Here is a 55840-nt window from a genome sequence, read left to right on the forward strand (position 1 = left end):
AGCCTGTTGACCCGGCTCGGTGTCCACAGTCCCGAGGCTCGCGGCATGGCCCTGGGCATGACCGCCCATGCGGTCGGCACCGCGGTGGCGATGCAGGAAAGTGACGAATGTGGCGCCTTCGCGGCGCTGGCGATGAGTTTGATGGGCGTGGCCACGGCGGTATTCCTGCCGTTGGCGGTGTCGATGGTGGTGTAAGGAATATGTCTATGAGTCTGCCGCTTTTTCCGCTGAACACGGTGCTGTTTCCGGGTTGCATCCTCGACCTGCAGATTTTCGAGGCGCGTTACCTGGACATGATCGGTCGCTGCATGAAACAGGGCGGCGGCTTCGGCGTGGTGTGCATCCTTGAAGGGAGCGAAGTCGGTATCGCGCCGCAGGGCTTTGCCATGGTCGGTTGTGAAGCGCGCATCACCGATTTTCAGCAGCAGGACAACGGCCTGCTGGGGATACGGGTTGAGGGCGGGCGACGGTTCAACGTGTTGACCACCGAAGTCCAGCGCGACCAGCTGATCCTCGCCGAGGTCGAATGGCTGGAAGACGAGCCTGAGCAGCCGCTGCAGGACGAAGACGCCGATCTGGTGGCCTTGCTCAAGGCCCTGGCCGAACACCCGATGGTCGAAGCGCTGAACATGGGCACCGAGGCCACCGGACAACAGTCGCTGGCCAACCAGCTGGCTTACCTGTTGCCGTTTGCCGAAGTGGACAAGATCGACCTGCTGCAACTTGATGATCCGCAGCAACGGCTGGATGCGATTCAGGCGTTGCTGGATGAGTTGCAGGGGGAGTTGTTTGCCTGACCCTTTTGGCTAATACGCGTAACGCAACATCGTGTGCGGCAAATGCCTCAATACGAAAAATCCGAACAACGCCACCAGCGCAGGCAGCACCAGCCACCAGACTCTGGGCGGCATGGCGTTGAGCGAAGTCCGGCGCTGACACAGCCACAAACTCGCCGCACAAACACACGACGCCAGCATCGCGCCCGCCAGCACATCTGTCGGCCAGTGTGCACCGAGGTAAACGCGGGAGAGGGCGATCGCCAGCGCCGGCAAGCACGCCACCAGCAACCAGGTCAGGCGCATCCGTGGCGGTTGCCCGCGGCCGGCCAGGACGGCGAGGGTCAGGAACAGTGCAAACGCCCCGGATGCGTGGCCGCTGGGCATGCTGTAGCTGGTCAGCGGGTCGCTCAATACCTCCGGGCGCACGCGGCCGAAAAAGTGTTTGGTCAGGGTGTTGCCCAGCGCGGTGCAGAGCAGGGTGGTGGTGGCGAAGATCAGCTGGCGCCATTGCCGGGTAATCAGCAGCAGCACCACCAGCAAGGCGCTGAAAATCAGCATGTTGCGAAATTCGCCAATCAGGGTGAAGACCACGGCCACTTCATCGAGCGTCGGGCTGCGGTGCTCCTGCACCAGGGTCATGACCCCCTGATCGAGGGCGTCCAGGTGCGGATAACCGATAAACAGACCCGCCAGAATCAGCAGGCTCATGCCGGCAATGAACACCGTGGCCTTGCGATGGCGGCGCAGGCTGCTGGTTGCGCTCAGCCCGACCATGATTGCAATGCTGCCGGCCACGATGCCGGCCTCAAGCCAGAAGCCTTCGGGCAGCGGCAATCGAATCGCCGCGCCTGTGGCCCAGCCCGGTAGCAGGTATGCCACCGACCAGCCGGCGCCAGCCAGCAGGCTGACCGCGAAGAAGCGCGGGAAGGGCATGTCGAACATCCCGGCGACCATCGGCAGCATCGGGCGCAGGGGGCCGATGAAGCGTCCGACCAGCAGGCTGGCGATACCGTAGCGCTGGAAATACGCTTCTGCCCCGGCGATCCATTCCGGGTGATGACGCAAGCCCGGCAGGCGCCGGATGTTCTGATGGAAGTGTCGGCCGAGGAAATACGAAACCACGTCGCCGAGCACGCCGGCGAGAAAACCCAGGAGCAAGGTCTCACTCAATGACAGTGCGCCGCTGCCGGCCAGTACCGCAACGGCGAACAGCAATACGGTGCCAGGCACGATCAGGCCGGCAATCGCCAGGCATTCCACAAAGGCCACGATGAATACCGCTGCCGCCAGCCATTGCGGGTTGACCGTCAACCAGCCGGTCACGCTATCGAGCCATGGGCCCATAAAAACAACTCCATCGAATTCAAATGGCCCTTGGCGGGCGAATATCATCTTAAAACGCTACGTGTCCCCTGTAGGAGCGAGCTTGCTCGCGAAAGCGGTGGATCAGCCAGCGTTGATGTCGACTGACCCGGTGCATTCGCGAGCAAGCTCGCTCCTACAATGAATCATTCCAGTGTCAGGTCAGTATTAGATAATCGCGACCTTCGACCTGGCCCCGTCGCAGCGGGTTCCGCGTGCAATAGGCGGCATAGGCCGCGTCGACGAAGCGGTACATCAGATGCTCGTCGCGTCCATGGGGAATGCCCAGGCGGGTGGCCTGGATGATGTGGGCTGGGGTCTGTCCGACGTCCTCCACCAGTAAAATTTCATGATCGAAGCGCTTGGCGTCCCATACCGGCACCTTCAAGCCCAGCGACTTGCAGAGCAGTGTCTGCCCCGCGCAGAGCTTTTGCGAGGGGCGAGGGCGGCCTTGGGCGTCGGGGTTGTTCAACAACATCTGCGCAAGGCTCGCCGACCCGCTCAACTCGTCGACCCAGGGGTAGGCGGATTTGATCAGCACGGCATTGCCCGGCCCTTGGGCGCTGAAGTTGAGTGAATCGCCGCCGCGAGCGTAGTACATATAGATATGCCCGCCATCCAGAAACAAAGCCTTACGCTTTTCTGTGTAGCCGAGGGAGGCGTGGCTGCCTTTTTCTGCGCAGTAATAGGCTTCTGTCTCGATGATCCGCGCGCTGAGCCACTGATCGCCGACCCGATGGCGGATGACTTTTCCGAGTAGATCGCGGGCGAGAACTTGCGCGTCGCGGTCGAAAAACGCGTCCGGAAGGCCCTTGGGCAGGCCCTCGGCGGAGGCGCGAACAGTCAGGTTAGTCATGATGAACGGCGTTTATCAGGGCTAGTGAGTCGTGATGATAACAATTTGCAGCTTAATCCCGGCTGAACGTCGGCAAATTGCCCTCGATTTCGACCATCCGCCCGTCACCGCTGTTAGTCGGCGGACGCGACAGCTATAATCTGCCGCTTTACTCTTTACCAAGACCTTAGCAAAGACCACTCCAGACCATGACTGAGTCCGTTCTTGACTACATGACCCGCCTGGGTCGCGCTGCCCGCGAGGCTTCCCGCGTGATCGGCCGTGCCAGCACCGCGCAGAAAAACCGCGCGCTGCAGGCGGCTGCCAATGCGCTGGATGCAGCCCGCGGCGAATTGACCGCGGCCAATGAGCTGGACCTGGCGGCTGGTCGCGCCAATGGTCTGGAGCCGGCCCTGCTCGAGCGTCTGGCGCTGACCCCGGCGCGTATCGACGGCATGATCGTTGGCCTGCGCCAGGTCGCGGCGTTGCCCGACCCGGTCGGCGCGATCCGCGACATGAGCTATCGCCCGTCGGGTATCCAGGTGGGCAAGATGCGCGTCCCGCTTGGCGTGATCGGGATCATCTACGAGTCACGGCCGAATGTGACCATCGATGCGGCCAGCCTGTGCCTGAAGTCTGGCAACGCGACCATCCTGCGCGGCGGCTCCGAAGCCATTCATTCCAATCGTGCCATCGCCGCCTGCATCCAGCGCGGCCTGGCCGAGGCCGATCTGCCGGCCGCCGTGGTGCAAGTGGTGGAAACCACTGATCGCGCTGCCGTTGGTGCGCTGATCAGCATGCCTGAATACGTCGACGTCATTGTGCCCCGTGGTGGCCGTGGCCTGATCGAGCGCGTCAGTCGGGATGCCCGGGTGCCGGTGATCAAGCACCTGGACGGTATCTGCCACGTTTTCGTGAGCGAGCACGCCGACCTGGCGAAAGCCCAGCGCATCGCGTTCAACGCCAAGACTTACCGCTACGGCATCTGCGGGGCGATGGAGACGCTGCTGGTCGATCAAATCGTTGCCAAAGATTTCCTGCCGGCGATGGCGGCCCAGTTCCGCGAAAAAGGCGTCGAACTGCGCGGCTGCGAGCGTACCCGGGCAATCATCGATGCCGTGCCGGCCACGCAAGAGGACTGGAGCACCGAGTACCTGGCGCCCATCCTGTCGATCCGCGTGGTCGACGGGCTTGACCAGGCGATCGAGCACATCAACCATTTTGGCTCCCATCACACCGATTCGATTGTCAGCGAACATCAGGGCGACACCCGGCGTTTCGTGGCTGAAGTCGATTCTTCGTCGGTGATGATCAACACCCCGACCTGCTTCGCCGATGGCTTCGAATACGGATTGGGTGCCGAGATCGGCATTTCTACTGATAAGCTGCACGCCCGCGGCCCGGTCGGTCTCGAAGGTCTGACCTGCGAGAAGTACATCGTGGTCGGTGATGGCCAGTTGCGCGGACAGGAGCCGGTCTGACTTGGGCGACCTCGACCCGTCAGTCCCGGTCACCGCCAGCGCGCCTGCACCTCGACGCATCGGCGTACTGGGCGGGACCTTCGACCCGGTGCACATCGGCCATTTGCGGGGTGCGCTGGAAGTCGCCGAATCGCTGGCGCTCGATGAATTGCGCCTGACACCCAGTGCCAGGCCGCCCCATCGGGGTACGCCGCAGGTGTCGGCGAAAGACCGTCTGGCGATGGTCGAATGCGCGGTGGCCGGTGTGGCACCGTTGGTGGTGGACGACCGCGAATTGCAGCGGGACAAACCGTCCTACACCATTGATACCCTGGAGTTGATGCGTGCCGAAATGCCCGCCGAGACCCAGGTTTTTCTGCTTTTGGGCTGGGACGCATTTTGCGGCCTGCCCACTTGGCACCGCTGGGAAGAGTTGCTCCAGCATTGCCATATCCTGGTGTTGCAACGCCCGGATGCCGACAGCGAACCGCCGGATGCCTTGCGCAACCTGCTGGCAGCGCGCTCGGTGAGCGACCCGCTGGCCCTCAAGGGGCCGAGCGGACAGATTGCATTCGTCTGGCAGACACCGCTCGCGGTTTCCGCCACCCAGATCCGTCAACTGCTGGCCAGCGGTAAGTCGGTACGTTTCCTGGTGCCCGACGCGGTCCTGGCCTACATCGATGCGCACGGGCTTTACCGTGCGTCGAACTGAATAGGAGTGCTTCAAGGCACGTGGCAACAACGTGTACCGAAGCGCCCGAACATACGAGCAAAACGAGTTTTATATGACGAGCAACAACGAAAGCAAAGTTAAACGCAAAGGCACGTTCAAGAGCGCTCCGCTGCCTGAGAAGGTACTGGCTGCCGAACCGCCAAAAGGCGACGAGCTGGTCAAGATCGCCGTAGCCGCCCTGGAAGACGTCAAGGCCCAGGACGTGCTGGTGATCGATGTTCGCGACAAGCAGAGCATCACTGACTACATGATCATCGCCACTGGTACCTCCAACCGCCAGATCGGCGCGATGCTGGACAAGGTTCGCGAAGCCGTCAAAGCCCTGGGCATCAAGCCGCTGGGTGAAGAAGGCAAGGGCGACAGCGACTGGGTGCTGTTGGACATGGACGACGTGATCGTTCACATGATGACCTCCAATGCCCGCCAGTTCTACGACCTGGAGCGCCTGTGGAAAGGTGCCGAGCAGAGCCGTGCCGCTGATGGCAAACACCACAGCCCTGAAGTCGGTCATGAGCATTTCACCAAGCTCAACAAAGACCAGGAATAAGGAACGGCTGTGCGACTGCGACTGATCGCCGTCGGTTCCCGCATGCCCAAGTGGGTGGAAGAAGGCTGGCATGAATATGCCAAGCGTCTTCCGTCCGAATTGGCGCTGGAACTGGTGGAAATACCGCTCAATACCCGTGGCAAGAACGCCGACGTGGCGCGCTTCATCCGTCAGGAAGGCGAAGCCATGCTGGCCAAGGTCGGGCCAAACGAGCGCGTTGTCACCCTCGAAGTCCACGGCAAGCCCTGGAGCACCGAGCAGCTGGCGGTCGAGCTCGATCGCTGGCGGCTGGACTCGCGCACGGTCAACTTCATGGTTGGCGGCCCCGAAGGGCTGGCACCGGAAGTCTGCGCCCGTGCCGATCAGCGCTGGTCGCTATCACCGCTGACGTTGCCGCACCCGCTGGTGCGCATCCTCATCGGCGAGCAGCTGTATCGTGCCTGGACAGTGCTGTCCGGTCACCCTTACCACAAGTAGTTGCGCCCTCATGTCCCAACCGATCCGCATCAAGGACCACGAAAAAGACGCCCGTCTGGTGCGTGGCCGCGTCGTGTTCGGTGCCATTGCAGTGGTGCTGCTCATTGGGGTGCTGATCGCGCGCCTGTATTTCCTGCAGGTCATCCAGTACGAATACCACTCGACCCTGTCGGAAAACAACCGCGTCCATGTGCAGCCGATTCCGCCGACCCGCGGCTTGATTTTCGACCGCAACGGCGTGGTGATTGCCGACAACCGACCCAGCTTCAGCCTGAGCATGACCCGCGAGCGCTCTGGCGATTGGCAGCAAGTGCTCGATGTGATCGTCGAAGTGCTGGAGCTGACGCCCGAGGATCGGGTGATTTTCGAGAAGCGCATGCGCCAGGGGCGACGGCCGTTCGAGCCGGTGCCGATCCTGTTTGAACTGACCGAAGAGCAGATCGCCCGCATTGCCGTTAATCAATTCCGCCTGCCCGGGGTGGAAGTGGTCGCGCAACTGGTCCGTCACTATCCGCAGGGTGCGCACTTTGCCCACTCGGTGGGTTACATGGGGCGGATCAACGAGAAAGAGTTGAAGTCGCTCGATCCGGTCAATTACAGCGGCACCCATCACATCGGCAAAACCGGCATCGAACGTTTCTACGAGCCGGAACTGCACGGCCAGGTGGGTTACGAGGAAGTCGAGACCAACGCCCGCGGACGCGTATTGCGGGTGCTCAAGCGTACCGAACCGATTTCCGGCAAGGACATCGTCCTGAGCATGGATATCAAGTTGCAGGAAGCCGCTGAAGCCGCGCTTGGCGGGCGTCGTGGCGCGGTGGTGGCGCTGGACCCGAAAACCGGCGAGGTGCTGGCGATGGTCAGCCAGCCGAGCTTCGACCCGAACCTGTTCGTCACCGGCATCAGTTTCAAGGCCTATTCCGAGCTGCGCGACTCCATCGACAGGCCGCTGTTCAATCGTGTCCTGCGTGGCCTTTATCCGCCGGGTTCGACCATCAAGCCGGCGGTAGCGATCGCGGGGCTGGACGCGGGCGTGGTGACCGCGTCATCCCGGGTGTTCGACCCGGGTTACTACATGCTGCCCAACTACGATCACAAATACCGCAACTGGAACCGTACCGGCGACGGCTTTGTCGACCTGGATACGGCGATCATGCGGTCCAACGATACCTACTTCTATGACCTGGCCCACAAGCTGGGGATCGATCGGTTGTCGGCGTACATGACCAAGTTCGGCATTGGCCAGAAGGTCTCCCTGGACATGTTCGAAGAATCGCCGGGGCTGATGCCGACCCGCGAATGGAAGCGAGCGACCCGCCGACAGGCGTGGTTCCCGGGGGAAACGCTGATCCTGGGGATCGGCCAGGGCTACATGCAGTCGACGCCATTGCAGCTGGCCCAGGCCACGGCACTGGTGGCCAACAAAGGCGTGTGGAACCGTCCGCACCTGGCCAAGACCATCGAAGGCGAGAAGCCGGTGGACGAGAACCCGATGCCGGACATCATCCTGCGCGATCCGTCGGACTGGACGCGGGTCAACCATGGCATGCAGCAGGTCATGCACGGCGCCCGGGGCACCGCGCGCAAGGCCTCGATCGGTGCGCAGTACCGGATTGCCGGCAAGAGTGGTACCGCCCAGGTGGTGGCGATCAAGCAAGGCGAGAAGTACGACCGTTCCAAGGTCCAGGAGCGTCATCGCGACCACGCCCTGTTCGTTGGTTTCGCCCCGGCCGACGATCCGAAGATCGTGGTGTCGGTGATGGTCGAGAACGGTGAATCCGGCTCCGGCGTGGCCGCGCCGGTGGTGCGTCAAGTCATGGACGCCTGGCTGCTGGGCCAGGACGGCCGCCTGAAGCCCGAATACGCCGCCCCAATCAGTGCAGAGGCAACCGCCCGTGATGAATAATTTTGATCGCATGCTCTCCAGCGAGGATGTGATGCGTCGTCGTGCAACGCTGCTGCAGCGCCTGCACATCGACGGCCCGCTACTGATCCTGCTGCTGACCCTGGCTGCCGGCAGCCTGTTCGTGCTGTATTCGGCCAGTGGCAAGAGCTGGGATTTGCTGGCCAAGCAGGCGACGTCGTTCGGCATCGGCCTGGTGTCGATGATCGTTATCGCTCAGTTCGAACCGCGTTTCATGGCGCGCTGGGTGCCGGTCGGTTATGTGATCGGCGTGCTTTTGCTGGTCGTGGTTGATGTCATGGGCCACAACGCCATGGGCGCCACGCGCTGGATCAATATTCCCGGCGTCATACGCTTCCAGCCTTCGGAATTCATGAAGATCCTGATGCCGGCGACCATTGCCTGGTACCTGTCCAAGCGCACCTTGCCGCCGCAGCTCAAGCATGTCGGCATCAGCCTGATGCTGATCGGCATCCCGTTCATTCTCATCGTGCGCCAACCGGATCTCGGCACCTCGCTGCTGATCCTGGCCGGCGGCGCCTTCGTGCTGTTCATGGGGGGGCTGCGCTGGCGCTGGATTGTCAGTGTGCTGGCGGCCGCCGTGCCCGTGGCGATCGCCATGTGGTTCTTCATCATGCACGACTACCAGAAACAGCGGATCCTGACCTTCCTCGACCCTGAAAGCGATCCGTTGGGTACCGGCTGGAACATCATTCAGTCCAAGGCCGCGATCGGTTCCGGCGGCGTGTTCGGCAAGGGCTGGTTGCTGGGCACCCAGTCACACCTGGATTTCCTTCCGGAAAGCCACACCGACTTCATCATCGCGGTATTGGGGGAGGAGTTCGGCCTGGTGGGCATTTGCGCGCTGCTGCTGATCTACCTGCTGTTGATCGGTCGCGGGCTGGTGATTACCGCCCAGGCGCAGACCTTGTTCGGCAAATTGCTGGCGGGTGCCTTGACCATGACATTTTTTGTGTATGTTTTCGTCAATATCGGTATGGTCAGCGGCCTGTTGCCGGTGGTGGGGGTGCCGTTGCCGTTCATTAGCTACGGAGGAACTTCGCTGGTGACGCTGCTGTCAGCGTTTGGGGTTTTGATGTCGATCCATACCCATCGCAAGTGGATCGCGCAGGTTTGAATAAGGTGAAGAGTTCAATGCAAGCAATGCGTGGCTGGGCGACTCGATACGCGCCATGGGTCGGCCTGGTAAGCATCCTTGGCACTGCGCAACAAGCGTTGGCCGGCGATTACGACGGCTCGCCACAAGTGGCCGAGTTCGTCGGTGAGATGACCCGCGACTATGGTTTCGCCGGTGAGCAACTGATGGGCGTGTTCCGCGAGGCGCAGCGCAAGCAGTCGATCCTGGATGCCATTTCGAAACCGGCCGAACGGGTCAAGCAGTGGAACGAATACCGGCCGATGTTCATTACCGATGCGCGGATTGCCCGTGGCGTCGACTTCTGGCGTCAGCATGAGGCCGTGCTGGCCCGTGCCGAGCAGGAATACGGCGTACCGGCGCAGGTGATCGTCTCGATTATCGGTGTTGAGACCTTTTTTGGCCGCAATACCGGCAATTTCCGGGTAATTGATGCCTTGTCGACCCTCGGTTTCGACTATCCTCCCCGTGCCGAATTTTTCCGCAAGGAATTGCGTGAGTTCCTGCTGCTGGCCCGGGAAGAGCAGGTCGACCCACTGACCCTCAAGGGCTCCTACGCCGGCGCCATGGGCTTGCCGCAGTTCATGCCGAGCAGCTTTCGCGCCTATGCGGTGGACTTCGACGGAGACGGCCACATCAATATCTGGAACAACCCGGACGATGCCATTGGCAGCGTCGCCAGCTATTTCAAGCGCCACGGCTGGGTTGCCGGCGAGCCGGTGGTCAGCCGCGCCGACGTGCGCGGCGAACAGGTGGACGATGGTTTGACCGCCGGTATCGAGCCGACTAAAACCGTTGGAGAGTTGCGGGCCCTGGGCTGGTCAAGTCATGATGCGCTGCGCGATGATATGCCGGTTACCGCATTCCGCCTGGAAGGCGACAATGGCCCTGAATACTGGATGGGCCTGAAGAATTTTTACGCGATCACGCGATATAACCGCAGCGTGATGTACGCCATGGCCGTACATCAACTGTCTGAACAGCTGGTCCAAGCACGGGGCGTCAAGTAATGCGGGCATTGCCTATGAATAAACCCCTGAAGCTGATGGCATTTGCCGCGTTGGCAGTGCTGGTTGCCAGTTGTTCTACCAGCCGCGCGCCGGCGCAGAAGACTACCACCGCCGTGCGCTCGACGCCGGGGCTGGACATCAACCGTGCCCACAAGGATGGCGCGCCATGGTGGGACGTCGACGTTTCCCGCATCCCGGACGCCACGCCAACCCTGCACACCGGCCCATACAAGGCCAACCCGTACACGGTGCTGGGCAAGACTTACTTCCCGTTGCAAGAGTCCAAGACCTACGTGCAGTCGGGTACGGCGTCCTGGTACGGCACCAAATTCCACGGTCAGAACACCGCCAACGGCGAAGTCTATGACCTGTACGGCATGAGTGCCGCGCACAAGACATTGCCACTGCCAAGTTACGTCCGGGTGACCAACCTGGACAACAACAAGAGCGTGATCCTGCGTGTCAACGATCGCGGGCCGTTCTATTCGGACCGGATCATCGACTTGTCCTATGCGGCTGCGAAGAAGCTCGGTTACGCCGAAACCGGCACCGCGCGGGTCAAGGTCGAAGGCATCGACCCGCAGCAATGGTGGGCCGCCAAAGGCCGTCCGGCGCCATTGATGCTCAATGAGCCGAAAGTCGCGCAGAATAGCGCCCCGGTAATCACGGCCTCGGCCGGTACCGTCGAGCAATGGACGCCACCGCCGCAGCAACACGCCGCCGCCGTTGTCCCGGTACAAGTGGATGCAAAAAAAAACGCTTCTGCATCAGCGTCTGGCCAGTATCTGCAGGTGGGCGCGTTCGCCAACCCGGACGCTGCCGAACTGCTGAGGTCCAAGCTCAGCGGGATGGTGAGCGCTCCGGTGTTCATCAGCTCGATCGTGCGCAATCAACAGACACTGCATCGGGTGCGCCTGGGGCCGATCGGTTCGCCGGGTGAAATCCAGCAAGTGCAGAACAGTGTGCGCTTGGCTAATCTCGGTTCGCCGAGCGTAGTGACCGAGTAAGCCACTGAGTAATACGTAGAACTTGATTGACGGTTCATCTGCGGTTTTGGGGGGTGAACCAGGTTGTTGGCTCGTTGAAGAACAAAAGCCCGGCAAGGGTTACTGAGTGAGCAGCTGAACACGCGACGGCCCGTTAGAAGGCTGTCTGAATAGTTTTGCCCTCGGGCAAGTTTCCATTAGCGATTTCGAGAGACGGATGAACATCACCACCTTTGCCAAACGCCTGTGCCTTCTAGTCCCGCTGCTCCTCTCGCCTGCCGCATTCGCGGTCGAGATGATGCCGTCGCCACCGCAACTGGCCGCCAAGGCCTACGTGCTCATGGACGCCAGCAGCGGCAACGTGCTGGTCGAAAACAATGGTGACCAGCGTCTGCCGCCAGCCAGCCTGACCAAGCTGATGACCGCGTACATCGCGACCCTCGAAATCCGTCGCGGCCAGATCGGTGAAAACGATCCGGTGACCGTCAGCGAAAACGCCTGGCGTACCGGCGGCTCGCGGATGTTCATCAAGGTCGGCTCGCAGGTAACTGTCAGCGACCTGCTGCACGGCATCATCATCCAGTCGGGTAACGACGCCAGCGTTGCGCTGTCCGAGCACATCGCCGGCAGTGAAGACGCGTTCGCCGACATGATGAACAAGACCGTGGCTGACCTGGGCATGACCAACAGCCACTTCATGAACCCGACCGGCCTGCCGAACCCCGAGCACTACTCGTCGGCGCACGACATGGCCGTGCTGGCCCGCGCGATCATCCACGAAGACCCGGCTCACTATGCGATCTACTCGCAGAAAGAGTTCTTCTGGAACGGCATCAAGCAACCGAACCGCAACCTGCTGCTGTGGCGTGACAAGACCGTTGACGGTCTGAAAACCGGTCACACCGACGAAGCCGGCTACTGCATGGTGTCTTCGGCCGTACGTGATGGCATGCGCCTGATCGCCGTGGTGTTCGGCACCAACAGCGAAGTGGCTCGCGCCGCCGAAACCCAGAAGCTGCTGACCTACGGTTTCCGCTTCTTCGAAACCCAGACCTTCTATCAGAAGGGCACCGAACTGGCCCAGGCTCCGGTCTGGAAAGGCGCCACCAACCAGATCAAGGCAGGCCTGGCTCAAGACCTGACCATGACCCTGCCAAAAGGCCAGCTGAAAAAGCTCGCCGCCAGCATGACCATGAACCCGCAGCTGGTTGCGCCAATCGCCAAGGGCGACGTGATCGGCAAAGTCGAAGTCAAACTGGAAGACAAGGTGGTGCACAGCGCCGACCTGATCGCTCTGGATGGCGTCGAAGAGGGTGGTATCTTCCGTCGCATGTGGGATAGCATCCGTCTATTCTTCTACGGCTTGTTCAACTGATAGTGTGCACCAGCATGGCCCCCGCGCTGATCCGGCGTGGGGCTATGCCCGTCGCCACGGCTTACGCTTACGAGGCCGTTACGCCATGACCGATACCGAAGTAAAGGCGCCCAAGATCGAATTCCCCAACGTTGATTACCCGGTTAAGGTGATCAGCGATACTGGTGTGGGCAACAAGGACAAGATCATCGAGATCGTCAAGAAACACGCGACGATCAACCATGACCGCGTGGATGAGCGCCAGAGCACCAACGGCAAATACACCACCATCCAGTTGCACATCGTCGCGACCGACCAGGACCAGCTGTACAACATCAACAGCGAACTGCGAGCCACCGGTTTCGTGCACATGGTGCTGTGATGTCCGCCGCGGTGGGTTTTCGCGAGCTTGGCCAGATGGCTTACGAGCCGGTCTGGCATGCCATGCAGCGCTTCACCAACGAACGCGGCAGCGATGCCGCCGACGAGATCTGGCTGGTCGAACACCCGCCGGTCTTCACCCAGGGCCAGGCCGGCAAGGCCGAGCACTTGCTGCTGCCGGGCGATATCCCGGTGGTGCAGGTCGATCGCGGTGGCCAGGTGACGTATCACGGGCCCGGGCAACTGGTGGCCTACCTGTTGCTGGACGTACGCAAGCTGGGTTTCGGCGTACGCGACCTGGTGAGTCGCATGGAGGCATGCCTGATCGAACTGCTCGCCAGTTACGGCGTGACCGCCGCGGCCAAGCCGGATGCGCCGGGCGTGTACGTCGATGGCGCGAAAATCGCTTCCCTGGGTCTGCGGATCCGCCACGGTTGTTCCTTTCATGGCCTGGCCCTGAACGTGGACATGAACCTGGAACCGTTTCGACGGATTAATCCCTGCGGCTACGCCGGGCTGGCGATGACCCAGCTGAGCGATCACGCAGGATCGATTGAATTTGCCGAGGTAAGTGCCCGGCTGCGCGCGCAGCTCGTCAAACACCTCGACTATGCTGAGCAGACGACCCTCACGGGCGGAATCGACTGATATGACTACTGATGCAGTGCAAACCATGATCCCGACGCTCGATGTCACCGAGCGCCCGGCCCCGCGTGCCAAGGTTGAAGCCGGCGTCAAGCTGCGCGGCGCCGAGAAGGTTGCACGCATCCCGGTAAAGATCATTCCGACCACCGAACTGCCGAAGAAGCCTGACTGGATTCGCGTACGCATCCCGGTCTCTCCGGAAGTCGACCGCATCAAGGCCTTGCTGCGCAAACACAAGCTGCACAGCGTGTGCGAAGAAGCGTCCTGCCCGAACCTGGGCGAGTGCTTCTCCGGTGGCACCGCGACCTTCATGATCATGGGTGACATCTGCACCCGTCGTTGCCCGTTCTGCGACGTCGGCCACGGCCGTCCGAAGCCACTGGACGTCAACGAGCCGCAAAGCCTGGCCATCGCCATCGCCGACCTGAAACTCAAGTACGTGGTGATCACCTCGGTCGACCGCGACGACCTGCGTGACGGCGGTGCCCAGCACTTTGCCGACTGCATCCGCGAAATCCGCAAGCTGTCGCCGAACGTACAGCTCGAAACCCTGGTTCCGGATTACCGTGGCCGCATGGACATCGCCCTGCAAATCACCGCCGCCGAGCCGCCGGATGTGTTCAACCACAACCTGGAAACCGTGCCGCGCCTGTACAAGGCTGCGCGTCCGGGTTCGGACTACCAGTGGTCGCTGACCCTGCTGCAACGCTTCAAGCAGATGATGCCGCACATTCCGACCAAGTCCGGCCTGATGCTGGGCCTGGGCGAAACCGACGAAGAAGTCATCGAAGTCATGAAGCGCATGCGCGAGCACGACATCGACATGCTGACCCTCGGCCAGTACCTGCAACCGTCGCGCAGTCACTTGCCGGTGCAGCGTTTCGTGCACCCGGATACCTTTGCCTGGTTCGCAGAGGAAGGTTACAAAATGGGCTTCAAGAACGTTGCTTCCGGCCCGCTGGTACGCTCTTCGTACCACGCCGACGAGCAGGCGAAGCTGGTCAAGGCCGAGTTGATGTCGTCCTGATTCGGCCATGAACAAACAGCCCGCAACGTTCAATCGGCCTTGCGGGCTTTTTTTGCCTTTCTCACAGGCACATCAGTCTTTTCCTGCGACTGCGAGACGCTTGATCCGCTTCTGTTTGTCTGCGTTCCTGACTAATGTGTGCTTGATGCTTTCACGCAGGGAGATCCATGGATGAACGCAAGACCTGACCCGACGCTCATTCCTCACACGCCTGTACCGGCCTTGCCGATGCAAGGGCTGATCGCTGTTATCGCGCCTGCAGGTCCGGCGGCGCTGGACACCAAGAAGGCCATCGCCTGGATGCGTGCTCGCGGTTATGCGCTGCGGATTTTCCCCGGGGTGTTCGAGAAGGACGGCTACCTGGCCGGCAGCGACGAGGTGCGACTCAATGACCTGCATGCCGCGTTCATGGATCCCGAGGTCGATGCGATCATTTGCCTGCGCGGCGGATACGGTACCCCGCGGTTGCTCGATCGCATCGATTTCCAGCTGCTGCGCCAAAACGCCAAGCCATTCATCGGCTATAGCGACATCACCGCGCTGCATCTGGCGATCAGCCGCTACGCGGGTTTCGTGACCTTCCACGGCCCGTTGCTCAACGCCGATCTGCTGGGCGAGCGGCTGCCGCCGACCGAATCCTCGTTCTTCAACATGCTCAGAGGGCAGTGCAGGGCCGGTATGATGCTTGCCCATCCGGTTGGCCGCCCCTTGACGACAATCGTGCCGGGCGTCGCTTATGGGCGCCTTCTAGGCGGTAACCTGTCGATGATTGCCGCGACCATGGGCACGCCTTTCGAGATCGATGCCGCCGGTGTGATCCTGTTTATCGAAGACATCAACGAGCCGCTGTATCGCATCGACCGACTGCTGACCCATCTGCGGCTGGCGGGTGTGTTGCACAAGCTGCGTGGGGTCCTGGTGGGCGATATAGCGGGGGTAGAGGCACAGGCCCTGGATCGATTGCTGAAGCAGACCCTGGAACCGTTGTGCATCCCGGTGCTGTCCGGGTGGCGCAGCGGGCACTGCAATCCGAACCTGACGCTGCCGATGGGGGCGCTGGTGAAACTGGATGCGGGTAACCAGCAACTGGCGCTGGAACAAAACGTCGTAAGACGCTAAACCTCGCCCCCCCCCCCCCGTGTAGGAGCGAGCTTGCTCGCGATGGACGTCAACGATAACGCGTGTTTACTGGCTAAACGCGGCGCCCTTGAGTCCATCGTCGGAACGCCGCCCGGAGCAAGCTCGCTCCTACAACAGTGGGTAAAGCCTTCAGCGGCTACGCAATCCTTCCAGCAACTTGTGCGTCGGATAACCATCCGCCGGCCAGCCAAACGACTGCTGGGCGCTGCGGATCGCCTTGCGGGTATTGGCACCGATGATGCCGTCGGCAGTGCCCGCGTCGTAGTTCTGCGCACTCAGCAGGTTCTGCAGTTCGATCCGCTCGGTACGGCTCAGGGGCAGGTCATCCTTGGGCCAGGTGCCGCTGATCAACCCGGCGCCATTGAAGCGCTCAGCCAACAGGCTCACCGCCAGGGCGTAGGACGACGAGTTGTTGTACTTGAGAATCGCGCGGAAGTTGTCGAGCACCAGGAAGGCTGGGCCGCGATAGCCTGCCGGCAACAGTAGCGCCGCGGACAGTTGCTCGGAGCCAGCCGGGAACTGGCCGCCGTTGGGCAGCACCACGCCCAGTTGCCGCCATTCGGCGACGCTCTTGCGAATCGAGCCATCGGCGAGGATGTAGTTGAAACTGCCCGGCAGCTGCACTTCAAAGCCCCACGGCTGGCCTTTTTGCCAGCCGGAGCTTTGCAGGTAGTGGGCGGTCGACGCCAGGGCGTCGGTGGCGCTGCCCCAGATATCGCGTCGACCGTCGCCATCGAAGTCCACGGCGTGGGTGTTGTAGGTGGTCGGGATGAACTGGGTCTGGCCCATGGCGCCCGCCCAGGAGCCCAGCATTTTCTCGGGTTCGATATCGCCTTGCTGGAGGATCTGCAGGGCGGCGATCAATTGCGCGTGGGCGAAACCGGGGCGGCGGCCTTCGTAGGCGAGGGTGGCCAGTGAGTTGATCACCGACTTGCTGCCCTGGAACTGGCCGAAGTTGCTTTCCATGCCCCATACCGCGACCAGTGCCTGGCGGTCGACGCCGTAGCGCTGTTCGATACTTTGCAGGATGCCGGCGTACTGCTCGACCAATGCCTGGCCTTTGCGAACCCGCAGCGGCGACAGGGCGCCATCGAGGTATTCCCACACCGGTTTTGCGAATTCCGGTTGGCTGCGGTCGGCGCGGATCACGCTCGGGTCAACGCTGACATTGGCGAAGGCGCGGTCGAACAGGTCGGCACGGATGCCGGCGGCCAGGGCGTCCTTGCGAAAACCCGCCTGCCATTCGGCGAAGGTCTGGGTTGGCTGGATGTCGAGATTTTCACCGGTTGGAACCACGGGTGGAATGACCGCCGGGGCGGTGGCGACAGGCAGAGTCTGAATCGGCTGGGCGTCGGCGGCGGTGGGTTTTTCCGCGCAGGCGACTAGCAAGATGAGGCTGGAGGCAGCGATCAATTGGCGAAACTGCCAACGACGGGAAAGACAAAGGGGCATGCACGGGTCCAGGGAAAACGAATCAGGTATAGACCTTAACATGTTGAGCGGTTGCTTGCCTTTCAGGCCGCCAGAAAGTAAGAAGCCTCCCAGTTGTCAGACTGGAAGGCTTCGCGGCGGTAGCTGCCTTTACCCTTGCCGGCTCGTTCCTGTCGGCTGCGGAACAATGGCTGGGCGATGATGGATTTGGCCTTGTTGGGGCCGCGTTTGGACGGCTTTTTGCTCATGATGGGCGCTCGCAAGTGAGGGGTTTTTGCGGGGCAAATCATCGGCCGAAGTTGGGCGGCTGTCTATAGCGCAAATGCATGTGTGTTTTTTGAGGCTGCGATCTTTTGATTTTATTCAGCAGGCAACGCCAATCGCTGCCCAGCCATCAACAACGTCAGGCGACTCAAGCTCATCCACGGCGAACCCGCCGCCTGGCCCTTGATCTGCGCGTCAATGCGCTGGGCTTCGAGCAGCAATTGCGCCCAGCGTTGCGCCGAATAGCGTTGCAGGGCCTTGCTCATCAGTGGTTTGCGCTTGTCCCAGACCGGCGGTCTGGCCTGGCTGAAGGCCTTGTCCAGTGGCGTGCCCTGGCTGTACTGCAACGAAATGTTGGCCAGCAGCCGCAGTTCCCGGGCCAGGGCCCAGAGAATCACCGGGGGCTCGACGCCTTCACCGCGAAGCCCTTCGAGCATCCGCAGCGCGTGGGCGGCTTCGCCATTGAGAATGGCATCGGTCAGGCCGAAAACGTCAAAGCGTGCACTGTCGGCCACCGCGGCCTGTACGGTTTCGATGGTGATCTGGCCGCCTTCGGCCATCAGCTTGAGCTTTTCGATTTCCTGGGCGGCGGCCAACAAGTTGCCCTCGACCCGGGCGGCGATCAACTCGACGGCGTCCTGGCTGGCGGACAGCCCGGCCTGGGACAGGCGCTGACGGATCCAGCTGGGCAACTGGTTGGCATCCACCGGCCAGATCTGCACGAACTGGGTCTGTTGGCCTTCGACCAGCGCCTTGCCCCATTTGGTTTTCTGCGCGCTGCCATCAAGCTTCGGCAGGCTGATCAACAGCAGCGTGTCTTCCGCTGGTCGCGAGCAGTACTCAATGAGCGCGGCAGCACCTTTATCGCCGGGTTTTCCGGAAGGCAGGCGCAATTCCAGCAGGCGTTTTTCAGCGAACAGCGACATGCTGGCGCCGGCTTGCAGCAAGGTTCCCCAGTCGAAACTGGCGTCGGCGGCGAACACCTGGCGTTCGTCGAAGCCTTGTTGGCGCGCGGCGGTGCGGATGGCGTCGGCGGCTTCCTGGCACAGCAAGGGGTCATCGCCACTGACGACGTAGACCGGCGCGAGGGCGCCTTGCAGGTGTTTGGCGAGTTGGGCAGGGGCGAGCTTCATAAGAGGGGGCAAACGGGGCGCCGGGGCGCCCCGTAAGGCTTACTGCCGAGGCAGTTCGATGGGAGACTGGCGCGGTGTTTCCGCTTCAGCCTTCTGCGCTGCTTCCAGCGCCGCGGCTTCCGCCTTGGCCTTGGCTGCCGCCGTTTGCTGCAACTGGTCCAGCTGGGCCGGGGTGAATTGCTGCAGGCGCAACATCATGCGTTGAACCAGCTCGCGACGCATTTCCCTGCGCGCATCGCTGGCTTCCTGGTCGGAACCTACCAGGTTGTTGCCGTCATGGATGAACACCTTCTGCACTTCGAGTTTGTCGCTCAGCAGGGGCAGGTTGCCCTGGCCGCGAATGTCATAGCTGAGCACCGTGCTCAGTTGATATTCGCCCGTACGACCGGCGCCTGCGTAGCTGAGGATGCGCTGGGATTCCTGCTGGTCAGTCAGGATGAGTTTGTAGGGGGCGCCGCTGTAGACGTTGACGCCGCTGCTGACCAGCGACTGGCGCAGTTGTGTCACGGTTTCGCCGTAGGCGTCGCGGGCGCTCAGGTCGAGTTCCTTGATCGCCAGTTCGGTGGTGCCGGTGCCGCGTAGCTGGAAGCCACAGGCGCTCAACAGGACTGCGAGGCCTATCACCAGCAAGTTGCGTTTGATCATTGTGTTGCTCCCCTTGAAACCATGTGGGCCAATCAAGCGGCCCGAAAGGTTTTATTCGGCGCCTGGCATGGCCAGGCGCCTGATCCAATTAGCTGGCGACGATGTTGACCAGTTTTCCGGGCACCACGATCACTTTGCGAATGGTCAGACCATCGACGAAACGCAGCACGTTCTCGTTGGCCCGGGCGGCGGCTTCGACGTCTTCGCGACTGGCGCTGGCGGGCATTTCTATCTGGCCGCGCAGCTTGCCGTTGACCTGGATGACCAGCGTCAGGCTGTCCTGCACCAGGGCGCTTTCGTCCAGCACCGGCCAGGCGGCGTCGATCACCGGGTCGGCGTGACCCAGGCGATGCCACAGCTCGTGGCTGATGTGCGGGGTGATCGGCGCCAGCAGCAGGGTCACGGTTTCCAGGCCTTCCTGAACCAGCGCACGGTCCTGTTCGGTGCCTTGTGCGGCTTTTTCCAGCACGTTCATCAGCGTCATCACCTGGGCGATGGCGGTGTTGAATTTGTGGTTCTGGCCGACGTCGTGGCTGGCCTGCTTGATGGCCTGGTGGATCGAACGGCGAATGGCTTTCTGCTCGTCGTTCAGGCTGGCGACGTCCAGTTTGCCCGGCAGGCCCTGGGTGACGTGCGTTTGAGCCAGGCGCCAGACGCGCTTGAGGAAGCGGTGCGAACCTTCGACCCCGGAGTCGGACCATTCCGCGCTCATGTCAGGTGGCGAGGCGAACATCATGAACAGACGGCAGGTGTCGGCGCCGAACTGGTCGATCATCGACTGTGGGTCAACGCCGTTGTTCTTCGACTTGGCCATCTTCTCGGTGCCACCGATTTCCACCGGCAGACCGTCGGCGATCAGCTTGGCGCTGATGACCTTGGCCTTGCTGTCGCGTTCGAGCTCGACGTCCGCCGGGTTGAACCAGGTGTAGGCACCGTTGGCTTCGCGACGGTAGTAAGTCTCGGCGATCACCATGCCCTGGGTCAGCAGGTTCTTGAACGGCTCGTTGGAGCTCACCAGGCCTTCGTCGCGCATCAGCTTGTGGAAGAAGCGCGCGTAGAGCAGGTGCAGGATCGCGTGTTCGATACCGCCGATGTACTGGTCCACCGGCAACCAGTGGTCGGCCGCCGATTTCTCTACCAGGCCACCTTCATAGTGCGGCGAGGCGTAGCGGGCGTAGTACCACGAGGACTCGACGAAGGTGTCCATGGTGTCGGTTTCACGCTTGGCAGGCTGGCCGCATTTCGGGCAGCTGCACTCGTAGAACTCGGGCATGCGCGCCAGTGGCGAACCGGCGCCATCGGGTACGACGTCTTCCGGCAGCACGACAGGCAATTGATCTTCCGGCACCGGCACGTCACCGCAAGTATTGCAGTGGATGATCGGGATCGGGCAGCCCCAGTAGCGCTGACGGCTGATGCCCCAGTCGCGCAGGCGGAACTGGGTGCGCGAGGCGCCCAGTTCTTTCTTGATCAGCGCCACTTCGATGGCGTCGAAGGCACCCGCGAAGTCCAGGCCGTCGAACTCGCCGGAATTGATCAGCGTGCCGTACTCACCGTAGGCGTCTTGCCATGGCGCCGGGTTGGTGTCACCTGCGCTTGTGCGCACCACGGATTTGACCGGCAGGTTGTACTTGTGGGCGAACTCGAAATCGCGTTCGTCGTGGGCCGGAACAGCCATCACCGCGCCGTCGCCGTAGTGCATCAACACGTAGTTGGCGACCCATACCGGCAGTTTTTCACCGGTCAAAGGGTGCTCGACAAACAGGCCGGTCGGCAGGCCTTTTTTCTCCTGGGTGGCGACGTCGGCTTCGGCGACGCTACCGCCCTTGCATTCGGCGATGAACGCTTGCAACTCCGGGTTGTTTTTGGCGGCGAGGGCGGCCAGGTGGTGCTCGGCAGCCACGGCGACATAGGTCGCGCCCATCAGGGTATCCGGACGGGTGGTGAAGACTTTCAGTGCACCGGCTTCGCCGATGGAGTCGACGTTGTACGGGAACTGCACTTCCATGCCGCGGGATTTGCCGATCCAGTTGCGCTGCATGGTCTTGACCTGTTCAGGCCAGCCAGTCAGTTCGTCGAGGCTCTCCAGCAGCTCATCCGCGTAGGCGGTGATCTTGAAGTAGTACATCGGGATTTCGCGCTTTTCGATCAGCGCGCCGGAACGCCAGCCGCGACCGTCGATCACCTGCTCGTTGGCCAGGACGGTCTGGTCGACCGGGTCCCAGTTCACGGTGCCGCTTTTCTTGTAGATCACACCTTTTTCGAACAGGCGAGTGAACAGCCATTGTTCCCAGCGGTAGTAATCGGGCTTGCAGGTGGTCACTTCGCGCGACCAGTCCACCGCCAGGCCCAGGCTGCGCAGCTGGGTCTTCATGTAGGCGATGTTCTCGTAGGTCCACTTGGCGGGCGCTACGTTGTTCTTCATCGCGGCGTTTTCCGCCGGCATGCCGAAGGCGTCCCAACCCATGGGTTGCAGGACGTTCTTGCCGAGCATGCGCTGGTAGCGGGAGATCACGTCGCCGATGGTGTAGTTGCGCACGTGCCCCATGTGTAGCTTGCCGCTGGGGTAAGGGAACATCGACAGGCAGTAGTAGGTCTCCTTGCCTGGCTGTTCACTGACTTCAAAGGACTTTTGCTCGTCCCAGAACGACTGGGCGGCGGCTTCGATTTCACGGGGCTGATATTGTTCGTGCATGGCTACTTTTGAACTGAATAGGGGTGGCCTAATCCTCTTCAATGCGACCTTGGACGGTGAGTGCGCCAATTCGGCGTTTCGGTGTCCAGAGGAGCTGGAAGTGGAGTTACAGGAAGCGCCGTAGCATACATGACCGCACTCTATCGAGGGAAACCCTGATTACTGCCGCGCGTCTCGCAAAAACCGCTGCGAGGGCCGTTGGTCGCGGCGTCCAGCCGGTTTGTCGATGGAAGCTAAGCTCTAAATGGGGAGTAGGTCTTATCTTCCAATGAGGTGAGGGATGGTTGAGTCACGGCAAAAAGCTACAAAACCGGAGTTGTACGAAAGACTGATCGATCGTTTGGGCATGGCCCTTGATGCAGCCAAAACAGCTGGTCGGCTGCGCGATGAACGCCCTTTGGAACTGGAGTTGCGTGGCTTGAGCCCCGCAGAGTTTGCACTGGTCAAGGCGTACCTCGATCGCAGTGAGCGTGAAACGCAGGGATGCTTGTCTGAAGCAGTGAAGCAACTCGATGCACCACGTTCGGCCAAGATCATCTGGCTCAAGGACAAAATACCTGGCAGAGACGCGGTAAAGGTCCGGTCCCTGCAGTTCAAGTAAGGCATAGAGCCATGCTCCACGGTTTTCTGAAGCATAGTCCTTCCGTATTTATTGTCGCATTGCGTCAACCCACTTAGGCTTCGGGCATCTTTAAGGAGATGCCCGATGCCTTTTCGCTATTTCGTGAAACACCTTCTGATGCCGCCCGGCGTCCTTATCCTGTTGCTGGTGCTCGCCTGGTGGTGGCGCCGCTCAAGACCGCGCCTTGCCGGATGGTGTTTTGCGCTGGGCGTGGGCGGGTTCTGGTTGATGAGCCTGCCGGTGATGGTGCAATGGGGCGCCGGGCTCCTTGAGCGTGAAGCCCCTTTGCCTCGCGACGAGTGGGCAACCCTGGCCCAGCGCGCCGATGCGATCGTGGTGCTGGGGGCCGGGCGCGAACGGAGTGACCTGGCCTGGGGCAGTGATCAACCCACCGGAATGGCCCTGGAGCGAGAACGCTATGCCGCTCGCCTGGCAAAGGCCTCGGGCTTGCCGATCCTGACCAGTGGTGGCTTGCATTACGGCTCGCCGCCCACCGAAGCCAAAATGATGGCTGACTCAATGCGCGATGATTTTGGCGTGGCTGTGCGGTGGCAGGAAGGGCAAAGCCGAACCACCTGGGAAAACGCGACATTCAGCGCCGAAGTCCTGTTGCCTGAGGGCATCAAGCGCGTGGTGGTGGTCACCCAGGCCTGGCACATGCCGCGCGCGGTCTGGAGTTTCCAGAAGGCCGGGTTTGAAGTGGTGCCGGCACCAGTCGGATTCCTGGGCGTGAACAACGCCGAGCCGCTGGGCGGCTGGATGCCGGAATTCAAGGCCATCTGGCGCAGCGGGCAGTTGTTGAATGAGGCAGTGGGGCAGATCGCTTATAGGCTTTTCTACCGCTGAAAAGCAAAAGATCGCAGCCTTCGGCAGCTCCTACAATTGGAATGCAATCCCCTGTAGGAGCTGCCGCAGGCTGCGATCTTTTGCAGGCGACACAAATCTTCAGACGGTCTTGGCCATCCGGCTGGCAATCAACGCCCAGCCAAACAACAGCACACAAACAATGATCAATGGCCACGACCGCCATTGCAGGTACGGTGTGAGGTTGTGCATTGGCACCACTTCGCCGTACAGGATGCCGCGTTCGAACTGCGGGATCTGCGTGGTGATCTGGCCAAACGGGTTGATCAGGCCGGTCACGCCATTGTTGGTCGCGCGGATCATCCAGCGGCCCGCCTCGAGCGCGCGCATCTGCGCCATCTGCAAGTGCTGCAGCGGGCCGATGGAGGTGCCGAACCAGGTGTCGTTGCTGATGGTCAGCAGCAGGTCGCTTTGCGCGGCAAGGCCGGCGGCGAACTCCGGGTACACCACTTCGTAGCAGATGAACGGCGCAATCTGGTAACCCTTGGCTTGCAACATGGCCTGGTCGGAAGGGCCGCGGGCAAAGTCCGACATGGGCAGGTCGAAGAATGCAATCAAGCCGCGCAGCACATCCTGCAACGGCACGTATTCGCCAAACGGCACCAGCTTTTGTTTGAGGTAGGTGCCGTCGCCTTCGCCCACCACGGTAATTCCGTTGTAGAAACGCTTCTGCTGGTGGACGACTTCGCGGATCGGTACGCCGGTGATCATGGCTGAATCGCGCTCGGCGGCGAATTTCCCCATCATGTCCAGGTAGCCCTGGGCAGATTCCTTGAGCACCGGGACCGCGGTTTCCGGCCAGATCAGCAAGTCGACCCGTTTCGAACTGAAGCTCATGTCGCGGTACAGCTCCAATTGCGCGTTGAGCTGCGCCGGATCCCACTTCATGCTCTGTTCGATGTTGCCCTGGAGCGCCGCGACACTCAGGGGGGCGCCCGACGGGCTGGTCCAGGCGTGGTGCTTGAGCGCCAGGCCGGCCACCCACGGGCCTGCCAGCAGCACAACGCCCACGGCGATGAAGCCTTTGCGTCCCGTGCGCACCAGGCGCACGGCGTTGTAGATCAATGCAGCCGTCAGGGCCAGGGTGAAGGATATCAGCCACATTCCGCCAACCGGCGCGAGGCCGGCCAGGGGGCCGTCAAGCTGGCTGTAGCCAGAGTAGAGCCATGGGAAACCGGTCAGGAACCAGCCACGAAACGCTTCCTGGCCGACCCACAGCGCCGCGAAGGCCAGGGTGTCTGCCAGTGGTGCTTCATTGCGCCGCAACCAGCGCGCCCAAATCCAGGCGGGCAGGGCGAAGAACCAGGCAATCGCCGCCGTGAAGATCAGCATCAGGAAGCCGGCCAGCAGCACCGACGCGCCACCGAAGTGATGAATGCTGTAGTAGATCCAACTGGTGCCGGCGCCAAACAGGCCGAAGCCGAAACACCAGCCACGCCCCAGGGCCTGGCGTGGATTCAGTTCGCGCAAGCCGGCATAGAACAGCCCGACCGCCAGCAGTGCCAGTGGCCAGATATCGAACGGCGCCAGGGCCAGGGTGGTGATTGCACCGGCCGCCACGGCCAGCAGGTTACCGGGCCAGCCGGGGCGGGTTGTCCAGCGCATTTCAATCCTTAGGTTTTACCGGGCGATAGGTGTCAGTCGCAGCAAGTGAATCCGCCGACTGTCGGCGTTCAGGATGCGGAAGCGATAGGCGCCGATTTCAGTGATTTCGTTGCGTTTTGGCAAGTGCCCGAACGCGCTCATCACCAGGCCGCCCACGGTGTCGAATTCGTCGTCGGAAAATTCGCTGTCGAAGAACTCGTTGAAGTTCTCGATCGGCGTCAGGGCCTTGATCAGGAAGTCGCCGCTGGGCAGTGGCTTGATGTAGCTGTCTTCTTCGACGTCGTGCTCGTCTTCGATGTCGCCGACGATCTGTTCCAGCACGTCTTCGATGGTCACCAGGCCCGCCACGCCGCCGTATTCGTCAATGACGATGGCCATGTGGTTGTGGTTGGCGCGGAACTCACGCAGCAGTACGTTCAGGCGCTTGGACTCCGGCACGAACGTGGCCGGGCGCAGCAGGTCCTTGATGTTGAAACTGTCGCCGTTCTCCCTGAGGATCAACGGCAGCAAGTCCTTGGCCAGCAACACGCCCATCACGTCATCGTGGCTTTCGCCGATCACCGGGTAGCGGGAGTGGGCCGAATCGACCACGGCAGGCAGGAACTCGCGAGGTGTCTGGGTCGCCTTGATGCTGACCATCTGCGAGCGCGGGACCATGATGTCCCGTACCTGCAGGTCGGCCACCTGGATAGCGCCTTCGACGATGGCCAGCGCTTCGCTGTCCAGCAGTTTGTTCTGGTGTGCATCGCGCAGCAGCTCCAGCAGCTCCTGGCGGTTCTTCGGCTCGTGGGCAAAAGCCTGGGTGAGCTTACCCAGCCAAGACTTCTGCCCGTTGCTCGATCGATCTTCGCTCATAGCGATTACTCTGAATCCTTTGTTGTTTCGGTAGGGGGTACTTCGATTTCGTCGTCCGCGTACGGATCGCGATAGCCCAGTTCTGCAAGCAACGTTCGTTCCAGTGCTTCCATCTCTTCGGCTTCGTCATCTTCAATATGGTCGTAACCAAGCAGATGCAAGCAGCCGTGGATCACCAGATGCGCCCAGTGGGCCTTGAGTTCCTTGCCCTGCTCGGTGGCTTCGCGCTCGACCACCGCCACGCAGATCACCAGGTCGCCCAGCAGCGGGATGTCGAGAAACTCGTCCGGCACATCGGCGGGGAACGACAGGACGTTGGTGGCGTAATCCTTGTGCCGCCAGGTGTTGTTCAGTTCGCGGCCTTCGGCTTCGTCGACCAGGCGAATGGTCATTTCCGAGTCTGCGGTGCGCTGGCGCAGGGCCAGTTCGCACCATTGGCGGAACTCGGCTTCGCTGGGGGCGGGCGCTTGGGTCGCGATTTGCAGGTCAAGCTCAAGCATCGCGTCGGCTGTCCCTGGCGGCGGCATCATCGGCCGCTTTGGTTTCGAAGCGCTCGTAGGCTTCGACAATCCGCTGCACCAATGGATGGCGCACAACGTCCTTGGGCTGGAAGTGGGTGAAGCTGATGCCCGGCACATCCTTCAAGACTTCGATCACATGGTGCAGCCCGGACTTGGTGCCGCGAGGCAGGTCGACCTGGGTGATGTCACCGGTGATGACGGCCGTGGAGCCGAAGCCGATCCGGGTCAGGAACATTTTCATCTGTTCGACCGTGGTGTTCTGGCTTTCGTCGAGGATGATGAAGCTGTTGTTCAGCGTCCGGCCACGCATGTAGGCCAGTGGCGCGACTTCGATCACCTGGCGCTCGATCAGCTTGGCGACGTATTCGAAACCGAGCATTTCATACAGCGCGTCGTAGAGCGGGCGCAGGTACGGGTCGATTTTCTGCGACAGGTCACCCGGCAGGAAGCCGAGTTTTTCACCCGCTTCGACCGCCGGGCGCACCAGCAGGATGCGGCGGATCTGCTCGCGTTCCAGCGCATCTACCGCACAGGCGACGGCCAGGTAGGTCTTGCCGGTACCGGCCGGGCCAATGCCGAAGTTGATGTCGTTACCGAGGATTTCCTTCACATAGCGCAATTGATTCAAGCCGCGAGGGCGAATCATGCCTTTCTTGGTGCGCAGGGCGACGGAGGCTTCGGCAGGCGAGTGGTTATCCAGCTCTTCGACGGCGGATTCCTGCAGGAACAGGTGCACCAAGTCCGGTGACAGCTCGGTACCCTTGGTTTCCCGGTACAGGCGGCGCAGGAGATTTTCCGCGGAGGTGGTGTGTTTTGGCTCGCCGATCAGCTCGAACTGGTTTCCGCGGTTGCGGATCTCGATGGTCAGGCGCTGTTCGATCAAGCGCAAATGCTCGTCGAATTGCCCGCACAGATTGGCGAAGCGGCGAGCCTCAAAGGGCTCGAGGATGAAACGATGTGGTTCGATGGGTGCGTTCAAGGTCGTATTTAGCCGCCCTGGGGCAATTGGAATGATTCAAGGATAGCGCCAGTGGCGCGGGTGCGAAAGCTCTTAAATAAGGCAACCCGATTCTCGCCTCTGGCGCTGTACCTGTGAGAGCGGGCTTGCTCGCGAATGCGGTCTGTCAGCGCCGTTAATGTCGACTGACACGCCGTCTTCGCGAGCAAGCCCGCTCCCACAGGGATCTTCGGTGTTATTGAATCAGCGAGCCCCGCAGCGAGTGTGGCTGTGCGGCGTCGATGTGCACGTCCGCGAACTGGCCGATGAGGGTCGGATTGTCGCAGCGGAAGTTGACGATACGGTTATTCTCGGTCCGGCCTTGCAGCTCGCCGGGGTCTTTCTTGGAATAATCGGTTACAAGAATCCGCTGAATCGAACCGACCATCTGTCGGCTGATCTCGAAACCTTGCTGGTTCAGGCGATGTTGCAGGGCGTTGAGGCGCTCTTTCTTCAGCTCTTCCGGCGTCTCATCGGCCAGGTCGGCGGCGGGTGTACCCGGGCGCTGGCTGTAGACGAAGGAGTAGGAGAAGTCGAAGCCGACGTCCTGGATCAGCTTCATGGTCTGTTCGAAGTCTTTTTCAGTCTCGCCGGGGAAGCCGACGATGAAGTCCGAACTGATGCAGATTCCCGGCACGGCGGCGCGTAGCTTGCGCAGTTTGGATTTGTATTCCAGCGCCGTGTGGTTGCGTTTCATCGCCGCGAGGATTCGGTCCGAGCCCGATTGCACCGGCAGGTGCAGGTGTTTCACCAGTTCCGGCACGTCGGCGTGGGCCTGGATCAGGCTGTCGGAGAATTCCAGCGGGTGCGAGGTGGTGTAGCGGATGCGGTCGATGCCATCGACCGCGGCGACCACGCGGATCAGTTCGGCCAGATCCGCCAGGCGACCGTCGTGGGTCTTGCCGCGATAGCCGTTGACGTTCTGCCCGAGCAGCGTCACTTCGCGTACGCCGTGTTCGGCCAGGTGAATGATTTCGGCAATCACGTCGTCGAACGGCCGGCTGACCTCTTCACCGCGGGTGTAGGGCACCACGCAGAACGTGCAGTATTTGCTGCAACCTTCCATCACCGACACGTAGGCGCTCGGGCCGTCGATGCGCGGCTCGGGCAAATGGTCGAATTTTTCGATTTCGGGGAACGAGACGTCGACTTGCGGCAGCTTGCTGATGCGTGCGGCGTCGATCATTTCCGGCAGGCGGTGCAGCGTCTGCGGGCCGAACACCACGTCGACGTACGGCGCGCGATCGCGAATGGCGGCGCCTTCCTGGCTGGCCACGCAGCCACCGACGGCGATCACCATGTCCGGGTTGGCCAGCTTCAGTTCGCGCCAGCGGCCCAGCTGGGAATAGACGCGGTCCTGGGCGCGCTCGCGGATCGAGCAGGTGTTGAGCAGAATCACGTCGGCGTCTTCAGCGCGCGCGGTGACTTCCAGGGCCTGGTGTTCGCCCAGCAGATCGACCATGCGCGAGCTGTCGTACTCGTTCATCTGGCAACCGTGGGTTTCGATGTAAAGCTTCTTGGCCATGGACAGGGTCATCACGTGATTCAAAGAACCGCGCATTATAGGGAACATGCACTCAGGTTCCTACCGCTGCGCGTCCGGCGGCTATGCTATAGTTCGCGCCCTCATTTTTATCCCCGATGTGTTTCGCCTGCCATGACCAAACGTGAAGCTCCAATCTACAAGGTGATTTTCCTCAACCAGGGCCAGGTGTTCGAAATGTACGCCAAGCAGATCTATCAGAGCGATCTGTGGGGCTTCCTGGAAGTGGAAGAGTTCGTCTTTGGCGAGCGCACACAGGTAGTCGTCGACCCGAGCGAAGAGAAGCTCAAGGCCCAGTTCGAAGGGGTCGTGCGCAGTTTCGTGCCGATGCATTCGATCGTGCGCATCGACGAGGTCGAGCGCCTGGGCACACCGAAAATCAGCGAAGCCCGCGGCACGGTCGGCAATGTGATGCCGTTTCCGGTGCCGATGCCTGAGAAGTAGGCCTCAAGACCGAGTCGCCCCCTTCGCGAGCAAGCCCGCTCCCACAATGGATCTCCAGTGAAGAGATTGAATGTGGGAGCGGGCTTGCTCGCGAAGGGGTCAGACAGATCAATACAGAAATCAGGGAAGCGGCGCGAACGGCGTACGCCCATCGGCGCTCTGCAATTCCATCAGGTATTTACGGAAAATTTGCCCCAGCACCTGGGTGGCGACTTCCAGTTCCTGGCGGGGCATTTGTTCGGCGACTTCGTCGGCGGTGTCGAGCGCTTCTTCCGCGCCGTTGACCGCGGCCATCTTCAGCACGATATACGCCTGAATGTTATTGGCCGGTACGCCTTCGCCATGAAAGAACATGGTACCGAGTTTGAATTGGGCCTGGGCGTGGCCTTGCAGCGAGGCCTTTTCGAAGTAGCTCAAGGCTTTATTGAGATCGCGTGGCGCGTTTTTACCGTCGTAGTAGAACTCACCCAACTCGTATTGCGCTTGAGCATCCCCTTCATCCGACGCTTTCTGGCAGGCGGCAAGTGCCTGGGCCAGGTCTTGCGGCTGGGTATTGAGGGTGCAGCGACCCATCGCTGGGATTAACAACGAGTTACCGCCTGCTTGTGCGAGCGCGAGCAGGGGCTGAAGGAGCAACAGGCAGCCCAGTGAAAGGGCGCGGCCGGTGCGGTTCATGGGAATCGACTTACCTCTGAGGGGCGCGCGGACCCATCGAGGGGATCCAATAAGCGCGCATTATGAAATAAGCAGGGCCAACCTTACAAAGTCTTTACTCGTTTTTCTGCTGCGCGGGAAATATATCGCCCACTTTGTTCGGGATTATTAGCAGATGAGTAGGAAAAAGGGCAGGAGCGTAGGCAAAAGCTGACGCTGGTGATGGCCAGCGTCAGCGCTACGGCGTTACTTCAGTGCAGCAAATGCGCGCTCGGCGGCATCCAGGGTCAGTTTCAACTCGGCTTCGCCGTGGGCGATCGAGGTGAAGCCGGCTTCGAATGCGCTTGGCGCCAGGTACACGCCACCTTCCAGCATCAGGTGGAAGAAACGGCCGAACAAGGCTGCGTCGCTGGCCATCACGTCATCGAAGGTCACGATGTCGTCGGCGCCACTGAAGTACAGGCCGAACATGCCGCCGGCCTGGGTGGTCACGAAGGGAATGCCTGCCGCATCGGCACGCACTTGCAAGCCGTCGAGCAGGCGAGTGGTGTAGTCGGTCAGTTCGTCGTGGAAGCCCGGGCGGCTGATCAGGCGCAAGGTGGTCAGGCCCGCCGCCATCGCCAGCGGGTTACCCGACAATGTACCGGCTTGATAGACCGGACCCAGCGGGGCGATGCGCGACATGATTTCGCGCTTGCCGCCGAAGCAACCCACCGGCATGCCGCCGCCGATGATCTTGCCGAAGGTGGTCAGGTCTGGCGTCACGCCGTAGTGAGCCTGGGCGCCGCCGAGGGCAACACGGAAACCGGTCATCACTTCGTCGAAAATCAGCACCACGCCGTGCTTGTCGCACAAGGTCCGCAGGCCTTCGAGGAAGCCTGGGGCCGGTGGCACGCAATTCATGTTGCCGGCGACCGGCTCGACGATGATGCACGCCACATCCTGGCCGACTTCGGCGAGCATGGCTTCAACCGCATCGATGTCGTTGAACGGCAGGGTCAGGGTGTGTTTGGCGAACGCCGCCGGTACACCCGCCGAGCTCGGCACACCTTGGGTCAGGGCGCCGGAGCCGGCCTTGACCAGCAGGCTGTCGGAGTGACCGTGGTAGCAGCCTTCGAACTTGATGATGCTGTCGCGACCGGTGAAACCACGGGCCAGGCGGATTGCGCTCATGGTCGCTTCGGTGCCGGAGCTGACCATGCGCACCATTTCCATCGAGGGTACGAGCGAGCAGACCAGATCAGCCATCTGGGTTTCCATCTCGGTCGGCGCGCCGTAGGACAAGCCGTGTTCAAGCTGCTTGCGCACGGCGTCCAGCACGTCCGGGTGGCTGTGGCCGAGGATCATCGGGCCCCAGGAGCCGACGTAATCCACATAACGCTTGTCGTCTTCATCGGTGACGTAGGCGCCTTCGGCGTGCTTGAAGAACAACGGCGTGCCGCCAACGCTCTTGAACGCGCGAACCGGCGAGTTCACGCCACCGGGAATGTGTTTCTGGGCATTGGCAAACAGCGTTTCGGAACGAGACATGATCGGGCTCTCAAAATCAGATTTTTAGTAGTTCGTTGAAGGCGCGGGCGCGGCGGGTCACTTCAGCCGTGCTCTGGGCGCCGAACAGGCCATGCACCACCGCCAGCAGATCGACGCCGTGGGCCACCAGCGGGGCGGCGTTGTCCAGGGTGATGCCGCCGATCGCGCAGATCGGCAGGTGCAACTGCTTGCGGGCCTGGTCGAGCAAGTCGAGGCTGCAGGTCGGTGCGCCGGGCTTGGTGGTGGAATTGAAGAAGCGGCCGAAGGCGACATAAGTGGCGCCCTCCCTGGCAGCTTGCTCGGCCAGTTCGAGTTGCGCGTGGCAAGTCGAGCCGATGATGGCTTTGGAGCCGAGCAGGGCGCGGGTCGGCGACAGCGGGCCATCGGTCTGGCCCAGATGCACTCCCACGTTCAGGCGTGCGGCGAGCTCGGCGTCGTCGTTGATGATCAATCGGGTCTTGTAGCGTTCGCACAGATCGCGCAGGGCCTCGGCCTCGCGCAGTCGACGGGCTTCATCGCTGCTCTTGTCGCGATACTGCAGCAGGGTGACGCCGCCTTCCAGCGCCGCCTCCACGTACGAAAGGAATTTACCGGCCAGCAACTGGCTGTCGGTAATGGCGTACAGGCCACGTAGTTTCATCGAGCAGGCCTCATGGCGTTACGAACAGAAGTCCAGAGGCAGGCGGCGTGGCACGAATTGGCCTTTGCCCAACTGCTCCGCATCGCGCAGGGTGCGCCACGTGTAGTTAAGTGCAGTCTGTACGGCGCTGGCGAGGTTTTCACCTTGGGCCAGACGGCCGGCAAGGGCACTGGCCAGGGTGCAACCCGAACCGTGATAACTGCCGGGCAGGCGTTGGCAGGTGTAGGTTTCGCGCAAGCCATCGCGGCTGTACAGGCGGTTGTGGATTTCGGTTTCGTCGCCATGGCCGCCGGTGATCAGCAGGTGTTTGACGAACGGCAGGAGTTTTTCAGCGCACTGGTCCGCGGTGCCTTCCGGCAGTTCGGCGAGGATCCGGGCTTCGGGAAGGTTGGGGGTGGCGATGATCGAGAGCGGCAGCAGGCGTTCGCGCATGGCGTAGCCGACTTCGTCCTTGCCCAGGCGACCGCCGCCGCCGGCACGCAGCACCGGGTCACAGACCACCGGCAAGTGCGGGTGCGCCGAGAGCAGTTCGACCACGGTGTCGACCATTTCCAGGGAGCCGAGCATGCCGAGCTTGACGGCCGCGACTTCGGAATCGTTGAGCACGGCGTTGGCCTGGGCCAACACCCACTCACGGTCGAGCACGCGGAAATCAGTGACATTGACAGTGTCCTGCACGGTCAGGGCGGTGACGGCCGGAGCCGCATGGCAACCCTGGGCGAGCAAGGCTTCGATATCTGCCTGCAAGCCGGCGCCACCACTTGGGTCGTGGCCGGAGAGACAGAGGACAACGGGGCGAGAGCTGTAGATATTCATGGTGCGCGAGCTTACCACCAAACATCTTTTTTCGGTGCGTGCGCATAACCGCAGACAGCTGCGCGACCTTCAAAAGATCGCAGCCTTCGGCAGCTCCTACATGGGGCGCGGGCTCTATCTCAATAATCTTCGCTGGAACGCCCGTGCTAGAGCCTTTGTAGGAAAAATTTTGGTAGTGCTCATTAGCCATCAACGGCTATGCTAGAGTGGATCCAAACCAATAACAGGTATCACCGGTCTTACGTCTACTCAAAAGGAATGGGGGGCTTCCTGACAGGACCGGACAGGCCACGCTGGGGCATGAATGCGCTATTTGCTGATGTTTGTGTTGTGTTTGCCCCTCTTGGCGAACGCCGTTGAGTTCAATGAACTCACCCAAAGCCTTCCCCTCGGGCGAACCCTGCAAGTGTTTGAAGATGTCGGTGGTCAGTTGACCGTCGCGGATGTCCGTGCGCAGGCCGCGGCCGGCAACTTCAAGGCGCATGATAAAGCCACCCTCAACGCCGGTTACTCGCGTTCGGTGTTCTGGCTGAAAATCGATCTGCATTACCGCCCGACCAACCCGGCTGCGCAAAGGACCTGGCTGCTGGAATTGGCGTACCCACCGCTCGATCACCTCGACCTGTATCTGCCTGATGCAAGCGGAAACTATGAATTGGCCAGGCAAACCGGCGATGCCTTGCCGTTCGACAGTCGCGAAATCCGCCAGAACAACTACCTGTTCACTGTGGATTTTACCCCTGACCAGGCGCAAACCCTGTACCTGCGCCTGCAAAGCCAGGGGTCGATCCAGGCGCCGGTCACGCTGTGGTCCAGCACGGCGTATCTCGAAGACCAGCCGGTGCGCCTCTATGTGCTGGGGCTTATCTACGGTGTACTGCTGGGGATGCTGGTCTACAACCTGTTCATCTACCTCAGCGTGCGCGATACCAGCTACCTCTACTACATCTTCTACATCGCCTCGTTCGGCTTGTATCAGCTGTCGGTGAACGGCGCCGCCGTGCAGTACTTCTGGCCAGACAATCCCTGGTGGGCCAACGCCTCGACGCCGTTTTTCATCGGTTGCGCCGGGTTGTTCGGCAGCCAGTTCGCCCGCAGCTTCCTGCAGACCGCTACCCTCAGCCGCTGGATGGACCGCTTGCTGTTGGCGTTGGTGGCGTTCGGCGCGTTGGTAGTCGGGTTGTCCCTGATGACCAGCTACGCCCTGGCGTTGCGCCTGGCCACGACCCTGGCACTGACTTTCACGGTGGTGATCTTTGCCGCGGGGATTTTTGCCTGGCTGCGTGGCTTGCGGGTCGCGCGATATTTCATCATCGCCTGGTCGGCGTTTCTGCTCGGCGGCATCATCAATACCTTGATGGTGCTGGGTTACCTGCCGAACGTGTTCCTGACCATGTACTCCAGCCAGATTGGCTCGGCCATCGAAGTGGCGCTCCTGTCCATGGCCCTGGCCGACCGCATCAACGCCATGCGCGAGCAGCAGGCGCAAACCCTGCTCGAGGCGGGGCAAAAGCTTGAGGTGCTTAACCAGCAACTGGCGCACAGCAACAAGCTCAAGGACGAATTCCTCGCCACCCTGACCCACGAGTTGCGCACACCCATGAATGGCGTGATCGGGTCGCTGGAGCTGATGCAGACCGTCGAGATGGATCCTGAGCTGGAGCAATATCAGCAAACGGCCGCGGGGTCGGCGCGGGACATGATGCGTATGGTCAATGGCATTCTCACCCTCACCGAGTTGCAGGCGGGCAAGCTCCAGGCGACCCCGTCCACCTTCAGTTTGCGCGCCGTGGTCGAGGCCTTGCGCGCACAGTTCGACGGCAATGCCTCGAGCAAATCGCTGGACTTCAAGGTCGACGTGGCACCGGGTGTGCCGGATCGCCTGCACGGCGACAGCGCCAAGTTGGCGCAATGCCTGGAGTGCCTGCTGGATAACGCCATCAAGTTCACCCGGGTCGGCGGACTGGCGCTGCGGGTCACGGGGAAAACGCTCAACCCCGAGCGACTGGCGTTGTCCTTTGCGGTGATCGACACCGGTATCGGCTTCACCGACCTTGGGGAGGCGACGATGTATCAGCGCTTCTTCCAGCTCGACGGTTCGATGACGCGCGAGTACGGCGGGCTGGGTGTCGGCCTGGCCATCTGCCGACAATTAGTGGAGCTGCTTGGCGGGCGCCTGACACACCGCTCCGAGCCTGGGCGTGGCAGCCGGTTTCAGCTTGACGTCGAATTTGACCTGCCGGCACCGGAGCGGTCTGCCACGCCACTCGCGATGCGGCAGTTGGCACAAATGCGCCTGCCCCAGGATTGCAGCGTATTGCTGGTGGATGACAGCAACGTCAATCAGTTGGTGATGCGCGGTATGTTGCTCAAGCTCGGATTCCGTGTGCGCACGGCTGACAGCGGTCACGCCGCGCTCGATTTGCTGCAGCGTGAATCGTTCGATGCGGTGCTGGTCGATTGTCAGTTGCAGTCTTTGGACGGCGTTTCCGTGTGCTGCGAGATCCGGGCAATGCCCGGTTGCGCGCAACTGCCGGTGTTCATGATAGCCCTGGGTACCGACCGGGAGCGCTGCCCGAGCGGCGCGCAGATCGACCATTTGAGCAAACCGGTGAAGTTCGAGGACTTGCAAGCCGCGCTTTATCGTCGAGTGCTCTGTACTGAACAGGGCGAAAGTGCCGACAGTTAGGCAGATATGACACTTTTTTCGGCCAAGGGGCGGTGCTTAACTGAAGTCCCTTGGCTGACCAAAGGAGCCCCGTCATGAACCTGCATCAGTTCGCCGAAACCCACGAAGTCACCAACCAGCCGCCCTCGCTGGACGGCGCCAACCTGTACCGCATCGACTTGGCTCTTCAGGAATGGTCGCGGCGCTTTGGGGCCGGTTGGGCCGAATCGCGGATTGACGCATACGGAGCGCTGGCCGGCGGACCATTGATGGAAGCTGGCTTTCTGGCCAACCAGAACAAACCGGTGTTCAGCAGCCATGACCGCTACGGTCATCGCATCGACCTGGTGGAGTTTCATCCGGCCTATCACGAGTTGATGCGCACGGCGGTCGGCCATGGCCTGACTTCGTTGCCCTGGGCTCATCCGCAGGACGGTGCCCATGTCGCCCGCGCCTCCATGACGTACTTGCACAGTCAGGCCGAAGCCGGCAGTGGCTGCCCGCTGACCATGACGTTTGCCAGTGTTCCGGCGATGCGCCTGCAACCGGACCTGGCAGATCAATGGCTGCCAAAGATTCTGTCCACCGAGTATGACCCGCGCAATGTCGGCATGGCCCACAAGGCCGGCGTCACGATCGGCATGGCGATGACCGAGAAGCAAGGCGGCACCGATGTCCGCGCCAACACCACCAAGGCTTATCCGGTGGGTGCCGGCGGCCCTGGCCAGGCGTACGAACTGGTGGGGCACAAGTGGTTCTGTTCGGCGCCCATGTGCGATGCCTTCCTGACGCTGGCGCAGACGGACAAGGGGCTGACCTGTTTCCTGCTGCCGCGGCATCGTCCGGACGATACGCGCAATCAGTTCTACATCCAGCGCCTGAAAAACAAACTCGGCAACTGCTCCAACGCTTCCAGCGAAGTGGAGTTTCGCGGTGCCCTGGCGTGGATGGTCGGTGAAGAGGGGCGCGGCGTGCCGACGATCATCGAGATGGTCGCCATGACCCGTTTCGATTGCATGGTCGGCTCAAGTTCGTTGATGCGCCAGGCACTGACCCAGGCCAGCCATCATTGCGCCCACCGCAGCGTTGGCGGCAAGTTGCTCAGTGAACAGCCCTTGATGCAGAACGTGCTGGCCGACCTGGCGCTGGAAAGCGAGGCCGCCCTGGCCTTGAGCCTGCGCATGGGCCAGGCGCTGGATCATCTGGAAAACGCACAGGAAGCGAAGTTCGCCCGGCTGGTGACGGCGGTGGGCAAGTACTGGATCTGCAAACGCGCGCCGGCCATGATCAACGAAGCCGCCGAGTGCATGGGCGGCGCGGGATACGTCGAAGACAGCATCCTGCCACGCCTTTACCGCGAGGCCCCGGTGAACTCGACATGGGAAGGCTCCGGCAACGTGCAATGCCTCGATGTGCTGCGCGCCCTGTCCAAGGAGCCGGGTGTGCTCGATGCGCTGTTCAGCGAGTTGGGCGATGGTCATGGCGACAAACGCCTGGCCGCGCACATCAGCCAGCTGCAGAGCGCTTTCAAGGACACCAGCGACATTCAGTACCGTGCGCGGCAATTGACCGAGGATATTGCGCTTGGGTTACAGGCCAAGCTGTTGCTGGAGGCGGGGAACGCGGCGGTGAGTGACGGGTTTATCGCCAGTCGTTTGAAGGGTGGCGGCCGGGTTTACGGTGGGTTGCCGCGAGGAGTGGATGTGGAGGCGATAGTCGCCCGGTCCACCCCGCAAGGATTCTGAACTCAGGTTCATGAACACTACAAAACCATTGTGGGAGCGGGCTTGCTCGCGAAGGCGGACTGTCAGTCAACATCAATGTTGAAAGGGACACCGCTTTCGCGAGCAAGCCCGCTCCCACAGGGTTCCCGTGAAGCGACGATACAGGCAAGATGAAGGCCTGCAAGTCAGAACACAGGATGCTGATCGTGACCGAAGCTTTTATTGTCGTTCAAACCGCCGAGCAAGCTGTAGACCGGCTTGCGCTCTTGCACAATCGTGCAACCACCGCGCTGAACCAGGCGCTCAAGCGTTATCTCAAGGATCGTGTCGAGCCGGACGCCGAACAACGGGCGATGTTTCGTTATCCCGAACTGCGTCTGACCTACCACTGCCAGGGCGAAGTCCCGCAGACCACACGCGCCTACGCCAAGGTCCAGTTGCCGGGCACCTACAGCGTCACCGTCACCCATCCCGCCGCGTTCCGTAAATACCTGCTGGAGCAGCTCGTGCCCTTGATGCACGACTTCACCGTGACCGTGGAAGTCGGTGTCAGCCAGCAGAACATTCCTTATCCGTACGTGGTCGAGCAGGGCGATGAGTTGGCCGGTTCCGGTGTCACCGCCGCCGTGCTGGCGCGGGTGTTCCCGAGTACCGACCTGTCGGCGGCGACCGACGGTATTGCCGACGGTTTGTACGATTGGGAAAACACCGATCCGCTGCCCCTGGCGCTGTTCGATGCCGCCCGGGTGGATTTTTCCCTGCGCCGCCTGGTGCATTACACCGGCAGCGACTGGCGGCATGTACAGCCGTGGATCCTGCTGACCAACTATCACCGTTACGTCGACCAGTTCATCGTCCATGGCCTGGAGCAATTGCGCAACGACCCGCGCTTCGTGCGCATGGTGCTGCCGGGTAACGTGATCATCGAAAAGAGCATGGATCACGGCGAAGCCTCGGCGATTGCCGCTGGCGTGGTCTGGCATCGCTACCAGATGCCGGCCTACCACCTGATCGCCACTGACGGTCACGGCGTGACCCTGGTCAATATCGGCGTCGGTCCGTCCAACGCCAAGAACATCACTGACCACCTGGCGGTGCTGCGTCCGCATTGCTGGCTGATGATCGGCCACTGTGGTGGCCTGCGCCAGTCGCAGACCATTGGCGACTACGTGCTGGCTCACGCCTATATGCGCCGTGACGGCATTCTCGACCGGGTGGTGCCGCCGAACATTCCGATTCCGGCCTTGGCCGAAGTGCAGCTTGCGCTTCAGCAGGCAGCGGCCAACATCACCGGCGAGAAGGGCGACGAACTGAAAAAGCGCCTGCGCACCGGCACCGTACTGACTTACGACGATCGTAACTGGGAGCTGCGCTGGGCCCAGGAGCGGCCGCTGATCAACCTGTCCCGCGCGGTGGCGGTGGACATGGAAAGCGGCACGATCGCAGCCCAGGGTTATCGCTTGCGGGTACCTTACGGCACGCTGCTGTGCGTGTCGGACAAACCCCTGCACAGCGAGATCAAGTTGCCAGGTTCGGCCAACGCCTTCTACGAACGCGCGGTCAGCCAGCACTTGAAAATCGGCATCGAAGCCGTGGATCTGCTGCGCACCGAGCTCAACTCGTTGCACTCGCGCAAGCTGCGCAGCTTCGACGAGCCGCCATTCCGCTGATTTGGCGATGGTCATTTAACGGTCGGGCTACTAGCATTGGCAGCCCTGACCGTTAGATGTTTGTCCGCCATGTCCCGTCCGCCACGTCCTGTTTCCCGCCGCCCTGGCGCAAAGCCATCCCCCACAGCCCCGCGCCGTGTCGCCAAGGCGCCGCCGGCCGCGCCCAAGTTGATCCTGTTCAACAAGCCCTTCGATGTGCTGACGCAATTCAGCGATGCAGAAGGGCGCGCGACCCTCAAGGACTACATCGACATTCCGGGGATCTACCCCGCCGGACGGCTGGACCGCGACAGCGAAGGCCTGCTGCTGCTGACCAACGACGGCCAATTGCAGGCGCGCATCGCCGACCCGAAACACAAACTGGCCAAGACCTACTGGGTGCAGGTCGAAGGCGAGCCGAGCGCCGAGCAGTTGCAGCGCTTGCGTGACGGTGTCGAATTGATCGATGGCATGACCCTGCCTGCCGAGGCGCGGCAACTGGATGAGCCGCAGTTGTGGCCGCGCAACCCGCCGGTACGCTTTCGTAAAAGTGTGCCGACCTATTGGCTGGAGCTGGTGATTCGCGAAGGCCGCAACCGGCAGGTGCGCCGCATGACCGCGGCGGTCGGGTTGCCGACGTTGCGGCTGGTGCGGGTCAGGATCGGTGACTGGTCGATCGAGGGGCTCGATCAGGGCCAGTGGAAAGAGGTGCCGGCGCGCTTATAAAGTGCCGGTTTCGATCAGGCCGATCACCACGCTCTTGATGACGAATGCCGCCACGCCAAGCCCCAGCACGAAAAACAGGATGAACGAGCCGAACCGCCCGGCCTTGGACTTCTTCGCCAGATCCCAGACGATGAAACCCATGAAAATGATCAGGATGCTGACCAGGCCGGTCATCATCCACTCTTCAAAAACTGCAGGATCCATTGAACATCTCCGCGCGGGCGAGGCTGAAAGGGCGCGCGGAGTATACGCCAATGGACATTGGCTGGGAGTTGACCTGCGGCAGTGTGTCGCAGCTATTCGTCGCCTGTGCTGGCCCCTTCGCTGGCAAGCCAGTTCCTACAATGAATCTCCAGCGCAAATGAAACCCTGTAGGAGCTGGCTTGCCAGCGAAGGCGTCCTCAACTGCGCAGATGGGTCAAAGGCAATTCGGTGCTATTCAACACCTGGTTCAACACAAAACTCGAACGCACACTGGTCACCCCCTCAATCCGTGTCAGGTGCCCCAGCAGCAATTTCTGATAATGGTCCATGTCCGGCACCACCACCTTGAGTTGGTAATCGGCATCCATCCCGGTCACCAGGCTGCATTCCAGTACCTGCGGCAAGGTGCGGATGGCGGCTTCGAAGTTTTCGAAGCGCTCCGGCGTGTGCCGGTCCATGCCGATCAGTACGTACGCCGTCAGGCTCAGGCCGAGCATTTTGCGGTCGAGCAGGGCCACCTGGCGGGTAATGTAGCCATCGTCCTCCAGTTGCTTGACCCGCCGAGAGCAGGGTGAAGGCGACAGGCCGATGCGTTCGGCCAGCTCCTGGTTGGAAATGCGCGCGTCACGCTGCAATTCAGCCAGAATGCTCAGGTCGTATCGGTCGAGTTTGCTCATCAAACGGTCCCTTGTCATAACTATTGCGACAGATTATCTATCCAGGGTTAAAAATTGCGCAAGTGATGTTTATTTCAGCAATCTTCGCAATCCTCTGCCGGTGCTCCAGGCCTATTCTTATCACCAGAATCACTGCTCGGACAAACAGTCCAATGCGGCCCGCCGAATCAGGCCCGCCGCGGTCGCCACCCCCACAGGGGATGTGCTGGCCCCCGAGCTGCACACTGTCCAGAAGACGGCGTGAGGTGAGCCGACGTCAAAAGCGTCGAGCACGGACGAAGTTCTCAAGGGGAGGCCGACGGGTCTCCCCTTTTTCTTGGCCGCAATTTGCCGCCCGCCCTCAATAAATAAGTTGCGCGACTGATAACCTGTTGCAGAACCGGCCTGTGCATTTCCAGTCTTACGTACAGGCCCTGACCCGCATTGAGGAAAAGCATGAGATCGCGCATCTGGCGTTTGGCCGGTGTTGGTTTGTTATGTGTCAGTGTCAGCGCGCAATCGTTGGCCGATCAGCCGCAGAACCGCGGCCCCGAGGGTGGACAACACGGGGGCGGCGGGCATCAGGACAACGGCCAGAATCAGAATCCGCACAACAATAACCAAGGGCAAAGCCGTCCAGCGCCGGATTACAACAGCCGGGTGCGCTCGCCGCCACCACCGCCGCAACTGCCGGCCAATGACCTGCCCATCCAGCCTCGACCGGACACGGTACAACAGACTCAGCCGCCGCGGCGTGGTTACTATCAGGACGAGCCGCGGCGCAACGATCCCAACCAGCACTGGAATGGCTACATAGGCGCACCGTCCAATGACAGTAACCATTGGCAGGGTCGCCCCAGTGGCCACGGCAATGGATGGGGCCCCGGCCCGCAATATCGTCCGGGGCACGTGATCGACCGCTTCCCCGACCGCGACTACCGAGTGCCCTATGGGGGCCGGGATTACTACTACTCCGGCGGCTACTGGTATCGCCCGCAAGGTCCGCGTTATGTGGTGGTGCAGCCGCCGCGCGGGATTCGCATCCAGTATCTGCCCGATTACGCCCGTGAAGTCTGGATCGGTGGATCGTTGCTGTTCCTGGCGGCGGGGTCCTATTACGCCTATCAGGAAAGCACTCAGGATTACGTGGTGGTCGAGCCGCCCGGCCAACCGTTGGCGAGTGGCAATGGCTACGATGTGGAGGCCTATCCGGCCAGCGGCCAGTCACCGGAGCAGGTCAACCAGGATGGCTACGATTGCTACCGCTGGGCGGTCGAGCAGAGTGGTTTTGACCCGCGGGTCGATACTTATCAACCGGACCCGACGGTGGTGCAGACCTACCGCCAGGCCCAGGGCGGATGCCTGAGCAGTCGCGGTTATCGGGTGACGTTCTGAGCCCTGGCGGCCTTGACGACTTCCTGCGGATCCGCGTGCACCAGCACTTCGGCCCGCGGGTAGGCGGCATGAATTGCATCGGCGGCCTGATCGCTGATGCCGTGGGCGACTGACAGGGTCAGCTCCCCCGGCAACTCCAGGTGCAACTGCACAAACCACTGGTTGCCGGAAATCCGCGTACGCAAGTCATGGGCGCCTAGCACCCCCGGCACACTGCAGGCCAGTTCCAGCATGTGCTGGCTGACATCCGGCGGCAGCTCTTCGTCCATCAACACGGCAAAACTTTCCCTGGCAATCGTGATCGCGGTCCAGAGGATGTACGCGGCAATCCCCAGGCCGAACCAGGGGTCGACCCGATGCCAGCCAAACCCGGCGAGCACCAGCGCCACCAGGATGCTGCCATTGAGCAGCATGTCCGAACGGTAATGCAGGGAGTCGGCGCGCACGGCGTTGGAACCGGTGGCCTTGACTACTCGATGCTGCAACATCAGCAGCGCCAGGGTCAGGCCCAGCGAAAACACGATCACGCCGATGCTGATCCACGGTGCACCCACCGGTTCCGGATGCTTGAGCCGGTCCACTGCCTGTAGCGCAATCAACACCGCACTGCCGCCAATGAACAGCGCCTGGGCCATGCCTGCCAGCGACTCGGCCTTGCCATGTCCGTAACGATGGTCGTCATCGGCCGGGCGCAAGGCGTAGTGCACCGCCAGCAAGTTGAGCAGCGAGGTTACGCCGTCGAGTGCCGAGTCGGTCAACCCGGCGAGCATGCTCACCGACCCGCTCAGCCACCAGGCGATGGCTTTGGCGACGATCAGCGTGCAGGCCACCGCCACCGAGGCGCGGGTCGCCAGCCGCAGCAGGCGGGCATGTTCGTCGCTGGAGATCATGGGTGCGGATGTTCCTTGTCGTGCCCCGATTACGCGGCGGGTTGCAGGCCGAACATGGCCAGTTGCTGGGCGCTGCCCTTGGACTGGATCAGGCGTGGATCGTCCAGCGGCAAGCTGCGGCCCAGTTCACGCTGCAGGATAGACTGCAACTTGAGGTTATCGACCTTGCCGTCCGCGCCAATGGCGTCCTTGAGTTTTTCCGGATCGACCTGGGCCGTCTTGCCCGGTTCGAAGTAGATCGCACCCGTGGCGAAGTCCACGGCAAACGCGATCAGGCCGGGGATGATGTAGAACAGCAGGCCCACGGCATCGAGCACGGCAATGGCCGGGTCGATCTTGCCATCGATCTGGCCACGACGATCCGGATAGAAGATCGAACCGCAGGCAGTCAGTTGGGTCAGCAGGGTCGCGACCAGAACGCCGCCGATCAGGCGAAAGGGAACACGCATATGAAATCTCCTGGGTAATCTCAAAACGAAGCGTCGTCGATATGAATTAGGACCGCAACGAACACTGGGCAGTTCGCCGTTATACTCGCGCCTCTGTTTGGGAGCCAGCATGATTTCTTTGCCGATTGATGAAGTTTTACCCGCCCTGCGTGAAGCCCTGGCGACACGCCACGAAGCCGTGCTCGAAGCACCGCCCGGCGCCGGTAAGACCACCCGTGTGCCCCTGGCCTTGCTCAACGAGCCTTGGCTGGCCGGGCAGACCGTCCTGATGCTTGAACCGCGCCGTCTGGCCGCGCGGGCAGCGGCGGAGCGCCTGGCCAGTGAACTGGGCGAGAAGGTCGGCGAAACCGTGGGTTATCGCATTCGGCTCGACAGCAAGGTCGGCCCCAACACCCGTATCGAAGTGGTCACCGAAGGCATTCTCACCCGGCGTCTGCAGGACGATCCGGCGCTGGAGGGCGTGGGCCTGTTGATCTTCGACGAGTTCCACGAGCGCAGCCTCGACGCCGATCTGGCGCTGGCCCTGAGCCTCAATGGCCGCGAACTGTTCCGCGACGATCAGCCGCTCAAAATCCTCTTGATGTCGGCCACCCTGGAAGGCGAGCGGCTGGCCGGGTTGCTGGACGACGCGCCAATCCTGCGCAGCGAAGGCCGCATGTACCCGGTGGCGATGCGCTGGGGTCGGCCGTTCCAGGCCGGTGAATTCATCGAACCACGGCTGGTGCAGACCATCCTCGAAGCCTTGAACGATGAAAGCGGCAGCGTGCTGGTGTTCCTGCCGGGGCAGGCCGAGATCCGTCGCGTGCATCAACAACTCGCCGATGCGCTGGGCGATAACCCTCAGGTCCTGCTCTGCCCGTTGCACGGTGAACTGGACCTCGCCGCGCAACGGGCGGCGATCGATCCGGCGCCGCCAGGCCAACGCAAAGTGGTGCTGGCCACCAACATCGCCGAGACCAGCCTGACCATCGACGGCGTACGCGTAGTGATCGATGCCGGGTTGGCGCGGGTCCCGCGTTTCGACCCCGGCAGCGGCATGACCCGCCTCGACACCCAGCGTATTTCCAAGGCCAGCGCGACCCAGCGTGCGGGCCGGGCAGGGCGACTGGAACCGGGGGTGTGCTACCGCTTGTGGTCCCAGGATCAGCACGAACAATTGGCGGCTTATGGCAGTGCGGAAATACTCTCGGCGGATCTCGCCGGGTTGGCGCTGCAGCTGGCGCGTTGGGGCGTGACGCCGGGGCAGCTGGTTTGGCTTGATGTGCCGCCGACCGCCGCTTATGCACAGGCTCAGGACTTGCTGGTTCGTCTGGGCGCGTTGGATGGCGAAGCGCTGACCCGTCACGGTCAGGCCATGGCCGAACTGCCGGCGCATCCGCGCATCGCGCACTTGTTGTTACGAGGACAGGCGCTCGGCCTGGCCGACATGGCGTGCGATGTCGCGGCATTGCTTGGCGAGCGCGACATCTTGCGTGGCGCTGGCGCCGATTTGCACAGCCGCTTGGCCTTGCTGTCCGGCGAACAGCGCGCTTCCCGGGGTGCCCAGGGTGGCGTACAGCGCGCCCGGCAACTGGCGCGGCAGTATCGCGGTTATTTGCGCGGCAAGGCGTCGGAGCCGGTCAGCGACCTCGACCATCCGCGCTGGCTCGGGGCGTTACTGGCCTTGGCCTATCCCGACCGCGTCGCCCAGCAACGCCGTGCCGGCGGTGCCGAGTATCGCCTGGCCAACGGTCGTGCGGCGCTGTTTGCCGAAGCCGACAGCCTGATGAAGCAGCCGTGGCTGGTGATCGCCGATCTCGGCAGTCGTCAGGGCCAGCGTGAAGAGCGGATCTATCTGGCGGCGGATTTCGATCCGGCGTTGTTCGACTCGGTACTGGCCGAACAGGTGCGTTGCGTCGATCAACTGGACTGGGATGAGCGCGAAGGCGTGCTGCGGGCCGAGCGCCAACGCAAGGTCGGTGAGCTCATTCTCAGCCGCGAACCGCTCACCGGCCTCGATGAAAGCGCCCGCAGCCAGGCATTGGTGAATCTGGTGCGGCGCAAAGGCCTGGAGCTGTTGCCGTGGACCCCGGAGTTGCGCCAGTGGCAGGCACGGGTGGCGTTGTTGCGCCAGCTGGACCTGGGCAGCAAGGGTGAAAGCGAATGGCCTGATGTCAGCGACGCTGCGCTGCTGAACAACCTTGAGCACTGGTTGATGCCGTATCTGGGCAAAGTCTCGCGGCTCAGTCATTTCGCCAATCTCGACCTCTCGAGCATCGTTCACAACCTGTTGCCATGGCCACTGCCTCAACGGCTGGACGAGTTGGCGCCACACCACTTGAGTGTGCCATCGGGGTCATCGATTCGCCTGGACTACAGCGAGCAGACGCCGATCCTGGCGGTGCGCTTGCAGGAACTGTTCGGCCTGGCCGAAACCCCGCGCATCGCCGGTGGCCGGCAAGTGGTCAAGCTGCATTTGCTGTCCCCGGCGCGGCGGCCGGTGCAGGTGACCCAGGACCTCGCGAACTTCTGGCGCAGCACCTACGCCGAGGTGAAAAAAGACTTGAAGGGACGCTACCCGAAACATTACTGGCCGGACGACCCGCTGGTGGCCGAAGCCACGGCACGGATCAAGCCGCGCAAGCAATGACGCGACAAGCTACGGCGCGGCGGGCAGCAGGAACCGCGCAATCACCGGCAGGTGATCGGAGATGCGCAAGGTATCGTCCTGCCGGACCATCGCCTCAACCCGTTTGATCCGCGGGCTGTAGAACAGATAGTCGACGGTCCGGTCCGGGCCGTTCAACCCGGCATCGTTCGGGTAATGGGTCAGCCAGCGCGCGCGGTCGATCCCGCCGGACTCGTTATTGGTGGGGATCATCGGGTACTTGTCCCACAACAGATGCAGGGCGCTGTCGGCGGAGTAGGGGGTGCGCTGTTCGTTGGGCAGGCGCTGGTATTGCCCCAGCGGCAGCAGGTTGAAGTCGCCACCGATCAGCCAGGGCGTGCCGCGGCTTTCGAACTTGTCGAGGACCTTGGCCACGGCCGCGACCTGTGCCTGCAGCGTCTCGTCAGGTTGGCTCGCACGGTCCAGATGGGTGTTGAGGACCGCGAGCTGGCCACCGTCGCTCAAGGGCAGGTACGTCACCAGCAAGGCGTTTTTCGGTTGGAACTGGCGGCTGATCGGATTGGCCGAAGTGATCGGCAATTGCAGGCGCTCGGCGTGCTCGATCCGATAGCGGCTCAGGGTCGCCAACTGACGGCCGACGCTACCGAAAATATGCGGGTTGGGCACGAAGTCAGCCTTCCAGTCGAAGGCCTGGGCACTGCATGGGTAAAGGTCGGCGAGCCGCTCCTGCAACAGTTTGAGCTGGTTCTGGTAGTCGCTGGCCTTGGCGCCGTCATCGAGTTCCTGCAGCAGCACGACGTCCGGTTGCTCGTCACGAATCACGCGCGCCACTTCATCGAGGCTGAAGGCCATGTCTTCCGGCGTGGGGGAATCGTCGGTGCCGGCGGCCAGGTCATTCCAGAACACGTAACGCTTGCCCGCCAGGTACTGGACGTTCCAGGTCATGACCTTCAGTGCCTGGCCCGGTGCCAGGGTTGGTGCGAGGGTGGACGCCTGGGTGCAGCTGACTGGCGCTGATTCCCTGGCCTCGGGGCGCCAGGTCAGGCTGTAGACCGCCACGCCGGTCAAGCCGATGACGATCAACAATCCCAGCAAGGTGTAGCGCAGCAGTCGGGTCATGGCTCGGCTTATCGCGTTACGGAAGTTGACCCCGAGCATACCCGACTGACGGGCGGTCGCCCACGGTCAACGTGGCCCATCGATTTTTTCCGGCACCTCGCTGATCAGCATGAACAGGCGGAACAGTACCACGCTGGTGAACAGCTGCAGGAAGCTGTGGGCGCTGTCGATCAGCAGCGAGATCACCGGGTTCTGCGGCTCGGGGTACGCTGCCAATGTGGCGCCCTTGAGCAGCCACAAGGGCCCCATCACACACAGGATGCACACCAGGATGCGCATGAAATGGCCGCGGGTCAGGCGCAGGCTTTCCTTCATGGCCTGCAAGGGCGCCAGGCCGCGCAGCACCAGCAGGTACTCGCCGAAGGCCAGGGTCACCATCAGCCAGATGCCCGGCAGGAAGTACAGCGACAGGCCGAGCAGGATCAGCAGGGTGTTCAGGGCGGTCAGCAGGGCGAAACGCGGCCACAGATAAGCGGACCTCGACAGCAGCTCGCGATTGCTTGGCGATTCGCCACGGCTGCGGGCGTCGAGGAACAGGATCAGGGCGGCGGTGTACAGCGGATAGACCAGCAAGCCGACGATCACACTGATGCCCGGAAAACTGTCCGGCTCGGTGGAGCGGTCGACCACTTGTTGCAACAGGGCCTCGATGATCACCAACGGCAGGCACAGCTGCACGATCTGGCGCAGATTGCGTTTGAAGAAATACAAGGAGTCACGCAGTACATCGAACGGATTCATCAGTTGGTATCGCTGGTTGAAAGCAGTGGCCCACTTTAACCGATGAAACGCGGGAGGGCGCAAACGTAAACGTTCGGTAAAGGTCATTGAAACAACTTGTTTCAGCCTCCATTAAGGTCGGGCACCTTATCCTTTGAGGGTAAAGGCAACGATTTTCCCGGCAATCTACGAGGTCGCCATGAACAGCGAAGAACAAACCCTGATCGATGGACTGTTTTCCCGGCTGCAACAGGCCGAGGCGGACTCAGCCCCGCGCGACGCCCAGGCCGAGGCGCGGATCAAGGAACACCTGGTGCGCCAACCGGCGGCAGGTTATTTCATGACCCAGGCGATCCTGGTGCAAGAGGCGGCGATCAAGAGCCTCGACGGACAGAACAAACAACTGACGGCGCAAATCCAGCAATTGCAGGCCGAACTGCAACAGGCCAAGGCGCAAACGACAGCTGCGACGCCGAGCAGCGGTGGCTTTTTGTCGAGCATCTTTGGTGGCGGCAGCCGTGATCCGCAGCCTGCGCCCGTGCAATCGGCGCCGTCGAGTGGTGGCGGCTGGCGTGAGCCGGCACGGCCGTCGTTCAACGCACAGCCTCAGCAGCAGAACTTCGGTGCCTCTCCACAGCAGGGCTATGCACCCCAGCAACAGGCCCCAGCAGCGGCGGGCAGCGGCTTTCTCGGCGGGGCGCTGAAAACAGCGGCTGGTGTGGCGGGTGGCGTGATGCTGGCACAAGGTATCAGCAGCCTGTTCCACCACAACCAGCCAGCGCAGGAAGTCGTCGAAGTCATCAAGGAAGAACCGGCCCAGGTCAACGACCAGGGCAACACTGGCTGGGGCGATGACCAGCGCATGGCCGGCAATGATACCTACGGCAACGACCAGGGCGGTTTTGCCGACGCCGACTACAGCGATGACAGCTCATCGTTCTTCGGCGGCGACGACGACTCCTTCGTCTGATACGCCATTCGTCCGGGGCGCTGCGGCGCTCCGGGCCGATTATTCGCGAAACTCACCTCTTGGCTGGCATACTGGGCGACTTTTCGGGCCTGGTGCCTGATCCTGCCTGCGCGTTAATGAGGTGTCCGGTGAAAAAAATCGCAGTGTTCGCCGATGTCCAGAACCTCTACTACACCGTGCGCCAGGCTTATGGTTGCCACTTCAACTATGCCGCGTTGTGGGCTGACATCAGCAAGCAGGGCGAGATCGTCGAGGCCTACGCCTACGCGATCGATCGTGGCGACAGCAAGCAGCAGCAGTTCCAGCAGATCCTGCGCAACCTCGGTTTCACCGTGAAGCTCAAGCCCTATATCCAGCGCAGCGACGGATCGGCCAAGGGCGACTGGGACGTGGGCATCACCCTCGACATCATGGACGCGGCCGACCATGTCGATGAAGTGGTGCTGGCCTCCGGCGACGGTGATTTCGACATGCTGCTGGAGCGCATCATCAGCAAACACGGGGTGCAAGCGGTGGCCTACGGGGTGCCGGGCCTCACGGCCAATTCGCTGATCCGCGCCGCCAGCCGCTATGTGCCGATCGAAGGCGCGTTGCTGCTCAAGAATTGATTTTTACGGAGTTGAAACAGGTTTGGAACGCATAGCAGTCATCGACTTTGAAACCACCGGGATCTCTCCGAGCAGCAGCTGCCGGGCCACGGAAATTGCCGTGGTGATCCTCGAGCAAGGGCGCATCGTCGAGCGTTACCAGAGCCTGATGAACGCCGGCGTCCGCGTCCCGGGCTTCATCGAACAACTGACCGGTATCAGCAATGCCATGTTGCGCACTGCGCCTGCGGCGGAGCAGGTGATGAACGAGGTCAACGAGTTTGTCGGCACTACGCCACTGCTGGCGCACAACGCGGCGTTCGACCAGAAGTTCTGGGACTTCGAGCTGGGGCGAATCAAACGCACGCGCTTGCAGAACTTTGCCTGCTCGCTCCTGCTGGCGCGTCGCCTGATGCCTGCGGCACCGAACCACAAACTCGGCACCCTCACCACCTTCGCCAACCTGCCCCACACCGGCAAGGCTCACCGGGCCATGGCCGATGCCGAGATGGCGGCCAACCTGCTGACGCACCTGGCCGGGGAGTTGCGGCAAAAGCATGGGTTGAGTGAGTTGTCCCATGACTTGCTATGCAAGTTGCAGAAAGTGCCGGCAGCGAAAGTGGGTGAGCATCTCAAGCGCTATCGCTGATCCCGAGTCCTGCAAGTAACCCTTGTGGGAGCCAGCCTGCTGGCGATTACGGGGTGTCATTCAACCTCTTGGTTGGCTGATCCACCGCAATCGCCAGCAGGCTGGCTCCCACATTGAAATGGGTTGATGTCAGCCTTGTTTACAGTTGCCCTCGATATGCCCCAACGGCACACGCTTTTCGATGGCACTCGACAGCACAATCGACGTCTTGCTGAAACCAAACGTGGCAATCCGGTTGATCAACTCCTCCAGCTCCGGCATCGAAGCCACCGCCGCCTGCATGATCACGCACGGATCGCCGGTCACCCGGTGGCACTCAGTCAGCTGCGGGATCTTGATCAGGTCGTCGTAGGCCTTCTGATTGCCATGCTGGTTCAGGCGCAATTCGATCACGCACTGGATCGGCAGCCCGAGCTTGGCCATGTCGACTTTCGCCTGGTAGCCGGTGATCACGCCGCTGGATTCGAGTTTGGCCACGCGTTCGGCCACGGCCGGGGCGGAGAGGTTGACCTTGCGCGCCAGGTCGGCATATGACGCGCGACCATTTTCCAGCAGGGCGCTGAGCAGCATGCGGTCATATTTGTCCACGGTCGAACTCCTCAAAATAACGGACTTTCGAAAACACGGTTTATAGCGCTGAACTCCGTGTTTTGAAAAGTGTACTGATGCTTTAAACAGGTTTTGTAACTTATTTTCCCATGTCAGCCTTTCTAAAATAGCTGTTCACTTGTCCTGCCTGTGAGCTGCCCCCCATGCCTGGTCTACGTCGTTTTCCCTTACCGTTAATCGCTGCCTTTTTCGCGTTGTACGTGATTTGGGGCTCGACCTACCTGGTGATCCGCATCGGTGTGGAGTACTGGCCGCCGTTGCTGTTGGCGGGGATTCGCTTCGTGATCGCCGGGACGCTGATGTATGCCTTCCTGCGCTGGCGCGGAGCGCCGGCCCCGACCTGGGCGCAATGGAAAGCCGCCGGGATCATCGGTGTGTTGCTGCTGGCTTGCGGTAACGGCGGGGTTAGCCTGGCTGAACACACGGGCGTGGCGTCCGGTGTCGCCGCGCTGGCCGTGGCGACGGTGCCGCTGTTCACCTTGCTCTGTGGATATTTCTGGGGCGCGCGTAATACCCGTCTCGAATGGGCCGGGATTGCGCTCGGCATGATCGGCATTGCCATGCTCAACCTGGGCTCCAACCTGCAATCGAGTCCGCTGGGTGCGGCGTTGCTGATCTTTGCCGCGGCCACCTGGGCGTTCGGCTCGGTGTGGAGCAAACACTTGCCGTTGCCTCAAGGCGCCATGGCCAGCGCCGTGGAAATGCTGGTGGGCGGCGTGGTGTTGCTGATCGGTAGTGCCGTGAGCGGTGAACACCTGGAGCAGATGCCGCCCATCGAGGGCTGGGCGGCGCTGGCGTACCTGACCGTGTTCGGTTCGATCATTGCCTTCAATGCCTACATGTATCTGCTCAAGCATGTGCGTCCGGCGGCGGCCACCAGTTATGCCTACGTCAACCCGGCGGTGGCCGTGTTGCTGGGGATCGTGTTTGTCGGCGAAACCATCGGCATCGAGGAAGCGCTGGCCATGTTGGTGATCATCAGCGCCGTGGTGCTGATTGGCCTGCCGCAATGGCGCCGCACACCGGAACGGCCAGTGGTCAAGGCAGTGCCGACAGAATCCCGTGTGAATTAGGGTAAACTGCGCGGCATTGCACACTCCTTCTGCACAATCGCGCTGAATTTTCCTACGGTACTCCCATGACTTTCGCCACCCTTGGCCTGATCGAACCCTTGCTGCGCTCCCTTGAGACGCTCGGCTACCAGACTCCGACGCCGGTTCAGGCACAAGCCATTCCGGCGGTGCTGGCCGGTCGCGACCTGATGGCCGCCGCCCAGACCGGCACCGGTAAGACCGCCGGTTTCGCCTTGCCGCTTCTGCAGTTGCTGGCGATGGAAGGGCCGAAAGTCGCCGCCAACTCGGTGCGTGCGCTGATTCTGGTGCCGACCCGGGAGCTGGCCGAGCAGGTTCACGAAGCGGTGCGCCAATATGCCGAGAACCTGCCGCTGCGCACCTACGCGGTGTATGGCGGCGTCAGCATCAACCCGCAAATGATGAAGCTGCGTAGCGGTGTCGACCTGCTGGTGGCGACCCCGGGCCGTCTGCTCGACCTGTTCCGCCAGAACGCACTGAAGTTCAATCAGCTGCAAACCCTGGTGCTGGACGAAGCCGATCGCATGCTCGACCTGGGTTTCTCCGAGGAACTGGCGAATATCTACAAGGCGTTGCCGAAGAAGCGCCAGACCCTGCTGTTCTCCGCCACCTTCTCTGACGACATCCGCCTGCTGGCCGGGCAAATGCTCAATGATCCGCTGAGCATCGAAGTCAGCCCGCGCAACGTCGCCGCCAATACGGTCAAGCAGTGGATCGTGACGGTGGACAAGAAGCGCAAGCCGGAGCTGTTCGTGCACCTGATGCGCAAGGGCAAGTGGAAGCAGGTGCTGGTGTTCGCCAAGACCCGCAACGGCGTGGACGCGCTGGTGGAAAAACTCCAGGGCCTGGGCATCAACGCCGACGGCATTCACGGTGACAAGCCCCAGGCGACCCGTCAGCGCGCGCTGGACCGCTTCAAGCTCAGCGAAGTGCAGATCCTCGTTGCCACCGACGTCGCGGCCCGGGGCCTGGATATTGAAGACTTGTCACTGGTGGTCAACTTCGATTTGCCGATCGTGGCCGAGGATTACATCCACCGCATCGGTCGTACCGGGCGCGCGGGGGCGACCGGCGAGGCGATTTCCCTGGTGTGCGCCGATGAAGTGAATCTGCTGTCGGCCATCGAGATGTTGACCCGTCAGACGCTCAAGCGTCAGAACGAGCCGGACTTCGAGCCTGAGCATCGCGTGCCCGACACCGATGCCAGTGGCCAGGTGGTCAAGAAGCCGAAGAAACCGAAGAAGCCCAAGGCTTCGGGTGGTGGCGGTGGTAAACGCAATCTGGGCAAGTGGGTGGACAGCGGAGAGGTTGCGCCGGCGGAGCCTTCGATAAAACCTGTGCGCAAAGTGCCGGTGTTCAACACTGGGCCGCGTAAGCGCAAACCTTGATTAGCGGCGGCGTCTGTTAGGCCGTCATCGCCAGCAGGCTGGCTCCCACAGTGGACCTGTGTCGTACACAAATATTGTGTTCACAGAAGATCAATGCGGGAGCTAGCCTGCTGGCGATGGCGGCGCCGCGGTCTTCAGCCCTTGCGCTGTAACCACTCCACCATCCCCAACCCCGCTGCACGCCCACTGGCGAAACACGCGGTCAGCAGATAGCCACCCGTTGGCGCTTCCCAATCGAGCATTTCCCCAGCGCAAAACACCCCAGGCATTTGCTTGAGCATCAACCGCTCATCCATCGCCTCGAACAACACACCGCCGGCACTGCTGATGGCCTCATCCAGCGGTCGGGTTTTCACCAGTGTCATCGGCAACGCCTTGATCGCCTTGGCCAGCAATGCCATGTCGATAAAGGTGTCGGCAGATGTCAGCTCTCGCAACAGTGCCGCTTTCACCCCATCGATACCCAACTGGCTATGCAGATGCTTGGCCATCGAGCGTGATCCCCGTGGCTTGCTCAAGGCAGCCTGGACTTTATCCACAGGTCGTCCGGGCAGGAGATCGAGATGAACGGTCGCCGAACCGTACTGGTTGATGGCTTCACGGATCGGTGCCGACAAGGCATAGATCAAGCTGCCTTCAATCCCCGTGGCGGTAATCACACATTCACCGAGCCGCGGCACGTCGTCGTTGAGGCCGATGGCGATGTTTTTCAGCGGTGCGCCGGCGAATTTGCTGATCATCAAATCGCTCCAGGCCTGCACCTCGAAACCGCAATTACTCGGTTGCAGTGGTGCGAGTCCTACACCCTTTTGCTCCAGTGGCAGCATCCACGCGCCGTCCGAACCCAGGCGTGACCAACTGCCGCCGCCGAGGGCCAGCAACGTTGCATCAGGCGTTAAGGTTTTTTCACCTTCGGGGCTCGACACTTTCAGGCTGCCATCGGCATTCCAGCCGAGCCATCGATGGCGGGTGTGGATAACCACGCCACTGTCGCGCAGGCGCTTGAGCCAGGCGCGCAGCAGGGGCGCGGCCTTCATGTCGGTGGGAAAGACCCGCCCGGAACTGCCGACAAAGGTGTCGATGCCCAGGCCATGTATCCACTGGCATAACGCATCGGCACCGAAGGCGCGCAACAGCGGCGCAATCTGCGGTGCCCGTTCGGCGTAACGCGAAAGGAACGCCGGGTAGGCCTCGGAGTGGGTGATGTTCATGCCGCCTACGCCGGCCAGGAGGAATTTTCGCCCCACTGAAGGCATGCCGTCGTACAGGTCGACGTTGATCCCGGCCTGGCTCAAGACTTCAGCCGCCATCAGACCGGCGGGGCCGCCGCCGATGATGGCGACAGATGAAGGGGAGGAGGCGGAGTGCTGGGTCATGGCGTGCGCTGCGGTTCTGCGGAAGAGGGCGGGCATTCTAGCAGCCCCATCCCTTGTAGGAGCGAGCTTGCTCGCGATGGACGTTAACGATGACGCGCTCATCCTGAATTTATGCGGTGCCCTTGAGTCCATCGCGAGCAAGCTCGCTCCTACAGGGTTCAGAGGTCTATTCAGTGGCTGGTTAAAAAATAATCACTTCTCTGTAGCCTGCAGGTGGCATGGGCTGCAGTCCCTTTCACTCAGGTTATCCACAGGCAGTTCCACAGGCATTGTGGGTAAAGCATCCACAACTCAGTGACAGCCTGATGACTGCCAGACCCGCTGGGCGCTGTGATGGAGGATGCCGTGACGGCGGGCGAGGGCCCGGCGGTCCTTGCTGTAGCCGCCGCCAATCACGCCGACAACGGGAATGTCCCGACCCAGGCAATGGCGCATGACGGCTTCATCGCGGGCGGCGACGCCTTCGTCTGTCAGCTTCAGGTAACCGAGCGCGTCGTCCTTGTGCACATCGACACCCGCGTCGTACAGCACCAGGTCCGGCTGATAGAGGGGCAAGAGGTAGTTGAGCGCATCGTCCACCACCTTCAGGTAATCGGCATCGCCCATGCCGTTGGGGAGCGGGATGTCCCAGTCACTTTCGGCTTTGCGTGCAGGAAAGTTCTTCTCGCAGTGCAGGGAAACGGTCACGGCTTCCGGCGTGTTGTGCAGGATCCGCGCAGTCCCGTCGCCCTGATGCACATCGCAGTCGAAGATCAGCACCCTGTTCACCCGACCACTCTCCAGCAGGAATTGGCTGATCACCGCCAGGTCATTGAAGATGCAGAACCCGGCGGGGAAATCGTAATGCGCATGATGCGTGCCGCCCGCGAGATGGCAGGCCAGGCCATGTTCCAACGCCTGTTCCGCTGCCAGCAGCGAACCGCCCACCGCCCGCACCGTGCGCCGGGCCAGGGCTTCGCTCCACGGCAGGCCGAGGCGTCGCTGGTCCTCGCGGGACAAATCGCCGCTCATGTAGCGCTCGATATACGAAGGGTCATGGGCGAGCGCGAGAATCTGCGGCGGGCACAACTGTGGGCGCAGCAGGTCGGCGTCGCGAGTCAGGCCGCTGTCCACCAGGTGATCGCGCAGCAGGCGAAACTTGTCCATGGGGAAGCGGTGATCCGCCGGGAACTCGGGACTGTAGTCTTCGTGGTAGATCAGCGGCAGCGGCATGATGATTTCGTTTCGGAATGAGTGAAGGATCCTACCAGCGTTGTAGACTTGCAGCATGGAATTGGGGGAGGGGGACGATGGAGCCGATACTGGAAC

At 61.8% G+C, this 55840-nt stretch carries 55 protein-coding genes (2 of these 55 cut by a window edge); 30 read left to right on the forward strand and 25 right to left on the reverse strand.

Going from position 1 to position 55840, the window contains the following annotated elements:
• Positions 1 to 195: the 3' portion of an LrgB family protein gene (locus ACM6I6_RS29635; RefSeq protein WP_008065952.1), read on the forward strand. 522 nt of this gene lie to the left of the window's left edge; 195 of the gene's 717 nt are visible here — the last part of the coding sequence; the start codon falls outside the window, past its left edge; it ends in the stop codon at positions 193 to 195.
• 11 nt (positions 196 to 206) lie between these two features.
• A complete protein-coding gene (locus ACM6I6_RS29640; protein ID WP_274074450.1) occupies positions 207 to 797 on the forward strand; it encodes an LON peptidase substrate-binding domain-containing protein in 591 nt (196 codons plus the stop codon).
• A gap of 9 nt (positions 798 to 806) precedes the next feature.
• Here the strand turns inward: ACM6I6_RS29640 and ACM6I6_RS29645 are convergent, their stop codons facing one another.
• Together ACM6I6_RS29645 and ACM6I6_RS29650 are read right to left on the reverse strand one after the other, a co-directional pair.
• Positions 807 to 2123, reverse strand: coding sequence for a bifunctional DedA family/phosphatase PAP2 family protein (locus ACM6I6_RS29645; RefSeq protein ID WP_274074451.1), 1317 nt, complete (start codon positions 2121 to 2123; stop codon positions 807 to 809).
• A gap of 175 nt (positions 2124 to 2298) precedes the next feature.
• Entirely contained in the window at positions 2299 to 2997 is a 699-nt protein-coding gene (locus ACM6I6_RS29650; RefSeq protein ID WP_323607793.1) for a DNA-3-methyladenine glycosylase, read from the reverse strand.
• Positions 2998 to 3185: 188 nt separating this feature from the next.
• Here ACM6I6_RS29650 and ACM6I6_RS29655 point away from each other — a divergent pair, with 188 nt between their 5' ends.
• The 13 genes from ACM6I6_RS29655 to ACM6I6_RS29715 all read left to right on the forward strand — a co-directional run bounded on the left by ACM6I6_RS29655 (position 3186) and on the right by ACM6I6_RS29715 (position 15774).
• Positions 3186 to 4457, forward strand: a complete 1272-nt coding sequence (locus ACM6I6_RS29655; protein WP_414921165.1) for a glutamate-5-semialdehyde dehydrogenase — start codon at positions 3186 to 3188, stop codon at positions 4455 to 4457.
• A gap of 1 nt (position 4458) precedes the next feature.
• Entirely contained in the window at positions 4459 to 5148 is a 690-nt protein-coding gene (gene nadD / locus ACM6I6_RS29660) for a nicotinate-nucleotide adenylyltransferase (protein ID WP_274074454.1), read from the forward strand.
• Between the two features lie 73 nt (positions 5149 to 5221).
• Positions 5222 to 5716 carry a ribosome silencing factor gene (rsfS, locus tag ACM6I6_RS29665; protein ID WP_008065972.1) on the forward strand — a complete coding sequence of 165 codons (495 nt, stop codon included), beginning with the start codon at positions 5222 to 5224 and terminating at the stop codon, positions 5714 to 5716.
• A gap of 9 nt (positions 5717 to 5725) precedes the next feature.
• A complete protein-coding gene (gene rlmH / locus ACM6I6_RS29670) occupies positions 5726 to 6193 on the forward strand; it encodes a 23S rRNA (pseudouridine(1915)-N(3))-methyltransferase RlmH (RefSeq protein WP_007937439.1) in 468 nt (155 codons plus the stop codon).
• 10 nt (positions 6194 to 6203) lie between these two features.
• The gene (gene mrdA, locus ACM6I6_RS29675) at positions 6204 to 8099 is read left to right on the forward strand and encodes a penicillin-binding protein 2 (protein ID WP_274074455.1); all 1896 of its coding nucleotides are present in this window, start codon (positions 6204 to 6206) and stop codon (positions 8097 to 8099) included.
• 31 nt (positions 8100 to 8130) lie between these two features.
• Positions 8131 to 9234, forward strand: a complete 1104-nt coding sequence (gene rodA, locus ACM6I6_RS29680; protein ID WP_274074601.1) for a rod shape-determining protein RodA — start codon at positions 8131 to 8133, stop codon at positions 9232 to 9234.
• Between the two features lie 17 nt (positions 9235 to 9251).
• Entirely contained in the window at positions 9252 to 10262 is a 1011-nt protein-coding gene (gene mltB / locus ACM6I6_RS29685) for a lytic murein transglycosylase B (protein ID WP_274074456.1), read from the forward strand.
• Complete coding sequence (locus ACM6I6_RS29690; protein ID WP_274074457.1) at positions 10262 to 11269, forward strand: septal ring lytic transglycosylase RlpA family protein; 1008 nt, start codon at positions 10262 to 10264, stop codon at positions 11267 to 11269. The genes mltB and ACM6I6_RS29690 overlap by 1 nt, the downstream gene beginning before the upstream one ends.
• 196 nt (positions 11270 to 11465) lie before the next feature.
• Positions 11466 to 12623: a D-alanyl-D-alanine carboxypeptidase family protein gene (locus tag ACM6I6_RS29695; protein ID WP_274074458.1), complete on the forward strand. Its 1158-nt coding sequence runs from the start codon at positions 11466 to 11468 to the stop codon at positions 12621 to 12623.
• Between the two features lie 85 nt (positions 12624 to 12708).
• Entirely contained in the window at positions 12709 to 12984 is a 276-nt protein-coding gene (locus ACM6I6_RS29700; RefSeq protein WP_003215438.1) for a DUF493 domain-containing protein, read from the forward strand.
• Positions 12984 to 13631: a lipoyl(octanoyl) transferase LipB gene (gene lipB / locus ACM6I6_RS29705; protein ID WP_274074459.1), complete on the forward strand. Its 648-nt coding sequence runs from the start codon at positions 12984 to 12986 to the stop codon at positions 13629 to 13631. The genes ACM6I6_RS29700 and lipB overlap by 1 nt, the downstream gene beginning before the upstream one ends.
• A 1-nt stretch (position 13632) precedes the next feature.
• On the forward strand, positions 13633 to 14655 hold the full coding sequence (gene lipA / locus ACM6I6_RS29710) for a lipoyl synthase (RefSeq protein ID WP_406591207.1): 1023 nt from the start codon (positions 13633 to 13635) through the stop codon (positions 14653 to 14655).
• A 171-nt stretch (positions 14656 to 14826) separates the two neighbouring features.
• Complete coding sequence (locus ACM6I6_RS29715) at positions 14827 to 15774, forward strand: S66 peptidase family protein (RefSeq protein WP_414921166.1); 948 nt, start codon at positions 14827 to 14829, stop codon at positions 15772 to 15774.
• A 150-nt stretch (positions 15775 to 15924) separates the two neighbouring features.
• Here ACM6I6_RS29715 and ACM6I6_RS29720 read toward each other — a convergent pair whose 3' ends face one another.
• From ACM6I6_RS29720 to leuS, 5 genes are all read right to left on the reverse strand, one after another.
• Positions 15925 to 17247, reverse strand: a complete 1323-nt coding sequence (locus ACM6I6_RS29720; RefSeq protein ID WP_274074461.1) for a lytic murein transglycosylase — start codon at positions 17245 to 17247, stop codon at positions 15925 to 15927.
• Positions 17248 to 17309: 62 nt separating this feature from the next.
• Entirely contained in the window at positions 17310 to 17474 is a 165-nt protein-coding gene (arfA, locus tag ACM6I6_RS29725) for an alternative ribosome rescue factor ArfA (protein ID WP_056855798.1), read from the reverse strand.
• 111 nt (positions 17475 to 17585) lie between these two features.
• A complete protein-coding gene (gene holA / locus ACM6I6_RS29730; RefSeq protein WP_274074462.1) occupies positions 17586 to 18623 on the reverse strand; it encodes a DNA polymerase III subunit delta in 1038 nt (345 codons plus the stop codon).
• 39 nt (positions 18624 to 18662) lie between these two features.
• On the reverse strand, positions 18663 to 19268 hold the full coding sequence (gene lptE / locus ACM6I6_RS29735) for an LPS assembly lipoprotein LptE (RefSeq protein ID WP_414921167.1): 606 nt from the start codon (positions 19266 to 19268) through the stop codon (positions 18663 to 18665).
• Between the two features lie 88 nt (positions 19269 to 19356).
• Positions 19357 to 21963, reverse strand: a complete 2607-nt coding sequence (gene leuS, locus ACM6I6_RS29740) for a leucine--tRNA ligase (RefSeq protein ID WP_414921168.1) — start codon at positions 21961 to 21963, stop codon at positions 19357 to 19359.
• Positions 21964 to 22243: 280 nt separating this feature from the next.
• On the opposite strand from leuS, the gene ACM6I6_RS29745 reads away from it, so the two are divergent.
• The gene (locus ACM6I6_RS29745; RefSeq protein WP_274074465.1) at positions 22244 to 22564 is read left to right on the forward strand and encodes a hypothetical protein; all 321 of its coding nucleotides are present in this window, start codon (positions 22244 to 22246) and stop codon (positions 22562 to 22564) included.
• A 105-nt stretch (positions 22565 to 22669) separates the two neighbouring features.
• Positions 22670 to 23431: a YdcF family protein gene (locus ACM6I6_RS29750; protein WP_414921169.1), complete on the forward strand. Its 762-nt coding sequence runs from the start codon at positions 22670 to 22672 to the stop codon at positions 23429 to 23431.
• Positions 23432 to 23530: 99 nt separating this feature from the next.
• On the opposite strand, the gene lnt is transcribed toward ACM6I6_RS29750, so the two are convergent.
• From lnt to miaB, 5 genes are all read right to left on the reverse strand, one after another.
• Positions 23531 to 25054: an apolipoprotein N-acyltransferase gene (gene lnt / locus ACM6I6_RS29755; protein ID WP_274074467.1), complete on the reverse strand. Its 1524-nt coding sequence runs from the start codon at positions 25052 to 25054 to the stop codon at positions 23531 to 23533.
• 15 nt (positions 25055 to 25069) lie between these two features.
• Entirely contained in the window at positions 25070 to 25909 is an 840-nt protein-coding gene (locus ACM6I6_RS29760) for an HlyC/CorC family transporter (protein ID WP_046815833.1), read from the reverse strand.
• A gap of 5 nt (positions 25910 to 25914) precedes the next feature.
• The gene (gene ybeY, locus ACM6I6_RS29765) at positions 25915 to 26409 is read right to left on the reverse strand and encodes an rRNA maturation RNase YbeY (RefSeq protein WP_274074468.1); all 495 of its coding nucleotides are present in this window, start codon (positions 26407 to 26409) and stop codon (positions 25915 to 25917) included.
• Complete coding sequence (locus ACM6I6_RS29770) at positions 26402 to 27409, reverse strand: PhoH family protein (protein WP_274074469.1); 1008 nt, start codon at positions 27407 to 27409, stop codon at positions 26402 to 26404. The genes ybeY and ACM6I6_RS29770 overlap by 8 nt, the downstream gene beginning before the upstream one ends.
• A 214-nt stretch (positions 27410 to 27623) precedes the next feature.
• Positions 27624 to 28952 (reverse strand): tRNA (N6-isopentenyl adenosine(37)-C2)-methylthiotransferase MiaB, encoded by a 1329-nt coding sequence (gene miaB, locus ACM6I6_RS29775; protein WP_274074603.1) that lies wholly within the window; start codon positions 28950 to 28952, stop codon positions 27624 to 27626.
• Positions 28953 to 29084: 132 nt separating this feature from the next.
• On the opposite strand from miaB, the gene ACM6I6_RS29780 reads away from it, so the two are divergent.
• Positions 29085 to 29414 (forward strand): DUF1820 family protein, encoded by a 330-nt coding sequence (locus tag ACM6I6_RS29780; RefSeq protein ID WP_008066015.1) that lies wholly within the window; start codon positions 29085 to 29087, stop codon positions 29412 to 29414.
• Positions 29415 to 29534: 120 nt separating this feature from the next.
• On the opposite strand, the gene ACM6I6_RS29785 is transcribed toward ACM6I6_RS29780, so the two are convergent.
• The 4 genes from ACM6I6_RS29785 to ACM6I6_RS29800 all read right to left on the reverse strand — a co-directional run bounded on the left by ACM6I6_RS29785 (position 29535) and on the right by ACM6I6_RS29800 (position 33054).
• Positions 29535 to 30089 carry a tetratricopeptide repeat protein gene (locus ACM6I6_RS29785; RefSeq protein ID WP_274074470.1) on the reverse strand — a complete coding sequence of 185 codons (555 nt, stop codon included), beginning with the start codon at positions 30087 to 30089 and terminating at the stop codon, positions 29535 to 29537.
• A 225-nt stretch (positions 30090 to 30314) separates the two neighbouring features.
• On the reverse strand, positions 30315 to 31598 hold the full coding sequence (hemL, locus tag ACM6I6_RS29790; protein ID WP_008066019.1) for a glutamate-1-semialdehyde 2,1-aminomutase: 1284 nt from the start codon (positions 31596 to 31598) through the stop codon (positions 30315 to 30317).
• A gap of 16 nt (positions 31599 to 31614) precedes the next feature.
• Positions 31615 to 32238: a thiamine phosphate synthase gene (gene thiE / locus ACM6I6_RS29795; protein WP_274074471.1), complete on the reverse strand. Its 624-nt coding sequence runs from the start codon at positions 32236 to 32238 to the stop codon at positions 31615 to 31617.
• An 18-nt stretch (positions 32239 to 32256) separates the two neighbouring features.
• Positions 32257 to 33054 carry a hydroxymethylpyrimidine/phosphomethylpyrimidine kinase gene (locus ACM6I6_RS29800; RefSeq protein ID WP_046815827.1) on the reverse strand — a complete coding sequence of 266 codons (798 nt, stop codon included), beginning with the start codon at positions 33052 to 33054 and terminating at the stop codon, positions 32257 to 32259.
• 304 nt (positions 33055 to 33358) lie between these two features.
• Here ACM6I6_RS29800 and ACM6I6_RS29805 point away from each other — a divergent pair, with 304 nt between their 5' ends.
• The 4 genes from ACM6I6_RS29805 to ACM6I6_RS29820 all read left to right on the forward strand — a co-directional run bounded on the left by ACM6I6_RS29805 (position 33359) and on the right by ACM6I6_RS29820 (position 39821).
• Positions 33359 to 35743, forward strand: a complete 2385-nt coding sequence (locus ACM6I6_RS29805; protein ID WP_414921170.1) for a 7TM diverse intracellular signaling domain-containing protein — start codon at positions 33359 to 33361, stop codon at positions 35741 to 35743.
• Positions 35744 to 35817: 74 nt separating this feature from the next.
• The gene (locus tag ACM6I6_RS29810) at positions 35818 to 37467 is read left to right on the forward strand and encodes an acyl-CoA dehydrogenase family protein (protein WP_414921171.1); all 1650 of its coding nucleotides are present in this window, start codon (positions 35818 to 35820) and stop codon (positions 37465 to 37467) included.
• Between the two features lie 149 nt (positions 37468 to 37616).
• Positions 37617 to 39116, forward strand: coding sequence for an AMP nucleosidase (amn, locus tag ACM6I6_RS29815; RefSeq protein WP_274074474.1), 1500 nt, complete (start codon positions 37617 to 37619; stop codon positions 39114 to 39116).
• Between the two features lie 69 nt (positions 39117 to 39185).
• Entirely contained in the window at positions 39186 to 39821 is a 636-nt protein-coding gene (locus ACM6I6_RS29820; protein WP_414921172.1) for a pseudouridine synthase, read from the forward strand.
• On the opposite strand, the gene ACM6I6_RS29825 is transcribed toward ACM6I6_RS29820, so the two are convergent.
• Both ACM6I6_RS29825 and ACM6I6_RS29830 read right to left on the reverse strand, forming a co-directional pair.
• Positions 39816 to 40025, reverse strand: a complete 210-nt coding sequence (locus ACM6I6_RS29825; protein WP_046815823.1) for a DUF2788 domain-containing protein — start codon at positions 40023 to 40025, stop codon at positions 39816 to 39818. The genes ACM6I6_RS29820 and ACM6I6_RS29825 overlap by 6 nt on opposite strands.
• A 197-nt stretch (positions 40026 to 40222) precedes the next feature.
• On the reverse strand, positions 40223 to 40702 hold the full coding sequence (locus ACM6I6_RS29830) for an Lrp/AsnC family transcriptional regulator (RefSeq protein WP_007894448.1): 480 nt from the start codon (positions 40700 to 40702) through the stop codon (positions 40223 to 40225).
• Positions 40703 to 41137: 435 nt separating this feature from the next.
• On the opposite strand from ACM6I6_RS29830, the gene ACM6I6_RS29835 reads away from it, so the two are divergent.
• Positions 41138 to 42076, forward strand: coding sequence for a DUF6515 family protein (locus tag ACM6I6_RS29835; protein ID WP_414921173.1), 939 nt, complete (start codon positions 41138 to 41140; stop codon positions 42074 to 42076).
• On the opposite strand, the gene ACM6I6_RS29840 is transcribed toward ACM6I6_RS29835, so the two are convergent.
• Positions 42058 to 42966: a cation diffusion facilitator family transporter gene (locus ACM6I6_RS29840; RefSeq protein ID WP_414921174.1), complete on the reverse strand. Its 909-nt coding sequence runs from the start codon at positions 42964 to 42966 to the stop codon at positions 42058 to 42060. The genes ACM6I6_RS29835 and ACM6I6_RS29840 overlap by 19 nt on opposite strands.
• Before the next feature lie 29 nt (positions 42967 to 42995).
• Positions 42996 to 43415: a polyribonucleotide nucleotidyltransferase gene (locus tag ACM6I6_RS29845; protein WP_274074478.1), complete on the reverse strand. Its 420-nt coding sequence runs from the start codon at positions 43413 to 43415 to the stop codon at positions 42996 to 42998.
• Positions 43416 to 43524: 109 nt separating this feature from the next.
• Here ACM6I6_RS29845 and hrpB point away from each other — a divergent pair, with 109 nt between their 5' ends.
• Positions 43525 to 46044 carry an ATP-dependent helicase HrpB gene (gene hrpB / locus ACM6I6_RS29850; RefSeq protein WP_414921175.1) on the forward strand — a complete coding sequence of 840 codons (2520 nt, stop codon included), beginning with the start codon at positions 43525 to 43527 and terminating at the stop codon, positions 46042 to 46044.
• A gap of 9 nt (positions 46045 to 46053) precedes the next feature.
• On the opposite strand, the gene ACM6I6_RS29855 is transcribed toward hrpB, so the two are convergent.
• Together ACM6I6_RS29855 and ACM6I6_RS29860 are read right to left on the reverse strand one after the other, a co-directional pair.
• Complete coding sequence (locus ACM6I6_RS29855) at positions 46054 to 47142, reverse strand: endonuclease/exonuclease/phosphatase family protein (RefSeq protein ID WP_414921176.1); 1089 nt, start codon at positions 47140 to 47142, stop codon at positions 46054 to 46056.
• 66 nt (positions 47143 to 47208) lie between these two features.
• Entirely contained in the window at positions 47209 to 47883 is a 675-nt protein-coding gene (locus ACM6I6_RS29860; RefSeq protein WP_274074481.1) for a YciC family protein, read from the reverse strand.
• 178 nt (positions 47884 to 48061) lie between these two features.
• Between ACM6I6_RS29860 and ACM6I6_RS29865 the strand changes: the two genes are divergently transcribed.
• The 3 genes from ACM6I6_RS29865 (at position 48062) to ACM6I6_RS29875 (ending at position 50068) form a co-directional block, all read left to right on the forward strand.
• The gene (locus tag ACM6I6_RS29865; protein WP_414921177.1) at positions 48062 to 48832 is read left to right on the forward strand and encodes a DUF2076 domain-containing protein; all 771 of its coding nucleotides are present in this window, start codon (positions 48062 to 48064) and stop codon (positions 48830 to 48832) included.
• Positions 48833 to 48948: 116 nt separating this feature from the next.
• A complete protein-coding gene (locus ACM6I6_RS29870) occupies positions 48949 to 49440 on the forward strand; it encodes an NYN domain-containing protein (protein WP_178134372.1) in 492 nt (163 codons plus the stop codon).
• A gap of 22 nt (positions 49441 to 49462) precedes the next feature.
• Entirely contained in the window at positions 49463 to 50068 is a 606-nt protein-coding gene (locus ACM6I6_RS29875; protein WP_323608326.1) for a 3'-5' exonuclease, read from the forward strand.
• 129 nt (positions 50069 to 50197) lie between these two features.
• Here ACM6I6_RS29875 and ACM6I6_RS29880 read toward each other — a convergent pair whose 3' ends face one another.
• A complete protein-coding gene (locus ACM6I6_RS29880; protein WP_414921178.1) occupies positions 50198 to 50656 on the reverse strand; it encodes an Lrp/AsnC family transcriptional regulator in 459 nt (152 codons plus the stop codon).
• A 164-nt stretch (positions 50657 to 50820) separates the two neighbouring features.
• Here ACM6I6_RS29880 and yedA point away from each other — a divergent pair, with 164 nt between their 5' ends.
• Positions 50821 to 51750, forward strand: a complete 930-nt coding sequence (gene yedA / locus ACM6I6_RS29885) for a drug/metabolite exporter YedA (RefSeq protein ID WP_323608324.1) — start codon at positions 50821 to 50823, stop codon at positions 51748 to 51750.
• 65 nt (positions 51751 to 51815) lie between these two features.
• Complete coding sequence (locus ACM6I6_RS29890) at positions 51816 to 53156, forward strand: DEAD/DEAH box helicase (protein WP_414921179.1); 1341 nt, start codon at positions 51816 to 51818, stop codon at positions 53154 to 53156.
• A gap of 134 nt (positions 53157 to 53290) precedes the next feature.
• Here ACM6I6_RS29890 and ACM6I6_RS29895 read toward each other — a convergent pair whose 3' ends face one another.
• Together ACM6I6_RS29895 and ACM6I6_RS29900 are read right to left on the reverse strand one after the other, a co-directional pair.
• Positions 53291 to 54532: a TIGR03862 family flavoprotein gene (locus tag ACM6I6_RS29895; protein ID WP_414921180.1), complete on the reverse strand. Its 1242-nt coding sequence runs from the start codon at positions 54530 to 54532 to the stop codon at positions 53291 to 53293.
• Positions 54533 to 54823: 291 nt separating this feature from the next.
• Complete coding sequence (locus tag ACM6I6_RS29900) at positions 54824 to 55744, reverse strand: histone deacetylase (protein WP_414921181.1); 921 nt, start codon at positions 55742 to 55744, stop codon at positions 54824 to 54826.
• A 77-nt stretch (positions 55745 to 55821) separates the two neighbouring features.
• On the opposite strand from ACM6I6_RS29900, the gene ACM6I6_RS29905 reads away from it, so the two are divergent.
• Positions 55822 to 55840 carry the 5' end (the start) of a GNAT family N-acetyltransferase gene (locus tag ACM6I6_RS29905; RefSeq protein WP_414921182.1) on the forward strand. The gene runs 551 nt beyond the window's last position, so only the first 19 of its 570 coding nucleotides appear in the window; its start codon is at positions 55822 to 55824; its stop codon lies off the right edge, out of view.

The sequence above is a fragment of the Pseudomonas sp. IT-P218 genome (genome assembly GCF_949767605.1).
In the GTDB taxonomy this organism is placed as follows: domain Bacteria; phylum Pseudomonadota; class Gammaproteobacteria; order Pseudomonadales; family Pseudomonadaceae; genus Aquipseudomonas; species Aquipseudomonas putida_AE.

Coding starts and splice junctions, on each gene's coding strand:
- ybeY (WP_274074468.1), bottom strand. CDS start 26,409: ATGCTTGAGCTTGACCTGCAAATCGCGACCCAAGCGCCCGCCCCCAGC.
- lnt (WP_274074467.1), bottom strand. CDS start 25,054: ATGCGCTGGACAACCCGCCCCGGCTGGCCCGGTAACCTGCTGGCCGTG.
- miaB (WP_274074603.1), bottom strand. CDS start 28,952: ATGGCCAAGAAGCTTTACATCGAAACCCACGGTTGCCAGATGAACGAG.
- arfA (WP_056855798.1), bottom strand. CDS start 17,474: ATGAGCAAAAAGCCGTCCAAACGCGGCCCCAACAAGGCCAAATCCATC.
- leuS (WP_414921168.1), bottom strand. CDS start 21,963: ATGCACGAACAATATCAGCCCCGTGAAATCGAAGCCGCCGCCCAGTCG.
- ACM6I6_RS29640 (WP_274074450.1), top strand. CDS start 207: ATGAGTCTGCCGCTTTTTCCGCTGAACACGGTGCTGTTTCCGGGTTGC.
- hemL (WP_008066019.1), bottom strand. CDS start 31,598: ATGTCTCGTTCCGAAACGCTGTTTGCCAATGCCCAGAAACACATTCCC.
- ACM6I6_RS29780 (WP_008066015.1), top strand. CDS start 29,085: ATGACCAAACGTGAAGCTCCAATCTACAAGGTGATTTTCCTCAACCAG.
- lptE (WP_414921167.1), bottom strand. CDS start 19,268: ATGATCAAACGCAACTTGCTGGTGATAGGCCTCGCAGTCCTGTTGAGC.
- ACM6I6_RS29860 (WP_274074481.1), bottom strand. CDS start 47,883: ATGAATCCGTTCGATGTACTGCGTGACTCCTTGTATTTCTTCAAACGC.
- amn (WP_274074474.1), top strand. CDS start 37,617: ATGAAGGCCTGCAAGTCAGAACACAGGATGCTGATCGTGACCGAAGCT.
- ACM6I6_RS29900 (WP_414921181.1), bottom strand. CDS start 55,744: ATGCCGCTGCCGCTGATCTACCACGAAGACTACAGTCCCGAGTTCCCG.
- lipA (WP_406591207.1), top strand. CDS start 13,633: ATGACTACTGATGCAGTGCAAACCATGATCCCGACGCTCGATGTCACC.
- rsfS (WP_008065972.1), top strand. CDS start 5,222: ATGACGAGCAACAACGAAAGCAAAGTTAAACGCAAAGGCACGTTCAAG.
- ACM6I6_RS29745 (WP_274074465.1), top strand. CDS start 22,244: ATGGTTGAGTCACGGCAAAAAGCTACAAAACCGGAGTTGTACGAAAGA.
- ACM6I6_RS29700 (WP_003215438.1), top strand. CDS start 12,709: ATGACCGATACCGAAGTAAAGGCGCCCAAGATCGAATTCCCCAACGTT.
- ACM6I6_RS29655 (WP_414921165.1), top strand. CDS start 3,186: ATGACTGAGTCCGTTCTTGACTACATGACCCGCCTGGGTCGCGCTGCC.
- ACM6I6_RS29820 (WP_414921172.1), top strand. CDS start 39,186: ATGTCCCGTCCGCCACGTCCTGTTTCCCGCCGCCCTGGCGCAAAGCCA.
- ACM6I6_RS29870 (WP_178134372.1), top strand. CDS start 48,949: ATGAGGTGTCCGGTGAAAAAAATCGCAGTGTTCGCCGATGTCCAGAAC.
- ACM6I6_RS29840 (WP_414921174.1), bottom strand. CDS start 42,966: ATGATCTCCAGCGACGAACATGCCCGCCTGCTGCGGCTGGCGACCCGC.
- ACM6I6_RS29750 (WP_414921169.1), top strand. CDS start 22,670: ATGCCTTTTCGCTATTTCGTGAAACACCTTCTGATGCCGCCCGGCGTC.
- ACM6I6_RS29895 (WP_414921180.1), bottom strand. CDS start 54,532: ATGACCCAGCACTCCGCCTCCTCCCCTTCATCTGTCGCCATCATCGGC.
- ACM6I6_RS29805 (WP_414921170.1), top strand. CDS start 33,359: ATGCGCTATTTGCTGATGTTTGTGTTGTGTTTGCCCCTCTTGGCGAAC.
- ACM6I6_RS29715 (WP_414921166.1), top strand. CDS start 14,827: ATGAACGCAAGACCTGACCCGACGCTCATTCCTCACACGCCTGTACCG.
- ACM6I6_RS29810 (WP_414921171.1), top strand. CDS start 35,818: ATGAACCTGCATCAGTTCGCCGAAACCCACGAAGTCACCAACCAGCCG.
- hrpB (WP_414921175.1), top strand. CDS start 43,525: ATGATTTCTTTGCCGATTGATGAAGTTTTACCCGCCCTGCGTGAAGCC.
- ACM6I6_RS29650 (WP_323607793.1), bottom strand. CDS start 2,997: ATGACTAACCTGACTGTTCGCGCCTCCGCCGAGGGCCTGCCCAAGGGC.
- ACM6I6_RS29890 (WP_414921179.1), top strand. CDS start 51,816: ATGACTTTCGCCACCCTTGGCCTGATCGAACCCTTGCTGCGCTCCCTT.
- ACM6I6_RS29690 (WP_274074457.1), top strand. CDS start 10,262: ATGCGGGCATTGCCTATGAATAAACCCCTGAAGCTGATGGCATTTGCC.
- ACM6I6_RS29720 (WP_274074461.1), bottom strand. CDS start 17,247: ATGCCCCTTTGTCTTTCCCGTCGTTGGCAGTTTCGCCAATTGATCGCT.
- ACM6I6_RS29865 (WP_414921177.1), top strand. CDS start 48,062: ATGAACAGCGAAGAACAAACCCTGATCGATGGACTGTTTTCCCGGCTG.
- lipB (WP_274074459.1), top strand. CDS start 12,984: ATGTCCGCCGCGGTGGGTTTTCGCGAGCTTGGCCAGATGGCTTACGAG.
- ACM6I6_RS29845 (WP_274074478.1), bottom strand. CDS start 43,415: ATGCGTGTTCCCTTTCGCCTGATCGGCGGCGTTCTGGTCGCGACCCTG.
- thiE (WP_274074471.1), bottom strand. CDS start 32,238: ATGAAACTACGTGGCCTGTACGCCATTACCGACAGCCAGTTGCTGGCC.
- holA (WP_274074462.1), bottom strand. CDS start 18,623: ATGAAGCTCGCCCCTGCCCAACTCGCCAAACACCTGCAAGGCGCCCTC.
- ACM6I6_RS29760 (WP_046815833.1), bottom strand. CDS start 25,909: ATGAGCGAAGATCGATCGAGCAACGGGCAGAAGTCTTGGCTGGGTAAG.
- mltB (WP_274074456.1), top strand. CDS start 9,252: ATGCAAGCAATGCGTGGCTGGGCGACTCGATACGCGCCATGGGTCGGC.
- rodA (WP_274074601.1), top strand. CDS start 8,131: ATGCGTCGTCGTGCAACGCTGCTGCAGCGCCTGCACATCGACGGCCCG.
- mrdA (WP_274074455.1), top strand. CDS start 6,204: ATGTCCCAACCGATCCGCATCAAGGACCACGAAAAAGACGCCCGTCTG.
- ACM6I6_RS29835 (WP_414921173.1), top strand. CDS start 41,138: ATGAGATCGCGCATCTGGCGTTTGGCCGGTGTTGGTTTGTTATGTGTC.
- ACM6I6_RS29855 (WP_414921176.1), bottom strand. CDS start 47,142: ATGACCCGACTGCTGCGCTACACCTTGCTGGGATTGTTGATCGTCATC.
- yedA (WP_323608324.1), top strand. CDS start 50,821: ATGCCTGGTCTACGTCGTTTTCCCTTACCGTTAATCGCTGCCTTTTTC.
- ACM6I6_RS29800 (WP_046815827.1), bottom strand. CDS start 33,054: ATGAATATCTACAGCTCTCGCCCCGTTGTCCTCTGTCTCTCCGGCCAC.
- ACM6I6_RS29825 (WP_046815823.1), bottom strand. CDS start 40,025: ATGGATCCTGCAGTTTTTGAAGAGTGGATGATGACCGGCCTGGTCAGC.
- ACM6I6_RS29645 (WP_274074451.1), bottom strand. CDS start 2,123: ATGGGCCCATGGCTCGATAGCGTGACCGGCTGGTTGACGGTCAACCCG.
- ACM6I6_RS29830 (WP_007894448.1), bottom strand. CDS start 40,702: ATGAGCAAACTCGACCGATACGACCTGAGCATTCTGGCTGAATTGCAG.
- ACM6I6_RS29695 (WP_274074458.1), top strand. CDS start 11,466: ATGAACATCACCACCTTTGCCAAACGCCTGTGCCTTCTAGTCCCGCTG.
- ACM6I6_RS29785 (WP_274074470.1), bottom strand. CDS start 30,089: ATGAACCGCACCGGCCGCGCCCTTTCACTGGGCTGCCTGTTGCTCCTT.